Consider the following 52,406-nt stretch of genomic DNA (forward strand, 5'->3'; position numbering starts at 1 on the left):
AGGGACGAAAGTCGGGCTTAGTGATCCGGTGGTTCTGAGTGGAAGGGCCATCGCTCAACGGATAAAAGCTACCTCGGGGATAACAGGCTGATCTCCCCCAAGAGTCCACATCGACGGGGAGGTTTGGCACCTCGATGTCGGCTCGTCGCATCCTGGGGCTGAAGTAGGTCCCAAGGGTTGGGCTGTTCGCCCATTAAAGCGGCACGCGAGCTGGGTTCAGAACGTCGTGAGACAGTTCGGTCCCTATCCGTCGCGGGCGTAGGAAATTTGAGGGGAGCTGTCCTTAGTACGAGAGGACCGGGATGGACGAACCTCTGGTGCACCAGTTGTCATGCCAATGGCACAGCTGGGTAGCCAAGTTTGGACGGGATAAGCGCTGAAGGCATCTAAGCGCGAAGCCCACCCCAAGATGAGATTTCCCACGCGAAAGCGGTAAGACCCCTGGAAGACTACCAGGTAGATAGGCCAGAGGTGTAAGCGTCGTAAGGCGTTTAGCTGACTGGTACTAATAGGTCGAGGGCTTGATCTTATTGTGCAGTTTAATCCGGTGGTAATGGAGGTAGGGAAACACCCGTTCCCATTCCGAACACGAAGGTTAAGCCTACCTACGCCGATGGTACTAGGCTGGAGACGGCCTGGGAGAGTAGGTGACTGCCGGGTAAGTGCCAGGCACTTAAGTTTAAGATTTTGGCCCAGTAGCTCAGTTGGTTAGAGTGCCGGCCTGTCACGCCGGAGGTCGAGGGTTCGAGCCCCTTCTGGGTCGCCATATGCCGGCTTAGCTCAATCGGTAGAGCAACTGACTTGTAATCAGTAGGTTGTAGGTTCAAGTCCTATAGCCGGCTCCATAAAGGCAAGGAGAAATCCTTGCCTTTTTTTCATAGGGGTGATTTTATGCTTTATAGGGTAAAACAGTTTTTAAGGGCCATAACGGCAAAATTAACTGAAGATGATTACAGGTTTATTAATTTTTATTTAAATGAAAGGGAAAGGCAGCTTTTCTATAGCTTAAGTAAATCTGAGCAGTATCACAGCATTAATGTGGCACGATGTGTTTTAGAAACCTCCATAAAGGAAGGATGTTATGATATTATTCTTATTAAAGCAGCTCTACTGCATGACATAGGAAAGATAGATAGCGGCCTTAATCCAATAACGAAATCTATTATGGTTATTTTAGATAAGATATTTTCACAAAAGCTTAAAAAGCTAAAAAGGATTAAATTCATAAGGGCTTATTATGACCATCCTAAAATTGCCCTTGACTATCTTGGAAATAAGAAGAACTATCTTGCTTTTCTTATTGAAAATCATCATAATTATAATATAAATGATAGAAAACTTAAATTATTGCAGAGGGCTGACTGCAAAAATTAGAATATTTTTAATTTGACAAAAAAATGTTATAATATATTGAAAGAGAATAGGGGGGATTTGATTGAACTATAGAATTTTACTAATCGATGATGAAGAAAATATCGTAAAGGGTATAAAATATAATCTTGAGAACGAGGGATATAGCGTTGATGTTGCCTTCGATGGAGAAGCTGCCCTTAGGATGATATCAGAAAATATATATAATTTAGTAATTCTCGATATAATGCTTCCTCATTTTGATGGGCTTCATGTGTTAAAGCGTATAAGGGATAGATCTACAGCAATTCCAATATTAATGCTCACGGCAAAGGGATATGATGAGGATAAGGTGAAGGCCTTTGAACTTGGAGCTGACGATTATTTAACAAAGCCCTTTAGCATTACTGAACTTAAGGCAAGGGTAAAGGCCCTTTTAAGACGAGCCTATGAAACGTCAAATACAAAGATAGATATTATAAAAAGTGGAGATATAATGATAGATGTCGCTTCAAGAAAGGTTAGCATAGCTGGAAAATTAGTTGACCTCACTGCAAAGGAATATGATATATTATTTTTGCTTGTTACAAATCCTAAGAAGATCTATAGCAGAGACACCCTTCTTGAAATAATATGGGGATATGATTATATTGGTGATTCTAGAACTGTCGATGTCCATGTAAGAAGATTAAGGGAAAAAATAGAAAAGGATCCTGCTAATCCTCAGTATATTTTGACAAAATGGGGAGTTGGTTATTATTATAGTGGAGAATAATCTACGATATAGGCTTATTTTGTCCTATTTTTCAATTATATTTTTACTTGTTCTGCTTATAAATGTATCTATATATTATATCCTTCAGAAGTTTTACATCGATTCTAAGAAAAATGACGTTTTATTTGCTGCAAAAACAAGCCTCGATTATATCGATGTTTATAACAATAAAGTAGATTTAGAAAAACTAAAGGAAATACAAAGGGATGTATATTCAAAGATAGTAATTGTCTTAAATGGTAAGGTTGTTTATGATGATTTTAACAAGATATTGCCGTTAAGTGATCTGTTCAAAAAAGAAATAGTTACCAAACAGTTAAATATTTATGGGGAAAAATACTATATTCTTTCATATCCTATAATGCTTTATAATAATCATATTGGGAATATAGTATTTATAAATTCCATGAAATGGGCGTTGCAAAGAATTAAATATATAGAAAGCCAAATAATTGTAATTTCAACTATTGTTTTAGTTTTAGCATTTTTATATAGTCTATATATATCAAAAAGCATAACAAGGCCATTAGATAAATTTGTATTTGAAATTGAAAAATCAAAGGACAATTTGGTTTTAGACGAGATAAATATAGATGGCTATAAAGAGATTAAAAGATTATGTGAAGCCTTTAATAACATGAATAAAAGAATTATAGAATTAGACAAAAAAAGAAGACAATTTGTAGCAGATGCCTCCCATGAATTAAAATCTCCCCTTGCAGGGATAAAGGTTTTAGTAGAATCACTGCAACAGGGGGCGATGGAGGATAAAAATATACGAGATGAATTTTTAAACAGTATTAATAATGAAATAGATAGACTATCGAACCTTGTTAATGGACTTTTAGAACTTGCACAAATTGAAAATTCTGATGAACTTAGGATGAGTAGCCTAGATATAAAGGAACTTATAAAGGATGTTGTAAAGAGCCTAAATCCAATCGCAAAAAATAAAAATATAACTATAAATGTAGAGGGCGAAGGCATAATAACCTATGTAAATAGGGATAATATGTTTAGGGCAATTTACAATATAATCGAAAATGCTATAAAGTATTCCTTTGAAGATTCTAAAATCGATATTTTAATTGAAAAGGATGAACAAATAAAAATAACTATAAAAGATTATGGGATGGGAATACCTGAGTGTGATCTTCCATATATATTTGACAGATTTTACAGAGTCGACAAAACAAGGGCGAGAAAAACAGGTGGAGCAGGCCTTGGGCTTTCTATTGCAAAGCATATCATAAAACTTCATAAGGGGGACATAGAAGTTAAAAGCAAAGTGGGGGAAGGAACTGCTTTTATAATTAAACTGCCTATTTAATGGAGGGACTAAGATGAAAAGGATACTTGCCACTTTGCTTTGTTTTTTATTACTTTTAGGATGTAAAAAACAGGAGGTAAAGGTAGAAGATATCTCGATAGAACAAAAAAAGCAGATGGTAAACATTATTTTATTCTTTTCAGATCAGCAGGGGAAATATTTAGTTCCTGAGGAGAAGAAGGTTGCCTTTGATACTTCCCTTGAAAGAACCATTTTAAAGGAGCTTATTAAAGGCTCTAACAAAGGATACAAAAACACCATTCCTAAAGGGACAAAGATAATATCGTTAACAAAGAAGGATGATACCCTTATTGTCAATTTATCTAAAGAATTTATTAAAAATCATCCAGGCGGGGCGGATAACGAAAGAATGACGGTTTTTTCCATAGTAAATTCATTAACAGAAATACCTGGGATTAGAAAGGTTAAAATAGAAGTCGAAGGAAAAACATATAATACATTGAAGGGAAATATCGCTATAAATGCTCCGTTAGCTAGAAATCGTAATCTTTTTAACAGGGACAAAAAGAGCCCACCTAATGAAATATTAAAAAGACAGATGACTTTAGAAAAACAAGGAAGATGGCTTGATGCTTATCTTTTAATGTCGGACGATGAGAATAATACCTATAGAAAATATTATGATGATTATGTAAAGGAAATGGAGGAGACAAAATCCTTAGGCTTTTTACAGGTGGATTTTGTTGTAGGAGGATATACTCTAGATCCTTCAAAGAAAAAGGCGAGGGTTAAGGTTAATTTCTATGAGATAGATACATCAGGCAAAAAAGTATTAGGAAAGGATTTATTCTTTACATGCGTTAATATTGACGGTGCATGGATGGTAGATTGGTTAACTGCTCAATAGGAGGGATCAAATGAAGGGGGATGAAAGAAAGCTTGAGATTTTGAACCTTTTAAAGGAATCTAAAAATCCAATCAAGGGGGCTTATCTTGCTGAAAGGTTTGGCGTTACAAGGCAAGTTATAGTTCAGGATATTGCCCTTTTAAAAGCCCAAGGCCACAACATAGTATCAACGCCCCAAGGATACATATTCTTAGGAGGAAATGAAAGCTATTCAAGGGTAATCGCCGTAAAGCATGAACCTAAGGATATAGAGGAGGAACTAAAGACCATAATTAAGCTTGGTGGTAAAGTCATAGACGTTACTATAGAACACAAGGTTTATGGTGAAATCACAGGAAAATTAATGCTAAAATCCCTTTACGATGTTGAAAAGTTTATTGAAAGGCTAAGGGAAAGTTCTGACATGCCCCTTTCTAATCTGACAGGAGGGGTACATCTTCACACCATCGAAGCGGACTCTGAAGAAACCCTTGAGAGGATAGTAAAGGAATTAGATAAAAAGGGATTTTTAATCGATTAGGGGGTATTATATGAAAGGTTTTATTGGAAAGCTTCTAATAATCATTGTTATTTTGTTAATTTTAATTTCATCCATCTCTGGCTTTTTAGTGGACATCCAGTGGTTTAAGGAGGTTGGATACTTAAACGTATTTTTTACATCCTTTAAGGCAAAGCTTTTAATATTTATTCCTTCCTTTTTTGTTTTTCTTATTGCAATATATTTCTATGCAAAATTTCTTGCTAAAAACTACCTAGAAATAGGCGGAATGGTTTACGATAAAGGAGAAATAAGGAAAAGAAATAAAATTATATTCTACATCTCTTTAGCTATAACGCTTATAATTTCATTTATATTTACCTCGGCCTTTTGGTATAGGATTTTGGAATATGTAAACGGAGAAAATTTCAATATTAATGACCCTATTTTCAATAAGGACATAGGATTTTTTGTATTTAGGCTTCCGTTAATTCAAGCTATATTAAGCTTTTTGATTACTGTTGTATTGGTTCTTGCGATTATTTCCTTTATATTTTACGCCTTTGAAAGGGCAAAGGATGGATTAAGCCTTATTGGGTTTAACTTTAGGCAAAATCCAAAATCCAGATTCTTTGGAAGACAGCTTGCTTATTTTGCAGCTTTGTTCCTAATCCTTTTATCCGGCGTATTTTATATTAGGGCATTAAATTTAGTTTATTCCCCAAGGGGAGTTGCCTTTGGAGCAAGCTATACAGATGTTCATGTAACATTACCTTTACTAAAAGTTTTAATCATATTATGCATCATTTCATCGTTTATTATATTTTTCTCCATACTAAGGGGAAGGATTAAACCTATTATCTATACCGCAGCCTTTATAGTTTTATTTATAGCCTTTGAAGGGATAGCTTCCTTTGTAGTAGAAAAAATAATAGTAGCGCCTAACGCAAGGGAAAAGGAAATGTCCTATTTAGAGCACAACATCCAATATACAAGAAAGGCCTTTGGACTTGAAAATATAAAGGAAATAGATTTTGATGTAAAAAACGATTTAACTTCAAAGGATATTCAGGAAAACAAAAATACAATAGACAATATAAGGGTTACGGAATTTTCCCAATCTTTAGAGGTGTTTAACCAAATTCAATCCATTAGAAACTATTATAGGTTTAACGATGTGGATATAGATAGATACACGATAGATGGAAGGTTAAGACAAGTGTTTATATCTGCAAGGGAACTTGATAATTCCCTCAGGGATCCTAAGTTCCAGACATGGCAGAATAAAAGATTATTCTACACCCACGGCTATGGAGCAGTTATGTCCTACACTAATGCTGTAACTCAAACCGGCCTTCCCCAGTTTATAGTAAAGGATATACCAATGTCTGGCAGATTCAATGTTGCAAAACCTCAGATTTACTTTGGGGAGATAAACAACGATTATATAATAATAAATGCTAAAAATAACGAGATAGATTACCCTTATGGAAGCGGAGAAAAGGAAACAAGGTATGATGGAAAGGCTGGAATTAAGCTTAATCCTTTAAATAGACTTTTATTTGCTTTAGCATATGGGGACTTTAACCTAATACTTTCCAACAATATAACTTCTGATTCAAGGATAATCCTGCATAGGGATATTGTAAAAAGGGTAAGAAAGATTGCACCATTTTTAAACTATGATGAGGACCCATACCTTGTAATGGCAGGGGACAGGTTCTATTGGATTATAGATGCCTATACAGTTACAAACAGATTCCCCTATTCCGAACCCTATTACGGAATAAACTACATCAGAAACTCAGTAAAGGTTGTTGTTGATGCTTATGATGGAAGGGTTGACTTTTATCTTACAGATAAAAACGATCCTATAGCTTTAACGATAGGGAATATATATAAGGGTATCTTTAAAGATATAAAGGATATGCCTGAGGATCTTAAAAAGCATTTAAGATACTCAGAAGATGTATTTTTAATTCAATCAACAGTTTATGAAAAATATCACATGAAAAACCCAATATCTTTTTACAACAGCGAGGATCTATGGTCTATTGCAAGGTATAAAAATCCAGACGGAAGCGAAAGACAGGTTGAGGCGGTTTATCAGGTTATGAAAATATTTGACGATGAGGAGTTTTTACTTACGATTCCATATACCGTTGCTAAAAAGGAAAACATGGTTTCATGGCTTGCAGCAAGGATGGATAAAAATTTAGGGGAAATGGTTCTTATTAGATTCCCGAAGGAAAAGGCAATATTAGGGCCTCAACAGTTTAATTCAAGGATAAATACCGATATACAAATATCAAGCCTTATAACCCTTTTAAACCAGCAGGGCTCCAGCGTAATATTAGGTGAAACTAATATAATACCTATTAAAAATTCCCTCCTCTATGTAAGGCCGCTATATCTTAAGGCACAGGGTGGAAAGAGTTTGCCTGAACTTAAAAAGGTTATTGTAAACTATGGAGATTCTATAGTTATGGAGGACAACATAGGTCTTGCCATCCAAAAACTATTTGCAGCACAAGTTCCAACAACACCTGTAGAGGAGGAAGAAGATATTAAGACCCTCATTTTAAGGGCAGATGATACCTACAAGAAGGCAATAGAAGCCCAAAGGCAGGGGGACTGGGCTGGATATGGAAGGTATATAAAGGAATTAGAAAACATCCTAACTAAACTCAAGGAAAAATCAAAGTGATGTTGTAAATTTATGGTTCTATGGTATAATTTCCATAGAACCATTTTTTTGATTGGGGGTTTAAAGATGGATCCAAGACTTTTAAAGCTTTCTGATGTTTTATTAACCTATTCGTTAAAGATTAAAAAGGGAGATAAGCTTTTAATTTCAGGAGGGGAATCCACATTACCTTTAATTAAGGCAGTATATAAAAGGGCAATAGAGCTAGGCGCTTATCCTCAGGTTGACATAGGTGTTGAAGACTTAACTGAAATACTTTTAAAATATGGTTCGGAGGATCAAATTACATATACACCCGAATCTCTAAAAAGAGCCTTTGAAACGGTAGATGCTGTTTTAACTATTTGGGGAGATAAAAATACAAGATTTTTAACTAATGTAGATGCTTCAAAGATGAAGTTAAGATCAAGGGGAAGAAGAGAGCTTATGGAAATATTCCATGAAAGGATGGCAAAGGGAGAATTAAGATGGTGTGGAACTCAGTTCCCAACCCATGCAAATGCGCAGGAAGCCTCCATGTCCCTTTCAGAATATGAGGATTTTGTATATGGTGCAGGATTTATAGACGAAGATGATCCCGTTGCAAAATGGATGAATATAAGGGATGAGCAGCAGAAAATATGCGACTTTTTAAATACAAAAGAAACCTTAAGAATTGTTTCTAAGGATACCGACATTACAATGAGCATAAAGGGCAGAAAATGGATAAATTGCTGTGGTGAGGAGAACTTCCCAGATGGGGAAGTATTTACAAGCCCTATAGAGGATAGCGTGAATGGACATATAAGGTTTAGTTTCCCTGGAATATATGCAGGAAGAGAAATCGAGGATATATATCTTGAATTTAAGGATGGAAAGGTTGTAAATGCAAAGGCAGCAAAGGGAGAGGATCTTCTTTTAGAGCTTCTTGAAACCGATGAGGGTGCAAAATTCCTTGGTGAGGTTGCGGTAGGAACAAACTACGGAATTCAAAAATTTACAAAAAATATGCTATTTGATGAAAAGATAGGCGGAACAGTTCACCTTGCCATTGGAAGGGGCTTCCCGGAAGCCGGCGGACAAAATGTATCTTCAATCCACTGGGATATGCTCTGTGATATGAAGGAAGAAGGCAAAATCTTTGCAGATGGAGAGCTTATATACGAAAAAGGTCAATTTTTAATAAAATAATTTAGTTGCATTTTTTGAAAATATTGATATAATATATTAAAACCGGTGATGGAGAATAGTAGATAAGGTTTAAACTCAAGAGAGCCGGTGGTTGGTGTGAACCGGTGTTTGGCCTTATTGAATCCACTCCAGAGGGTTTGCGATGAGCAAAACGGATGTGGCCGTTATACCACAAAGAGAGGACCTTATGGTCAATTAGGGTGGCACCGCGAAAGTATAGCCTTTCGTCCCTTTGGGGATGGAAGGCTTTTTATTATATAAAAAACAAGGAGGGAAGAAAATGTTAGATATTAAAAGAATAAGAACAAACCCAGAGGAAGTTAAGGAAGCACTAAAGATTAGGGGAGAGGCCTTCACCCTTGATATGATAGACAAAGTTGTGGAGCTTGATGAAAGAAGAAGAGAGATTCTTGTCGAGGTGGAGGCATTAAAAAACAAAAAGAATACAGATTCGCAGGAGATTGCAAAATTAAAAAGAGAGGGCAAAAACGCAGATCACCTTGTTGCTGAAATGAAGGAGCTTTCTGATAAGATTAAGGAGCTGGATGATGAACTTGCAAAGGTTGAGGAGGAGATTGAATATCTTCTTCTTAGAATTCCAAATATCCCAAATAAAGATGTTCCAAAGGGAGATACTGACGAGGATAATGTTGAGGTTAGAAGATGGGGTGAACCAAGAAAGTTTGAATTTGAACCAAAGGCCCACTGGGATATCGGAGTGAACCTTGGAATACTTGATTTTGAGACGGCATCAAAGGTTACAGGAGCAAGATTTACATTCTATAAAGGGCTTGGTGCAAGGCTTGAAAGAGCTTTAATTAACTTTTTTCTCGATCTTCATACAGAAAAACACGGATATACAGAGGTTTTCCCACCATTTATGGTGAATAGAAAGAGCATGACAGGAACAGGACAGCTTCCAAAGTTTGAAGAGGATGCCTTTAAGGTTTCTGATTTTGACTACTTCTTAATTCCAACTGCAGAAGTTCCTGTTACAAATATGCACATGAATGAAGTATTAGACGGTTCAAAACTTCCTTTAAAATATGCTGCATATTCTGCATGTTTTAGATCAGAGGCAGGTTCAGCAGGAAGGGATACAAGGGGACTTATAAGACAGCATCAATTTAACAAGGTGGAGCTTGTTAAATTTGCTGATCCAGAAAAGAGCTATGAAGAGCTTGAAAGTCTAACAAGGGATGCAGAGGAAGTTCTGCAGCTTCTTGGACTTCCGTATAGAGTTGTATTAATCTGTTCGGGTGACTTAGGATTTACAGCAGCTAAAAAGTATGATATAGAGGTTTGGATGCCAAGCTACGGAAGATATGTAGAAATTTCAAGCTGCTCAAACTTTGAAGACTTCCAAGCAAGAAGAGCTAACATAAGATTTAAGAGGGATCCAAAATCAAAACCAGAATACGTTCATACATTAAACGGTTCTGGAGTTGCAGTAGGCAGAACAGTTGCAGCAATACTTGAAAACTATCAACAAGAGGATGGTTCAGTTATCGTTCCAGAAATATTAAGACCATACATGGGTGGAATAGATATAATAAAGTAGGCTCAATAGCCTACTTTATTATTAAGTGCCAGGCACTTGACATTTTGACTTTTTGACATTTCCATATACTTACAAAATATATTTACATTTTTACAAATAATTACTTCTTGAAAAATGCCTATTTAGACTGTATACTATCTATTGTGACTTGAGGTGTGGCACATTAAAAATAATTTAATAAAGATATAAAAAATATGTTGACATAAGTGAATGTAGCTGCTATAATAATTAATGTCCGACACGGAGAGGTGGTCGAGCTGGTTTAAGGCACCGGTCTTGAAAACCGGCGTGGGGGTAACTCCACCGTGGGTTCGAATCCCACCCTCTCCGCCATATTTTATATATCGTGGAGAAGTACTCAAGCTGGCCGAAGAGGCGCCCCTGCTAAGGGCGTAGGTCGGGAAACCGACGCGCGGGTTCAAATCCCGCCTTCTCCGCCAAAGCCGCACAGAGTGCGGCTTTTTGATTAATATGCGCCCGTAGCTCAGCTGGATAGAGTAGCTGACTACGAATCAGTTGGTCGGGGGTTCGAGTCCCTCCGGGCGCACCAAAAACCCTGTAAGTTCAAGGCTTACAGGGTTTGTTATTTCCCAACATTTTTATTTTTCCCACACTTTTCCCACACTAGAAAAATAAAAAAATAAAAGCTAAGAAAATAATTTGTTAAGTTTCTCAGCTGCTGTTGTTTTTTCCTTTGGCATAACGTGAGTATAAATATTTGCCGTTATAGCTATATTACTATGCCCTAATAATTCTGAAACTGTTTTTAATGGAACTCCAGCTTCAAATAGTTTTGTTGCATACGTATGACGTAAATTATGAAACTTACGATAAGGTATATTTGCTTTTTTTAGTACTCTTTTATATGCTCTTATCAAATTTCTCACATCTATGTTATTACCAAGTTCAGTTGTAAAAACAAAATCATTATCGTTGTAAGATGGGCCAGCTTTAATTTTTTCTAAGGCTTGTTTTTGTTTATGTTCTTTTAATACTGGTATTAAACTTGAAGGAATTGGAACTGTTCTTAAAGATCCTTTTGTTTTCGGAACTTGAATTATAGTTTTTATTTCTCTTGAAGCATCGTTATTTATTAAACTTACTTTTTTTATGCTTCTTTGAACTTTGAGCTCCTTTTTATCAAAATCGATGTCACTCCATTTTAGTGCTAGGAGTTCTCCTTGCCTTAAGCCAGTTCCTAAAGCTAATAGAAATAATGCTTTAAGCCTATTGTTTTCTAAAGCTTTTTTAAACCTGTCTATTTCCTCATTAGTAAATACATTGATCTCTTCTTCATTTTCAATTTCTATTTGATCATTTTTCGGAATTACTATTCCTTTGCCTGAACAAGGATTTTTTAATATATATCCCTCAGAAAGCGCATAGTTGAAAAACGCTTTTAAAAGTTTATTTAGGTTTTTAATGATACTACTTGATTTCCCAATGGTAAATAGTTCATTATAGTATCTTTGAATTTGTAAAGATTTTATATCACATAATCTTAAACCGTATAAAGGACTGTTTTTAATATAATTTCTGTATATACCTTCATACCTTTCAAAAGTAGAAGGTTTTGTTCTCATTTTAACAATTTCGAATAACCATAAGTGGAATAATTCACCTAATGAAGCATTTTTAAAATCTACATTTAATCCATTTCTAATTCCGTTCAAATACTCATCTCTTTTAGCCTCAGCTTCTTTCTTGCTTTTTCCGTAGAATTCTTTTCGAATAAGCTTCCCATTTGCGTCTCTACCTATTGTAGCCGTAACTCTATAATATTCATTTCCGTTTTTAGAATAATTAACTTTTACAGCCATAGTATTTCCCCCAACTTTATTTTATTATTTTTAATCTAAAGCTATTTATGGTTTTTAAAAAGAAAACCCACATAAAGTGAGTTTAAAATTCATAAACAAGTATTAAATTATGATTTCATAATCTTCGGGAAGGCTCATATTGTCACTAAAAATCATAATTTCGTATCCAGTATATTTTTTACCGGCGGTATAGTTAAGAGCGTAAGTAATTTGATGAAATTGCCTATACATATTTTGTATTTTAGGTTCATAATCATAAGTGACAATCCAGTAATGATTTTTTATTTGCGATATACGGTGACTTAATTCTAAATGATCATCATGAGTAAAATAATTCACATATAATTGTGATCCTTTATTATAATAGGGAGGATCAAAAAATATAAAACTTTGTTTATCTATTGATGGTATTACATAGTCAATAAATTCTATTACATCCATGTTATGAAGTTCTATAGAATTTTTAAAAGAAGCTATAAGTTTAATTCTTTTTATTAATTCGTCTTTATTAAATCTGCAATCTATTTTATAAATGCCTTCTTGATTATATCCACCAATTACACCAGCTTTTATTATACCTGAACGATTTGTTCTATTAAGAAAAAATGTAGAAAATCCTAATTTTAATAATGATTCAGATTCTTTATTATTTTGTATATCTTTTTGAATGAACCACTGCTCTAAATTTACAGGAGTGTTTTTTATCATTGAACATAATTCATCAGTATGGTTTAAAACAGAATACCAAAAAGCATAAATCGACTTATCTAAATCATTAATATATATTTTTGACACATGCTTATTAATTAATAAATATAATGCTACTCCTGCACCACCGGCAAACGGTTCAATGTAATATGAATTATTTAAGTTATTTTCATATATTAACTTTTGAATGTATTTCGATAATTTTGCTTTTCCACCAGGGTATCTCAAAGGAGAAAAATTGGTTATACGAGCCATTTAACCACCCCATCTTGCATATTAATTTAATATAGTATTATTAGTTTACTATATCTTATAAATTTTGGCCATATAATTTTATTTATTAAGAATAATACAGATAAAACCTTTTAATCCTGCAGCTGCAATTTTATCTAGAATATCTGCATTTGCCTTAACAAGATGGGGGTTATGAATTACCATGTCTAAATAGTCTTTTGTTCCAGGATTTTCGGCAAATGAAGTAAAAGTCCTTTCAAAGTTTTTATCATTATTAAATATATTACTTTTATTATTTATAAAATATTTAATTATTTTTTCTAGTGCTGGTGTTTTACCATTGCTACCTTTAAGTAAATTTTGATATAATGCTTTTTTCTTTAAATAATATATCATTGATTGTTCAAGTAATCCTCTCATTAGTATTGTAGCTGATATAGGAAACTTCTTATAATAGTTGTTTTTTGAAATTGATACAATTTCTTCTGCAATTGATATAAGTCCTGAATTTTCAGGGTTATTTGGATCAAGATCATTCCACGTCAAATCTTCAAAAAAAACAGATGGTTTTGGTCTATCATCTTTTGATAAATTGTTATTTTTTACCTGAAGACTTGTTTTATTGTCATCTGCTTTTTGAATATTAGTTTGCGTGTGTGTATTTTGTATGTCGATTTTCTTTTCAACAATTATTTTTGTATTCGCACCCATATCTGAGATTCTTGAATTTACATTTAATGTTTGAACATGGCTTGACGTAGAATCATTATTAACTTCAGAAGTTATATTGCTTTGATTTTCTTTACTAACTTTGTCATAGTAGCTGTTTATAAAATTAATGAACCCAGGAACATCATCAATTGTTTTTCTAGTATTGAATGATTCATCAATAAAAGCGGCTTTAGCAATTAAATGGATAGCTTCATCAAATATGTCTTTTGGCAGTTCGGATATGGGTTCAAATAAATTATCATAAGAGAGTTTTAATATTTCTCTCGTCTTCTTTTGTATTATTTTACTCGTTGTTCCAAAAACCCTTAAAAATGGGTGTGGTTTTATCTTTTGAATGTTTAAATATTTGTCTTTTTCTTCTTCAGTCCAATTAGGAAGTGCAAATGCATAATTTAAAAGTTTATTTTCAATGATGCCCTTTTTTACTTTTGTTTCTGATATACCAGTAATTTCTGAAATTTCTTTTACAGATTTTCCATTATCAAACAAATTTACGAAGAACTTCTGCTTTGATAGAGTAGACCATTTTTTTATTCCATCGATATGTTTTGCTGCAAGTGCACTTTGTGCAGATTCTCTAGTGTCGGCTATGTCAACTTCGATTTTTTCAATGTTGGATAAAGTAGTAGGATTAGCAAATGGGATTTTATTTTCATATTTTTTAGGTATTAAAGCTCTATTAAGAAGAAGCTTGCATGCACAAGCTCTACGATTACCTTCAAGGACAATGTAAATATCGTTTTCTTTGACTACAATTAGTCTTTCGCCCAACATCAATCCGCCATTTTCATTTATAGATTTTGCAAGTTCATGAACTTCTTCAAATTCTAGTAGATATTCAATTATATGTTCTTGTGTTGCATTTGGTGGCACTATAAAACGAGGATTTTTATAATCAAGCATTAAATCTAATGGTGAAATAGTCATAGTTTTATATGGCATACTCATATCCCCCTTCTTAAAACATTTCCAATATTGCCAATGGATCAAAGCAAATCACGTAGTTGTCAATAGCATAGTATGTTCCGTATTTTTCTTTGTAATATTTTAAAGCCTCTTCTAAGAAATCCTCTGTAACATTTAAAAATTCAGCTAGTTCATATCTGTTTCTAACACCACTTTTATAAGCTCTTATTAAAGAAGTAATACCAACTAATTTTTTATAAGCCCAATTACGGGCTATTTTTTCTTGTTTAATGTTATTGATATTTGATTGTTCTAATATGTTACCTGAGGATGTGTGATGGTGTCCCATTTCCTCAGCTAATACACATGTTTTTTCAGCGTCTGTTTTAAGTTTTTTACTTATTGCAATAGTATTGTTGCAGTATAATCCTTTAATGTTCCCCTTAAATTTCATTTCAATAACATTAATATTGTCTTTAGCAGCTTCATCCAAAAGTTTCTCGAAAGTCATCTTCCCACCCCAAAAGTAAAATAATTACTTTTTCTTCTTAGATAATATGAATCTAATAAAATTCTCAATATCTTCTATATCTTCATCCGTGAAATCTTCTCCTTCAAAGTGTGCAGCTATAGTTTCTATTTTATTTTCCTTAATAGTTTTGTTTAACTTTTCTATAGATTTTTCTTCGGTTGGAATATCTTCATTATCAAAGAATTCATTTACCGATACTCCGAGAGCATCGGCTATTTTAGCCAATGTTTCTGCTGTAGGATTTTTTCTTTTACCAGTTAAAATATCACTTACTGTAGATTGAGGTATGTTTGCTTTTTTACATAGTTTATAGGCAGACCATCCTTTTTCACTAAGCAATTTTATAATTTTTTCTTTATTGAACATACTTCATTCCTCCATAATATTTCGGTATATCTATGTATTTATATTAAAAGAAATATTACGGTAAGTCAAGATATTTGAAGAAATAAAGAGGAAATAAAAGCTATTTACTAACAATAGTTCTATATTGCGTAGTATTACGGTTGAAAAATACTACGGATTAAAGATATAATTAAACTACGGAAAACAGATATAATAAATCATGCTTAAGTAGGAGGTGAGAAAATGACAGTTGGAGATAACATTAGAAGAATTGCGCAAGAAAAAAACATTTCATTTTACAGGATTTGCAAAGATAGTAAGGTCTCTAATTCTTACATGAGCGACCTAGTTAACAATAAAAGAAAAAATCCATCAATTGATATATTAAAGAGAATTTCCAATGTCTTAGGAGTTTCAATTGATGAATTAATTAAAAACTAAGGAAGGTGAATATATGGGAGAACTAGAGATAAAGCAATTTGACTATAACCAACTTGACACATCAACAGCAGAGTTCCTAAAGCAAAAAGAAAGGAATATGCGAGAGATAGTCGGTAATGCCTATACGCAATTGGGGAAGGAGCTTAAAGAGGCACAAGAAAGGTTAGCAGGGAAAAATCAATATGATGGAGTTTTTGAAAAGTGGTATATGGCATTAGGTTTTAAGAAGGATACAGTTTATAGATTAATTCAAAGATATGAATTGGTCCTCGCAAATTGCGAAAACCAAAAATTGATAGAAGAATTACCAGTCAGCCTAACCTATGAAATAGCAAAACCATCAGCAGATGAAGAACTAAAACAAAAGGTTCTTGCTGGAGAAATAAAGACACTAAAGGAATACAAAGAACTTCTAAAAGCAAAGCAAGAAGCAGAAAGAAAGGCAGAAATAGAGGAAGAAAAGGCAAGGGAACTACAAAGACAAAAGGAGCTATTAGAAAGGCAATATGAACAAGCCAGACGATATGCTCAAGAAGTTGAAGAAAAATATAAAGAAAAGATGTTTGAGAAACCAAGAGAAATAGTAAGGGAAGTAATAAAAGAAGTTCCTAAAGAAGTTGTAAAGGAAGTTGTAAAGGAAGTTATACCAGAAGATTATGAGGCACTAAAGAAGAAAGTTGAAGAACTTGAGAGAGTAAGTAAGAAATATAAAGAACTTGCAGAAGAAAAGGCAGATGTAAAACTTGAGGCACTTAATAGATTTAGATTTAAAAATGCAATAAGAGAAATGATAAGAGTTTTAAATAAGAGCATTACAGAAGCAACAATTTACTTAAATGAAACTGATGAGGAAGAAATGCAAGCAGAAGGAGAAAAGGCAATAAATGAATTACAGAAGGCAATTGAAACAATTGAAAGTTGGATGAACAAAAGAGAGGAAGGGGGATATATATATGCAGATTACTCAATTCAATCCTAAAGAAATAGCATTAAAAAAGGCACAAGAAGAATATCTTAGGAAGATGAACATAGCAGCAGAATTGCTAATTACAAGAGAACTAAGCATTTATTACAGCGACATAATGCAAGAAGTTGATAAAGATACTCAAGCAAGTTGCAGGTCAATCTTATCGTGGCTAAATGATTATAGTAGCTCAAGGGATGGGAAAAAAATTTATAGGGCAGGGATTATAAGTTTGTATAAAGAAACTCACAAAGACCATTTCATAAATGGGGTATGGCAAGCTTATAATCTCCCAGAACTAATTGATTTTACTATAAAAAAGCTAACTGACAAGAATTTTGTAGGGAGCAAAAGCAAAGCTGCTTTATTCAAGACCTCATTTTTAGATGAAACATGGTTCAGACAAGCAGTGTCAGTTATAGGATTAAAAATGTTAGAAGATAACGAAAACCTTAACGGTTTAACAAGTAATACAGCAAAGGAGTTGATATTCATAAGAAAAGTTATAAAGATGTCTTATGAAAAAACAGGACAAATAATAGGCAGGTCAACAAAAAACCATAATGCAGAATATATGAGAGAAGAATTAAAAGAAATAACAACACAAACATATAAATTTGTGCAACAACATTTAAAAAATTTCATATTAGCTAACACAGAAGAAATAGCACTATTAAAAGAGTTTGAAGGTGAATATTTTAAGGCATTAAAAGATACAAGAATGATTTTGTTAAGTGCTTAAAGGAGAGTGGTTACAAATGGCCAGAAATCAAGCGAAAAAGTTATTTTGGAGTATCGCCCATGCAATAGAGCAATGCAATGATACTCAAATTAAGAATGCAAATGGAGAGATAGAAGGATTGGGAATAGCAATGTCTGAAGATTGTTTTGTGATTTATGAACCAGAGAACGCAACAATAAAGATATGCAATAAAGACTTTGAGACAATAAGCTTTATCACAGAAGAAATCCTGCCTGTAATAGACGAGTTGATAGAGGTGATAGAGATTTGAAAATAAAAAATTAATTAAGTTAAAACACAAAGGGGGTGAGAGGGATGGGAAATAGAATGTTTTCAATCGTTTTGCAAAGTAACAATGAAAAGCTCAATAAGGCATATCAAGATTATCTTGATGCAAAACAAAAATTGGAAGAGTGTCTTTACGAAGAAGGAATTGTCGTTGTGGCTAAAAAAGAAGAGACCGCCAGCAGTAACTGACGGTAGCAAAAATCATTCTGACAAAAATTCTATGATAGCATTTTTGAAATTTGTAAGTGTATTTACAGTAGCATTTTTTAGTCTGTCAAGATTCTGTTTATCAATTGGGGCATTGATTGAAGCATCTGACGACAAATTAGCCTTTCTTAGGCTGTCAATTATGGACGTTAGTTTAGAATCTAAATCATGAATATCTTTCAATTTAATCACCTCCCTTCCGACTAAATTTTACCACTCACGGGAGAGAGGGACAAGCAAAGGGGGTGAGGTAGATGGAATTGCTGATACATAAAGTTAAAGAGATAAAGGAAATATCAGATATTACTGAGGTTAATACACTTATAGAAAAAGATTGGATACTACTTAAGATAGTACCCAATAAGCTAAAAACAATATATGTTTTAGGCAGAATTGAAATTTAAAAAGAAATTTCTTCATCGTTTGATTCATTAGTAAATTTTGTCGATTGTTCTATGAAGTAGTCATTGATTCCAGCATACATTGTTAACCTTGATAATTCTTCAGAAAAATCAACATCTGATGTTGCCCCAACAACATAGTGCATAGTTAAATCATCTTTAGCGATTTCTGGGTCATAACTAGACGTATACGTTTTTATAAGAACCCAACCTTTCTGAAGATATCTATTTACAGTATTAGTGTGTGTTAAATCAAGTATAAATTTAATGTTATCTAAATCCATAGACGCACCTCCCTTCTGTAAAAATTTTACCACTCATGGAAGGGATGGACAAGGGAGGAGGTGAAACAGTGAAAAGTGCATGGTTAGTAATATTCAAAGATGGACATAAAGCCATTTTCACGGAAGAAGCATATGAGAAGTTTGTAAAAAACGCTAATAGAAAAGAAATAGAGGGAATGGAGCATTGGTTTGATATGAATAAGTGCATAGAAAAAAATTCTAATATAGAAGTATTGATACATGTAAATCAAGGAGGTGAAAAAATGGAAAAAGAGAGCCAAATTTTAGAGAAAAAAATTGAAAATGTTATTTTTTCTTACATCGATTACGTTCATGATTCTCTAAGCAAGGCTAAAAAAGGAGAACAAATTGATGAAGCAGCAATATATTGTTTAGGTGATGCAATAAGAGTTTTACATCATGCTAAGAAAATTTTAGAAAAAAAAGAGGGATTAGAAAAGAAAGCGGCTGAACTTGAAGGGCAAGTTCAAGCACAGCCAATTGCTATTACGGTAAATCTTGCAAACATAGATGATTTAGAAAAATTAATCACTGAAATTAAAGACAAACTTAGTCTACTTGAAAATTTTAATATTAAAGTTTCAATTGTGTGATAAATTTATTTTCCAAACTTTTTAAAAGCATTTTCTAAATCTTTTAGTGATTTATCAACAGACTTAATAGATTTATCAAAACTGCTATCTTTTTTAAGGTTTATTAAAGTTGAACATTTAGGACATTTTATAGTTTTTCCAACATCTTTCAAAGTAAAAGTTAATTTTCGATTGCAATTAGGACAGTCAATATCAAGCTTTGAATCACCAAATAAAGAATTAAAATCAAAATCTGACATATAATCTCACCTCCTTCCTGTAGGTAAATTTCTACAAGAAGGAGGAAAATCCTTCAAAAATTTTTCGACAGGCGAGGTGAATTCAATGAATAAGAATATAGAGCTAAAAAAAGTTATTGTAGAAGCTATTGAAGAAGCATTAACAAAGGCAGTAGGGGAAAGAACCAAAGCTACTTTAACAATAGAAGAATGTGCAAAGTATAGCGGTATTGGAAGAGATAAACTCAGGGAACTAGCCCATGCGGCATGTAATAATAAGTCAGATTTTCCATGCTTTAAGGTAGGGAATAAAGTCATTATTAATAAAAATTTATTTGATATGTGGCTTGAAAAAATTACTCAAGAAAAAAGGGTTTTATGATTCAAGAGATATAAGTGCAAGGAGGTGCAAGTTTGAAACACTTAAGAAGATTGACAAGAGAACAGAAGGTGTTTTTGTCAAGGCAAGGTCTAAAACCAAAGGAATATAAGTTAGAGCGTAAGGACGCTGATAGCTACACATTTTATACATGCCAACAGGCAAATTAATAACAATGAGGAGGTAAAGAAAAATGAATAAAAGAATTGAAGCTGGAAACAACATCACTATAGGAGCTGCACTTTATCTTTATGAGAATGGATTTGCAACTGTGGTAACTGACGGGAAATATATTGAAGTGGTTATAGAGAATCTGAAGGCAGATGCAACAGCAACACAAAAAAGATAAAAGAGAGGTGAGTTGGACAAGCTTATAGTAGCATTTTACAAGGGAAGAAGGTGAAAATATGGATGCCCAAACATTAGCGGTTTTGTCTAGCAAGGTTTCAAGAGCTAATTACATACAAAACAGATTAAAGGTCTTAATTAACTTTAAGCGAAATTTAGAAAATGCTCAAAATGCATCCCTTTTAATTAAACTAATTCCAGGAGGTGGAACATGTTTAGATTTGCACACAATGTCTGATAGTTCACAGGTGTTTAGAGATTACAAAGAATTTTTGCTTAAGGGTATTGATAATGAAATAAGCAAACTTGAGAATGAGTTTAAAGAGCTTTAAGGAGAAGTTAAACAATGGCCAAAGATAAAAATAAATGTCCTTATTGTGGGAACAGACTTGTTGAAGTAAAAAAAGGGCTCTGGGTATGCTGTGCATGCCAGAGAGAAATAAAAAAATAAGCCAAAAGGCTTAAGCAAAATATTTTACGCTTAATTCGATTATACACTAACAAATAAAAAAATCAATGCTGGCATGTTTGTGGCACCATCTTTCATACATAAAAAATGGCGGCAGGCTGGCTTTGTTTAGGAAGAGAGTAATGAAAGACAAAATTATAAAAACTTTAAAGACAGTTTTTTAAAAGGAAGGTAGCAGCTTAGATGGAACATGGGCGGATTTGAACCTCCTGAAAACAGAATTTATATATATGACGCAATTCATATATGCCATGCGATTATAGCTCTTCATACTGCAGACATGGAAGTTGCTTATTTAATGGATAAAAAGGAGGAAGATTAATGGATGCAAAGGTGCTTGTAAAAACAGACAATTTATCCCGAGAAGAATGGCTTGAATGGAGAAAAAAGGGGATAAGTGGAAGTGATGCAGCTGCTATTCTTGGACTTAATCCATATGTAAGTGCATTCCAGGTATACATGGATAAGTTAGGACTGCTTGATGAAAAGGAAGATAACGAGGCAATGAGACAAGGAAGAGATTTAGAGGCTTATGTTGCATCAAGATTTATGGAAGAGACTGGCCTTAAGGTAAGAAAGGTTAATAGCATATTACAGCATCCTAAATATAACTGGATGATAGGAAATATAGATAGATGGATAGTAGGAAAAAATGCAGGCCTTGAATGTAAAACGACATCAGTTCTTAATAAACATAAGTTTAGTCAAGGAGAATTCCCAGCTAATTATTATGTCCAGTGTATGCACTATATGGCCATAACTGGTGCAAATGAGTGGTATCTTGCAGTATTGGTCCTCAATAAAGGGTTTCATGTTTTTAACATAAAAAGGGACGAGGATGAAATAAATGCACTTATTGAAGCGGAGAAAAACTTTTGGGAGAACAATGTCTTAAAGCAAATACCACCTGCTCCAGATGGAAGCAGCTCAGCAAGTGAATTAATAAGCAATCTTTATCCAAGTGCAAAATCTGGTGAGAAAACAGCTCTCTTTGGCCATGAAGACAAACTTCAAAAAATTATAGACCTTAAAGCTAAGGTTAAAGAAATTGAAACAGAAATAGATATACTTCAACAAGAAATACAACTTGAAATGAAGGATGCAGAAATTGGAGTAGCGCATGGCTTTACAGTTACATGGAAAAATTGGACTACAAATAGGTTAGATGCAAATAGGCTCAAAAAGGAAAAGCCTGACATTTACGAATCTTACTTAAAAACATCATCTTATAGAAGGTTTGAAATTAAAAAGGAGGATGAATAAGATATGCCAACAAAAAGTAATGCAGGATTAATTCAAAAAGCAGCAAAGGCTCAAGGTGCGGTAGCGAACAGTAATAATCAACATTTAAAACCAATAGATCGACTTAAAAACATTCTTAATGCTGAGAGTGTTCAAGAGCAATTTAGAAATGCACTAAAAGAAAACAGCGGAGCTTTTATAGCAAGTTTAATTGACCTTTATAATAACGATAAAACATTACAAGCCTGTGATCCAAAAAATGTAGTTATGGAAGCATTAAAAGCTGCTTCATTGAAGCTTCCGATTAATAAACAGCTTGGCTTTTCGTATATCGTTCCATATAAAAATAAAGATGGATATATGCCAACATTTCAGATAGGTTACAAGGGATATATTCAGTTGGCCATGAGGACCGGAGCCTATAAGCATATAAATGCTGATGTTGTATATGAAGGAGAACTAGTAAGTATTGATAAACTTACTGGTGAGATTGTATTGGATCCTTCAAAGAAGATTTCAGATAAGAAGATAGGATATTTCGCATATATTGAGACCATCAATGGATTTAAAAAGACATTATATAAAACAGTCGATGAGATTATAGCTCACGCAAAGAAATATAGTAAGTCATATGGAAATCAATATAGCGCATGGGCAACTGACTTCGATGCAATGGCCATGAAAACATGTATGAGGCTTTTAATAAGTAAGTATGGAATAATGTCAATTGAATTAATGCAAGCTTTATCAACTGATGAGCCAGAAATAAATCCTCAGGAAAATAGAGTTTTTGCAGACGATTCAGTAATTGAAGCTGATTATAGTATTGGAGATGCAAAAGAAGAACAAATTGGTGATGTATTAGAACAATCAGGAACACTTTTAGACGAGGAGGCTGTTATCAGTGAAGAACAATAATATAGATTGTATTAAAGCACAGCTTGAACTCTTAAAACAAGAAAGAGAGATAGCACAAAACCATTTTGACAATGCAATAACTGATGAAGAAAAGACTGCTGCAATATTGGAACTTAAAGCAGCTGAGTTAAAATTGAGTGCGTTTTTTATTAAGCAAAAAAGTTATTATTCTGCATAGGACTATGGGCGGAAGATTCCGCCCACCCATCCTCTTTAAAAGGTAGGTGAAATAAAAATGGCAAGACCTAAAAAACAAACTATCGAATATTTCCCTCATTTTGTTAATCATCATAAAACTATGTTTATTTTAGAGAGTAAATATGGAAATGATGGATATGCTTTTTGGTTTAAATTATTAGAGATATTAGGAAGTACAAATGGTATGTATTATGACTGCAAAAACATCGCTAATTGGGAGTTTCTTCTTGCAAAAACTCATTTAGACGAGGAAACTGCAAACAATATCCTCAATACATTAGCTGATTTAAACGCAATAGATAGTGAATTATGGGGAAAAGCAAGAATTATATGGTCACAAAACTTAGTTGATAATGTTAAAGATGCATTTAAAAAAAGAGTGTCAGAAATGCCTAAAAAACCAACTATTGACGACAAAAACTCTAATTATGAGGAGTTTCCGGAATATAATTCAGAGTTTCCGGAACGAAAACCCTCTTTAAATGATGTTTCTGGTGACGGAAACGGGGAAAGAAAAGAAAAAGAAAGAAAAGAAAAAGAAAGTAAAAGAGAGAATAATAATTTCCGCAACGAAAACTCACATTTAAATAACGAAAATGAAAATAAAAATTTAAATAACTCTCTCTCTCTTGATAAAAATACAATTGAATTATGCAAATACTATGAGCAACTTAGGCCAGGAGAAAGTATATCAGCACATTTTTCAAAATTACAAATACTTATTCAAGAATATGGGATGGAATGGGTGAAGGAAGCATTAGAAAGAACCATTAAAAACAAAAATAAATTCATTCTCAGCTATATGGAAGCAATTTTAAAGAACTGGCAGTCTGAGGGTAAGGAGGATACATATGCACCAAATAAACGAAAGAATAAATCAAATAATCCAGAAGACGAAGTCATATACGACTTTTCAAAATACGGGGGATAGATATAAATGCAGCAAATGCAAAGATACAGGATGGATTTTAGAAGATAAAACTAATACATGGGTAAAGTGCTCCTGCTATGAAAAAGAACTTGCAGAGAGACGATGGAGAGCTTTCGGAGTAAATCCTAAAGACGTAAAAAGCATTAACGAGTATATACCTTATGATGAGACAACAAGAAAGGCAAAAATGAAAGCAGAGAGCTACTTAAAAAACTTCGATAAGATTTGCTCAGACAGAGAAAACTCTTTTGGATTGTTTGGACAACCAGGAGCAGGGAAAACACATTTGATTGTCGCAATTGGTGCTGCGCTTTTAAATAGAGAACCTAATCCAGTGACTGTTGTTTATATGCCATATCTTGAAGCAATAAAAGAATTAAAAGCGAATGCATTAGACCATGAGTATTATATTCGCATTGTATCTAAGTATCAAGAAGCTAAACTACTCATTATAGATGATTTATTTAAGGACAAGATAAAGAAAGGTGAGGTAGTTGGAGAGCTTACTGAAACAGATATAAAGCACATTTATCCCATTATAAATTACAGGTATATAAATAAATTACCAACCTTGATTAGCACAGAATGCACCCCAGATATGCTTTTAGAATTAGATGAAGCATTAGCAGGAAGAATACTTGAAACTTGTGGAGACAATATGGTTATATTTTCAGGTCCTAAATATAACTTTAGGATGAGGAAGTTTAAAAAATAGTGAGAATTTTACATTAAGGTGATAAAGATGGATAAACAAAAAGTCTTGACTAAAGATGAATTTGTAAGAAGGTTAATGTCTGATATGGCTAAGAAGCGGAGAGAAAGAATAAGGCAGGCAAAAGAAAAAGAATCGGATATATACGGAGTGATAATGGACAATCATTACAGAATTGAAAGATACTTAAAACATTCAAGAGTTCATAGAAAATAAAATTGTCGAAAAAACGAAATGCCTTTATTTTCGATTTATAGCCTTATAGAGCGATTTGGATATTCAAGTAATGGTTTAATACTATAAATAGCAAAAGACGATTTAGAGGGGCGATTTTTTTGAAAACTGACACATGTTTTTATATAGGGACAAGTTATAACAAAAAGATTAACGGAGGATGTAAAAAATGAATCATGTTGTTTTAATCGGAAGACTGACTTCGGATCCTAAATTGGCTTATATGCCTAATAGTGGTATAGCGGTTACAAGATTTAACCTTGCAGTAGAAAGAAATTTCAAGAATGAAAAGGGCAAGAAGGATGTAGATTTTATCCCAATCATATGTTTTAGAAAGCTTGCGGAAATAGTAGCAAACAACCTTACAAAAGGGCGATTGATTTCAATACATGGCTCAATACTGACAAGAAAATACCAAGCTCAAGATGGAACCAATAGATTCGTCACTGAAGTTTTAGTCAATGAAGTAAAATTTCTTGATAAGCCTAAGAACAAGAATAGTGACTTAATGCCAACTGATGAATCAATATCTGCTGATTGGGGCAATGAAGATGATATCCCATTTTAAGGAGGGTTTTTATGCGTGGAGGAATAAGAATTGGGAAAAGAATTAAAGAGGATTTAATTTATATCAGGAAAACTTTAGATTTTACAGAAGATATGATAAATGATAACAAGACAAAATCGAGAATCAAGACATCAAAGAAAATTCTTGATAAATATTTAAATCCGGAGGTTTATTATGCAGAAAGAATTAAAAATAAAAATTGAAAATTTAGCAATGGAGATAACTCTGAGAGAAACTGCTGAAACTGGAGAGGATTATGTGAAAGCTATACCAAGAGCATTGGACAAAGCTTGCAAAATATTAAAAGTTGATGATAAAGAGTTTATAAAAATGTTCACAACTTGATTTTAAAAAGCTATAAGATACATGAAACACTTGAATTTTGTGAGGAGGAATTTAGAATGAAGATTTCAGAGCTATGTAAAGAAGCACATACAAATGCATCTGACAAGGGTTTTTGGGAGGATATATTTGATATTAAGTTCCTAAGGCTTGATGAAATGCATTGGAATAATGCAATAGCTGCTAGACTTGCTTTAATACATACAGAAGTTTCAGAAGCAACTGAAGCTTTAAGGAAGGATGATTTTGAAAATTTTAAAGAAGAACTAGCTGATATAGTAATAAGAGTTGCAGACCTTGCAGGTGGATTAAATATAGACTTAGAGCATGAAATAGAGAAAAAAGTAAAGAAAAATAAATTAAGGGAATATAAACATGGTAAACAGTTTTAAGAGGTAAGAGGTGAGTTGTGTGATGATTATAAAGTTTGTTGTACCAGGAGAACCGAGAGCTAAGGCAAGACCCAGAATATCAACTAAAACAGGTATTGCATATACACCAAAGGGAACTATACAGTATGAAAATTGGGTTAAGACTTGTTTTATGGAGCAAGATGGGAAAAAAATAGATGGCCAAATAAGTGCAAAAATAACTGCTTATTACAGTATTCCTAAAAGCACATCTAAAAAGAAAAGAGAGGAAATGTTACAAGGTAAAATAAGACCTGTTAAAAAGCCAGATGTAGATAATATTGTTAAGTCAATTTTAGACAGCTTAAACAAAATAGCTTATGATGATGATAGTCAGGTTGTTAAATGTGATGTTGAAAAATTTTATGATGACAATCCAAGAGTAGAAGTTGAACTTAAGAATGATTAGAAGTATTGTTATGGCAAGACCGCTGCCATGAAAGAAACTATAAAGGAGGTAAAGAAATGCACAATAAAGAAGTAATAAAATATGCTGCATGTGCGATAATAGACCTCCTGGCAAATGACAAAAGAAGATTTAAAAAGAATTCAGAAAAGATGGCAATACTAAGCAATTATAAAACATGTAGTTGCGGTGGAATTTTAATCGGATGCAAATATAAGCAACAGAAAGCAGAAATTTGTTTTGAATGCGGACAAGTTTTTATAGGTGGAATTATGGTAAGGCGATGCAATGTAAGGAGGGTAAGCAAATGCTAAATTTTGTATTAGGGATGTTATTAGGAGCAATTTTGGGGCTGTTCATGTTTGCGATATTTTCGGTTTCATCAGATAGCGATAAAAAGGCAGAAAAGATGATAAATGATTGGGTAGAATACAAATGCAAGAACAATGTTCATAAATGTGGGGATTTGTGCTGTTGGATGTGTATCGCAGCACATAATTGCCCAGATGTTTGCAAAAATACCCCACAAAAATGTAATAGATCGGTGATTCTCAAATAAGGTGGTGACGGAATGATAAAAGACGAAATCTTTAGAAAGACAGAAGGAATGTTGTATAGATATTATGAAAAGCTAAAATTAAAAGATAAGCTAAATTATAGAATTGAAGTTCTACAAAATAAGATACATAGATTAGAGCAGGATATAAAAAATTGTAATATTGTTTTAGATGGAGAAATTAAAGCGATAGATTACAGCAAAGATAAGATACAATCTGGAGCTGTGAATTCGAATATAGAATGCGAGCTTGAAAAAGCAATAGATAAGCTTGAAAGAGAATTAAAACAAACAAAAATAAAACTTATTAAGACAAAGATACGATTAAGTCAAATAGAAGATGAAATATCAAGTATTGAATTTGCTATAACTCAACTTTCAGAAGAGGCTAAGAAACTTATAGAGCTTAAATATGGGACATGGCCTAAGCTTAGCAATATTGAAATAGGATTAAGAATGAATATAGCAGAGGCAACAGTAAGAAGAAAAAGAAAGGAAGTTGTTGAAGCAATAGCAAAGTGGATGAATATTTCATGACGAGTTTTTGACGAGAAATTGACGTTCACTAAGAAAAATATATGATATTATGAGTATAATGATAAGTTTGAAAGCGTTTTAAAATTGATGTAGCACCTATCATAAAGCAGCCTTAATTCCCCCCGAAGCTGCTTTTTTATAACGAGGCTCTATGAGTTAGCGGGTCCTTCTGGAAAAATGAAAAGGTGCGGTGCTGCGGCGACTGCAGCCTTTTTTTAGGTATAAAAATTTTTTTAACAACTTCCTTCCAAAAGGTGATGTTATGGAGAAATATGTTACAGCAAAAAAATTAGCTCAAATACTTGGAATAACTGAGCGCAGAATTAACCAACTTGTTAACGAAGAAAAGGTCTTACAAAGGGATGCAAATGGGAAGTTTGAGTTGCAAAAAAGTGTTCATGATTACTATAAATATAAGTTTTGTAAAGATGAAGAACTTGATTTAACAATCGAAAAGGCAAAACATGAAAGAGCTAAAAGAGAAATTGCCGAGATAGAACTTGCTAAATTAAAAAACAAAATGCACGATGCAGAAGACATAGAAAGAGTTTTAACTGGTATGCTAATAAATTTCAGAAATAGAATTCTTGCTATTCCTTCAAAAGTAGCACCAAAAATAATAGGACAAAAAAGTATTGCAGTAATAAATGAAATATTGCAGCAAGAATTATATGATGCTTTAAATGAGCTTTCTGAATATGATCCAGAAATATTTCTAGAGGAGGGGGAGAAAATTGAAGAGGAAGACGTTGAACTTGTTCAAGAAAATATTGAAAGCAGTAGCTCCTCCACCGAGATTAAAGATAAGTGAATGGGCTGATAAAAATAGAAGATTATCATCAGAAACATCAGCAGAACCAGGGCCATGGAGAACAGATAGAGCACCTTATCAACGAGAAATTATGGATTCATTGAATGACTCTAAAATTGAAAAAGTTGTTGTAATGAGTAGTAGTCAGGTAGGAAAAAGTGAAATGATAAATAATATTATAGGCTACTACATTGATATAGATCCAGGGCCAATGCTTTTAATACAACCAACTTTGGAAATGGCTCAAGATTATTCTAAAAGAAGAATATCGACAATGATAAGAGATACAGAGTGTTTAAGAAATAAAGTTTCAGATTCAAAATCAAGAGATTTAAATAATACAATTCTAATGAAAGTATTCCCTGGTGGATTTTTAGCGATAGGGGGTGCAAATAGTCCTGCGGGATTAGCAAGTAGACCAGTTAGAATATTACTTGCTGATGAGGTTGATAGATATCCAATTAGTGCAGGAACTGAAGGCGATCCATTAATGCTTGCTGAGAAAAGAACAATAACATTTTGGAACAGAAAAAAAGTATTTGTGTCAACACCTACAATAAAGGGTGCTTCAAGAATTGAAATGGAATATGAACAAGGAACACAAGAAAAATGGTGTTTAAAATGTCCAAACTGCGGAGAATATCAGTTTATAAATCTATATGGAATAAAGTTTAATTATGATAAAGATGATAAAGGCAACTACAAAGTTTGGGATGTTAAGTTTCAATGTCCTAATTGCTTAGAAAGTTTTGATGAATTTACATGGAAAAATCAACATGGGAAGTGGATAGCTTCAAACCCTGAAGCACAAGGGGTTAGGAGCTTTTTTTTAAATGCTTTTGTGTCTCCATGGTATTCTTGGGAGAATATAATTTTAGAATGGTTAAGAGTTAAGAATGATCCAGAACAATATAAAGTATTTAAAAATACAATACTTGGTGAAAGCTGGGAAGAAAAAGGAAATGTAGAAGATGAAGAAATGTTACTAAAACGTTGTGAAGAATATGAAGCAGAGCTGCCAGAAGGAGTTCTAATATTAACGGCCGGAGTCGACGTTCAAGACGATAGACTTGAATATGAAATAGTGGGATGGGGAAAAGGATATGAAAGTTGGGGAATAGAATATGGAAAAATTATGGGAAGCCCAGAAATGCCTTCAACATGGCAAATGCTTTTAGATAAACTAACCAAAAGTTATAGCTTTAAAGATGGCACAAGTTTGACAGTTGCATGCACATGTATTGACTCTGGAGGACATTTTACAAGTGAAGTTTATAAGTTCTGTAAAGAAAATGAATATAGAAGGATATTTGCAATAAAAGGTAAAGGTGGTCCAGGAATTAATTATATTTTTAAAGTAAGCAGAACAAGAAAAGAAAATGCAGCTTTGTTTACTATTGGTGTAGATAATGGTAAAGCTAAAATAATGTCAAGATTAAAAATAAAGGAACCTGGTCCAGGATATTGTCATTTCCCGAATGGAAGAGGGTATGATAGAACATATTTTAGAGGTTTGACATCAGAAAGAATAGTAAGAAAAAAAATAAATGGGCAAATAAAACTTGTTTGGGAAAAAATTAATGATACAAGAAATGAGCCTTTAGACGTGAGGAATTATGCAACTGCGGCAATTGAAATCTTAAATCCTACATTTGAGGAGATAGAAAAGAGATTAAAAGCCCTAAAAGAGGGAATTGAATATACAGAACAAAGACCAAAAAGAAAATATGGAGTAATTAAAAAGGGAATCGAGGTGTGAGATATGCAAAACGAAAGATTACAAAAACTAAAAGAAAGATTAAATATGTATTATGAAGCTGAAACAGCCGTATTAAGTGGACAAGAATATAGTATGGGTCCATATACATTAAAAAGAGCAGATTTAGGGCAAATTAGAAAAGCGATAAATGAATTAGAAAAAACAATAGCAGAGATAGAAAGTGGAGGGAAAAGAAAAACGTTTAGAATAATTCCAAGGGACTTGTGAAGGAGTGAGCTGAATGAACATTGTAGATAAAATTATTGAATATATAAGTCCTCAAACAGCATTAAAAAGAGAAAGAGCCAGAGCAGCCACACATATGATAAGAAATTTTATTAATTCAGGATATTCTGAAAGTGGAGCAAGTAGAAGAAAAAAATCATTAGCTGGCTGGAATGCAGTAAGTAAAAGTCCGTATGAGGATATAGATTTAAACTTAGATTTGTTAAGACAAAGATCAAGAGATCTTTATATGAGTGCCCCATTAGCAGTATCGGCATTAAAAACTAATAGAACTAATATAATTGGAGCAGGGTTAAAGCTTAAATCGAGGATTGATTTTGAATATTTAGGGTTAACTAAAGAAGAAGCAGACGAATGGGAAAGGAATGCAGAAAGAGAATTTGAAATATGGGCAAACTCAGTATTTTGTGATTCAACAAGATTAAATAATTTTTATGAACTCCAACAACTTGCACTATTGAGCTGGCTAATGAATGGGGATGCTTTTGCCCTGATTAAATATGATAAACCAACAAGTTATATGCCATACGGATTAAGGATACATCTGATTGAAGCGGATAGAGTTTCAACACCAGATAATGTTATAGTTAACCAAGGCATAGTTAAAGCTGCAAATGGAAATAAAATATTGAATGGGATTGAAATAGATAATAATGGTTGTGTAGTTGCATATTATATTTGCAATCAATATCCCAACAGCACTTTATTAGAGTTTAAAAAGAAATGGACCAGAGTTGAAGCTTTTGGAGAAAGAACAGGAAATCCTAATATTCTTCATATAATGGAGTCAGAAAGATGTGAGCAATATAGAGGAGTTCCATATTTAGCACCTGTAATTGAAAGTTTAAAACAAATAACAAGATATGCAGAAGCTGAATTAACAGCAGCAGTAATTACAGGCTTTTTTACTGTATTTATAAAAACAGATAACAATACATCCGAAATTCCAATTACTTCGCCTATACCAGATGAAGAACAATTAGAATTAGATGAATCATCATACGAATTAGGAGCAGGAACAGTTAATGTTTTAAGACCTGGAGAAGATGTGGTGATTGCAGATCCAAAACGACCTTCCAGCAACTTTGATTCATTTGTAAATGCACTCGCAAAATATATTGGTGCTGCTCTTGAAATTCCTTACGAACTATTAACAAAGTCGTTTACAGCAAGTTATTCTGCATCGAGGGCAGCATTGCTTGAAGCATGGAAGGCGTTTAAGATGCGTAGAACATGGTTTGCAAATGATTTTTGCCAACCAATATATGAAATATGGCTTGCTGAGGCAGTAGCCAGGGGCAGAATATCTGCACCTGGATTTTTTAATGACATAGCAATAAGAAAAGCATGGTGTGGAGCTGAATGGACAGGTCCATCTCCTGGACAAATAGACCCAGTTAAAGAAGTAGAAGCAGCAATCAAGAGAATAGAACAAGGACTTTCAACAAGAGAAAAAGAAACAACAGAGCTAACTGGCGGTGATTGGGACAAAAATATTATTCAAATTCAACGTGAGAATGAATTACTTAAAAGGGCAATGAAAGGAGATGAAAAAAGTGAATAAGTTTTGGCAATTTAAAAATACATCGGAAGATACAGCTGAGTTAATTCTGTATGGCCCCATAGCAGATTCAACATGGTGGGGAGATGAAGTAACTCCCAAGAATTTTGCTGAGGATTTAAAAAACTTAGGAGATATAAAAAACCTTGTAATAAGGATTAATTCAGTGGGTGGAGATGTGTTTGCTGCAAATGCTATTTATACCCTACTAAAAGACCATAAAGCTAATAAAACGGTAAAAATTGATGGAATTGCAGCATCAGCAGCAACGATTATTGCTATGGCAGGAGATACTATAGAAATTCCTGCAAACGGTATGATGATGATTCATAATCCAATGGTAGTTTTATTAGGAGCTTACAATGCAGAAGAACTTAATAGAATGCAAGACACTTTAGATTCCATAAAGAAAACAATAATTGCTGCGTATAAGAATAAAACAGGTAAAAGCGAAGAGGAATTATCAAAACTTATGGATGAGGAAACATGGATGACTGGTGAAGAAGCAGTTAAGGAAGGTTTTGCTGATAAATTAATGTTTGAAAATGTAAATGCAGTGCTAAATGGCAATAAACTTTACATTAATAATATTGGCCATGATTTAACTGCATTTAGAAAAAAACCAAACTTTGTTCAACAGGCTCCAAAGCCTGATAACATAAATACTAATCAAAATCAAAAGGAGGATAAAGTAAAAATGGAAATTAAGACTGTAGCTGATCTTGAACAACATTTTAAAAACCTTGTTGAAGAGATAAGAAACAAGGCAAAAGAAGAAGAAAGAGAAAGGATTAAAGCAATTGATGAGATTGCTAAAAACATTGATCCTGAACTTGTTATGAAGGCAAAGTATGTTGAACCAATGAATGCAGAAAAGCTTGCTTTTGAAGCTATAAAAAATGATGCAGCAAAGGGTAGTAATTATTTAAATGACCTTGAAAAGGACATTAAAGATTCAAATGTTTTAGAGGTTGAAGCGAAAGTTGTAAAGGATAATTCACAGGATATTGTAAACAAAATTGTTGAAGGAGCAAATAAAAGGAGGGGTAAATAATGGCTGAAAATTTATATTCAAAAATAGGAGAGGTTAAACTAGACAATTTAATTGCAGACTCAATTGTTCCTGTGCTTGTAAAAGGTATAACTCTTGAAAAGGGACAAGGTGTACTAAAGAGAGGAACTGTTCTTGGAATAGTTACAGCGACTGGACTTGCAAAAGTAGTTGACAGTTCTAAAACAGATGGAACTGAAAATGCAGATTGCATATTGGCTGATGATGTGGATACAGGCGATGGTTCAGCTACAACAGATTTCCCAGCACAAGCTTATATATCAGGATGTTTTAACAGAAACGCTCTAATTTTTGGTGGAACAGATACAGTAGAAAAGCATGAAACACGTTTAAGAGAACTTGGAATATTCTTAAAAGATAACATAGCTTATTAATTAAGGAGGTTGGATGTATGGCAGCAATAATAAACTTATATGAAACAAGGACAATGATGCAGGCAATCGAAAAAATGATGCCTGTTAATACTTTTTTAAGGGACACGTTTTTCTCAGGTTATGAAACATTTATAACTGAAAACATTGATGTAGACTTTAAAAAAGGTAAAAGAAAAATGGCACCATTTGTGGCACCAAGAGTTGGTGGTGTAGTAATGGACAGACAAGGTTTTGAAACAAAAACAATAAAGGTGCCTAAAATTGCTCCAGAAAGATTATTAACAGTTGATGATACTTTAAAAAGAAGCATGGGAGAATCAATCTATAGTGCAAAAACGCCAGAGGAGAGAGCAGCTGAACTTTTAGGCAAAGATCTTGCTGAACTTGATGAATATATAACAAGAAGAGAAGAGTGGATGTGCAGAGAGCTTCTATTTGAAGGAAAAATTGTGATGAAATCATTAACTGATAGAGTTGGTAGCAATTATATAGAACAGGTTGTAGATTACAATTTTACAAATAAAGAAGTTCTTACAGCAGATGATAAATGGGATACAGACACAGCAGATATCTTAGGAGATTTAAGAAGATGGAGACTTTCTATAATTCAAAAAACAGGCAGAGCACCAGAGTTGTTAATTTTAGCTTCTGATGTTGTTGATATTTTTGTAAAGAATCCAGCTATACAGAAGATATTTAATACATTAAATTACAATTTTGGTATCATTGAACCTTCCATAAAATCACCAGCTGTAACTTTTGTAGGTAAACTACCTTCATTAGGGCTTGAAATATATAGCTATGATGAATGGTTTGTTGATGATGATGGAACTGAAAAACCAATGTTTAAAGAAAAACATATTATTATGGCACCAAGAAATATAGGAAAGAGATTATATGGTTCTATTACACAAATGGAAAATGGCAAATTTGTAACATACGAAGGAACAAGAGTTCCAAAGGTTTGGGCAGATGAGGAAAATGAAATACAAAAGATAAGAGTTGCATCAAGACCAATAATCGCTCCTGAAGATGTTGATAGTTGGTATGTAGCACAAGTTTATTAAAAGTAGGTGAGAAAATGGCGATTAAGGTTATTAAAGCAAATATTAGAGTAAAAGGAGTTAATTATAAACCAAATGATGTAATAGAGGCGGGCTTGCTATCAAAAGACGAGGAAGCCCGCCTTGTCTTTGAAGGATATGCTCAATATGTTGATGATATAGGCCAAAATAAAATAGAGAAAAAAGCAACTGTTTCAGTTCAAAGCAATAGTATAAATATAGATTTTAACCCAGACGAGGTTATTAAACCTAAAAAGGGGCGTAAATAATGATAAATTTCAAAGAAGATCTTAAGAAAGATTTAAATGTATTTTTTAACATAAAAGAGTTTGCACAAGAGCACGAAATTGATGGTAAAACAGTAATAATTGTTGTGAATGATGATGTTATAAAAGGTTTTAATACAACATCCCAATACAATGATTATACAGAAGGAGTTTTTTTAGCAAGTAAAACTATTTATGCTAAAAAAGAAGATTTTAATAAAAAGCCTATAAAAGGTCAAAGATTAAGGTTAGATAATAAATATTATTATGTTGAGCTTGTAAAAGAACTTGGAGAAATATACGAAATTACGTTGGTGGCGAATGAGTCATGATTCAAATATATAAAGAACAAAGAGAAAATATTGAAGCAAGGCTGTTAGGGATCAAGAATGGTTCAACAAGAGTAATAAAAAATGCTTTAAACAAGGCAGTAGAAATAGCAAGGGATGATATAGTAAAAAAGGTGCAAGAAACATATACAGTTAATCCCAAAAGTGCTATAACAAAGACAATTGAAATAAAAAAAGCAAACAATAAAGATTTAACTGCCAGCATAACATCAAGAGGAACTGCGGTTCCTCTTATAAAATTTAATGTAAGACCTTCAAAACCGCAGTATAAAGGGAAGAATCGTTCTATTTTATATGCTGAAGTAAAAAGAGGAGAAGGCGGGATAATAAAAAGAGCATTTGTTACAAGAGGAAGAAAAACAGGGAATTTAGGAGTTTTTGAAAGAGTTGAAACTTCAAGATATCCTATATACCAAAAGTATGGGCCTTCTATTCCAACAATGATTGGAGCAAGGAATATAAGATTACATGTTGAAACAAATGCAAGAAAAATATTAAATCAGTTTATTGAAGAAGAGATTGAAAAGTTAATAGAAGGTAAATTGAGTACTTACTAAAGGGTAGGTGCTTTTTTATATCTACTTTTAATATAAAAAGCGTAGGTGGTCTTATGGTTGCGATTGAGCTTCTTAACGAATTAAAGAAATTTATCGAGAATGTAGTAGAAGAATATGTGCTTGAAACAAATAATAGAGAAACAAAAAAAGAGCCACAAGTTGTTGTAGGTTATCTGCCAGCAAAGGGTGAAAGTGATATACCAGATTATCCTTATGTAATAATAAGGGCTATGAATGGAGTGGATAATCAAGAAAAGTCCGAGATAAAAATAAATTTAATAATTGGAACATATAGTGACGATCATGAAGGCTGGCAAGATACTTTGAACATTATCCAAAGAATAAGGCAAAGATTACTCGAACAAAGAACTTTAGCGAAGAAATTTAGATTAGAACTACCGCTTGAATGGGAGTTATTTGAAGAACAAGCTTTACCAGAATGGAACGGATTAATTAAAACTATATGGACGATTCCTCAACCACAAGAAATTATTGAAAAGGAGAGTGAATATTTTGGCAGGTAAGATTAAAACAAATGAAATTCAAACTGGCAAAAGTTCTGAAATAAAAGATAAAATAAGATATATTTATTGTGGACCAAACCTAACCAATAAAGGGCTTATTCAAAACACAATTTTTATAGGTTATCCAGAACATTTAAATGATCTTTTTGAAAAATGCCCATCAATAAAAGGTCTTATTGTGCCAGTTAATGAGTTATCTAAAGTGATGCAGAATATAAGTAAAACTGGAACATATGAAAATTTGATGTATAAAGAAGTTTTAAAATTTATCAGTGAGGTGAGATAATGTATAAACATGGTATTTATTTTAGTGAAATTCCTACTTCAATTGTTCCGCCAAGTAGGACAAGTGCTGGTCTTCCTGTCGTTGTAGGAACAGCACCAATTAACTTAGCAACAAATGGGTATAAGGTTAATGAACCAGTATTATGTTATACATATGATGAAGCGGTAGCAAATTTTGGTTTTGTGAAGGACTATGAAAACTATACGTTATGTGAATTTATAAGATCACATTTTACGCTATATTCAGTTGCACCAGTTGTTTTAATAAATGTTTTAGACCCATCAATACACAAGACAGACGTTACAAGCGAATCATTAAGTTTAATAGCAGATATCGGTCTTATAAATGCAACAGGAATTTTAAAAGAAACAGTTGTAGTTAAATCAGATGATGAAACAACAACATATCAAGAAGGAATAGATTATACACTCGCATTTAATGATGATGGTAAGCTTGTTTTAACAAGAAAAAAAGATGGAACAATACCTCAAGGCACAATTACATTAAAAGTATCATATACAAAATTAGACCCATCAAAAGTGACATCGAACGATATCATCGGTGGAATTGATATAACTACAGGAAAGGCAAAAGGTTTTGAATTAGTAAATCAGGTATTTCCTAAATTTGGCTTAGTTCCTGGTCTTTTATTAGCTCCATATTGGTCAACAAAACCAGAAGTTGCGGCTGTAATGGATGCAAAAGCTCAAAATATAAATGGACACTTTAAGGCATTAGCATTGGTTGATATACCAACAGATGTTGTAAAAAAATATAGTGATGTTCCAGCTTGGAAAAATTCTAATAATTATACAAGTAAATATCAAGTTTCGTGTTGGCCAATGATTAAATTAGGCGATGAAATATTCCACTTATCTACGCATATTGCAGGTGTTATATGTGGAACTGATGCAAATAACGAAGATATACCATATATGTCGCCATCAAACCACAATTTAAAAGCAAGTGCAGCTGTGTTAAAAGATGGAGAAGAGATATTCTTAGGTCCTGATCAGGCAGCTTATTTAAACGGCGAGGGCATAGTAACAGCTATAAATATTGCTGGTGGTTGGAAAGTATGGGGTAATAGAACTGGATGTTATCCAACTATAACTGATCCAAAAGATTCATTTATTCCAATAAGGAGAATGACGAATTGGATAGGAAATGTTTTAACACTAACATTCTGGCAAAAGATAGATTATCCAATAAACAGAAGATTGATAGAAACAATTGTGGATAGTGCAAATATTTGGTTTAATGGATTAGTTGCAAGACAATTTATATTAGGTGGCAAAGTGGTATTACTAAAAGAGGAAAATCCTGAAACAGACCTTATGGATGGAATAATTAAATTCCATGTATATTTTGCTTCACCGAGCCCTGCAAGAGAAATTGACTTTATTCTTGAATATGATGTTAAGTATCTCGAAAATTTATTTGCTTAAGGAGTGATATAAATGAATCAAGTTCCTGAGAAATTGATAAATTTTAGAGTTTATGAAGATGGAACAGATCTTGTAGGAACAGCTGATATAGAGCTTCCTGAATTAGAATATATGACTGATAAAATAAAAGGGGCAGGAATTGCTGGAGAAGTTGATAGTCCTGTATTGGGACATTTTGGGAGCATGACAGTAAAAATAAATTGGAGAACATTATCAAAACCACTTATAACATTAGCAACTCCTAAAGCTCATAATCTTGATTTTAGGGGCGCAATTCAAATATATGATGCAGGAGCTGGACAATACAAAGTAACACCAGTTAAAGTTACTGCAAAATGCACTCCTAAAAAAACAGCATTAGGCAAATTTGACGTAGGTTCATCTACAGACTCATCGAGTGAACTTGAAGCTTTATATTTAAAAGTTGATATAGATGGTAGGACAGTTGCAGAAATAGATAAACTAAACTATATATGCATTATAGATGGAGTCGATTATTTGAAAGATATAAGAACAGCACTCGGAATAGAATAAAAAATAAAAATGAGGTCAGGCTTTCTGACCTCATTCGCTTTTTTTAATAAAAAGAGTAACTATATTGTTGTAAATATGATATATAGCGCATATTACGAATGAAATAAAGAATACAGGGTAAAACAATTTTTCTGAAATTACATATGAAAAAATAGCAATTAAACCTGCTTGTAAAGCAGCAAAAATTAAGTAGAGCAAAACTTGAAAACCTAAGACAACAAAAACTATTGAATATTTGAAGAGTTTTATTAGCATAACCTCACCTCTAATAATATTGTATGATATTTTGAAAAATTTAACAATAAAGGAGATGGTTATAATGAAAAAAATATCATTATCAAAGCCTGTAAAATTAGGTGATATCGAAGTTAAGGAATTAGAGATTGATTTAAATTCTCTAACAGGTATGGATGTAATTGAAGCTGAAAATGAAATAAGAGCTATTGGGAAAGTGCCATTAGTTCATGAAATGGATAAAGCATATCTAGCAGCAATAGCTGCAAGAGCAATAAAGCCAAAACAAACGATTGACTTTTTATTAAAACTGCCTTTGAAGGATTTTACAGTTATTACAGCTCAGGTACAAGATTTTTTACTGGATATAGAAGTATAAAAGAATTTAAAAAAGATTTAATGAAAGTTACATTGATTTTTTCAATGAAGACGTCAACATCTTTAGAGTTTTGGTTATCTCGTCCTTTGTTAGAATTATTTGAATGGATGGATGAGTTCTCGAACTTGGATAAGGGATGATAAGTATGAAGATATTTGAAACGGTATATAAATTGTCAGGGAAAATAGATTCGACATTCCCTGCAATATTTGGGTCTGCTTCTAAAAACATTGAAAAACTAAATAAAAGAATAATCGAACTAAATAAGGTAAATAAAAATGCTGAAGGATATGTAAATTTAAAAAAGGAAATAAAAGAACTTGAAGACAGTTATAAATTAGCACAAAGCCAAGTTGATAAGTTTGCAGCAGAATTAAAAGAATCTGAAAATATAGTAAAGTCACTTAAAACACAATATGATTCAGCAACAAATAATTTAAAAAAGTTAGAAGAACAAATATCTAAAACAGAAAATCCCTCTAATGAACTTAAAGAGGAATTTAAACAAGCAAAAGAACAAGTTAAAACACTTGCAAAAGAGTTAAAACAAGCAGAACGACCTTTAAAGGAAATACAAAATAATTTTGAAAAAGCAAAAGATAAAGCTTCAAAATTAAAAGAGAAAATAGAACAAAAGAATACAAAACTTATTCAGCTAAGAGATTTATTAAAAAGTGCAGGTATATCAACGATAAATTTTGCAAATGATACAGCAAAATTAAATAAAGAATTGGATAGAGCGACTAAAACTCAAAAAAGGTTAATTGAATATCAAAAAAGAGCTGAAGAATTAAAAAGTAAAAGACAAAATGCACGTGCCGAGATGTTATCTGCAATAGAAACAGCTATGATATTGCAGCAACCAATAAGACAAGCAATAAAGTTTGAAAATGCAATGGCTGAAGTAAGAAAAGTTGTAGATTTTGATGCACCCGAGCAATTTAGACAGATGGGGAAAGACATAGTTGAATTATCAAAGAAAATTCCAATGACTGTAGAAGGACTCGCAGCAATCGTAGCAGCAGGAGGTCAAGCTGGAATCGCAAGAGATGAACTTGTAAAATATGCAGAAACTGCTGCAAAAATGGGAATCGCTTTCGATATATCAGCAGAAGAAGCAGGGGAAATGATGGCACAATGGCGCTCTGCATTTAAAATGAATCAAAGACAAGTAGAAGCATTAGCTGATCAGATTAATTATTTAGGCAATACAACAGCGGCATCAGCACCTAAAATTTCTGAGGTTGTAAAAAGAATAGGACCACTTGGTAGTGTAGGAGGTGCAGCAGCTGGTGAAATTGCAGCACTCGGTGCTACAATGGTTTCAACTGGTATTAGTGAAGAGATCGCTGCAACTGGAATAAAAAATCTAATTTTAAGTCTTACGGCTGGTGAAGCAGCAACAAAATCTCAACAAGCTGCATTTAAAGCTTTAGGACTTAATGCAGTAACAATGGCAAAACTGATGCAAAAAGATGCCCAAGGAGCTATTTTAACTGTTTTAAATGCAATGCAAAAACTTCCTAAACACAAACAAGCTGCTGTATTAACTGATTTGTTTGGAAAAGAAAGTGTAGGAGCTATAGCGCCATTGCTTACTAATCTTAATGCACTTAAAGATAACTTTAATAAAGTTGGAAACAGCGCTTTATATGCAGGAAGCATGCAAAGAGAATTTGAGACAAAATCAGATACAACAGAAAATAAATTAATTTTACTGAAAAATACATTAGACTCACTTTCGAATTCAATAGGATTAATACTTTTACCACAACTAAAAGCAATGGCTGATATTGCGACAAAAGGTGCAAACATAATTCAAAATTTAAGCGATAAATATCCTGGGCTAACAAGAGTAATAACTCTTGCCGGAGCTTCAGTTTTAGGTTTTGGAGTTGCTTGGAAAACACTTTCTTATGTAGGAACAATTGTTTCTGCACCTTTTATCCAGTTAAATGCCTTAATGCTTAAATATGGCTTAATATCCAAAGAAGTTACTTGGGCGACAAGAGCTCAAGCGGCTGCACAAAAGGTTTTAAATTTTGTAATGACTGCAAATCCAATATTGAAAGTGATAATGCTTTTAGCTGCGCTTGGAACAGCACTTATAGTGCTATACAAGAAAAATGAAAAGTTTAGAAACATGATAAATAGCATAGGAAATGCTTTTAAGACAGTAGCAGAAACAAGCATAAACTACTTTATTGATAAAATTAATCTTTTAATTGGACTACTCAACAAGGTTAAAGTTCCAAGCTGGGTTCCTCTTATAGGTGGAAAAGGGTTTAACATAAAACAAATATCGAAAGTTGAATTCGATGGGAAGAAAATAGGAGAAAATGCAACAGGAACAAGCAATTGGCACGGTGGCTGGACGCTAGTTGGAGAGAGAGGACCAGAATTGGTTAAGCTCCCTAAAGGCTCAGCGATATACAACTCAACTAAAACTCAAAAACTTTTACAATTAAGTCAGCAAAGAGAAATTGTTAATGGAGATTTTAGAACAATGAAAAGTTCTATAAGCAACATTACAAATTCAATTAGTAGGAATGAATCAGATAATATAGTTATAAATATCAAACAAGAATTTAACATAAACGGTAATAGCAGTATAGATACTAACACAATTAAAAATATTATACAGAAAGAGACAAAAGAGGTAATATCAAATTTGAATTTAAAGGACATGTTAAAAAGAATAAAAAATGATGAAAGGAGGCTTTCATTTGCAGACTAATGAATATGTTGATGTATATTTAACTGTTAGTGGGGATACATGGGATATTATTTCGTATAAAGTTTACGGCGATGAAAATTATGTAAAAGAATTAATGGAAGCTAATCCTTCATATATGTCTATTACTATTTTTCCATCAGGTATAGATATAATTATCCCAGATATTGAAATTAAAGATACATCTGCACAATTACCATGGAAGGAAGAATGACCATGAGTAGGCAAGCAAGATTATATATAGAATATGAGGGAGAGGATATATCAGCTGATATATCCTCTTCTATTTTAAGTTTTTCATATACAGATAATGCAAGCGGGAAAGCAGATGAGATTCAATTAAGATTAGAAGATGTAAAAGGACTATGGAAAGGTTTACTGTATCCGAAAAAAGGTTCAGCAATTAAGGCTTCAATAATAGCAGATAATTGGGATACAACTGGATATTCAGAATCATTACCATGTGGTTTGTTTGAAATCGATGAAATACAGCTTTCAGGTCCTCCAGACATAGTAGAGATAAAAGCGGTATCAATACCAATTTCATCTAATTTAAGAGGAGAGAAAAAAACAAGAGCTTGGGAAACAATTAGATTATCAAAAATTGCGAGTGAGATTGCTGCAAAATCAGGCCTTAAACTTATTTTTGACTGCGACGAAGATCCTATGTATGATCGAGTAGAACAAGTTAAACAAAATGATTTAGAATTGCTTTTTAAACTATGTACTGATGCAGGATTAGCGATTAAAGTTGCAAATAAAAAACTTATTATTTTTGATGAAGAAAAATATGAAGCAAAAAATGCAGTTAGAAAAATAATTAAAGGTGAAGCAGATTTATTAAGTTATAGCTTTTCAACAAGTAGTAGAGATGTTTATAAAAGTGCAGAAATAAATTATCACGACCCTGAAACAGGTGAAAAAATTAAAGCAAGTTTTACACCTAAAAATAGTCCTAAAGTAGGACAAACATTAAAAATAAATGAATCAAGCAATTTTGCAGAAATAAAAAAATCACCTAAAGGAGCTAAGGCAACGTTAGCTATAAAAAAGGCTAAAAAACGTTTAAGAGAAAAAAATAAAAACGAATTTAAAGTTAATTTGAGGTTAGTAGGAGATATAAAACTTTGTGCAGGTTCAGTTGTAGAAATAGAAGGTTTTGGGATATTTGATGGTAAATATTTTATTGAAACAGCTGTTCACAATCTTGATAGCAGCGGATACATAACAGAAATAGAGGTAAGGAAAACTCTGGAGGGATATTGATGATATTTAATGATGCAAATTTTGATTTTATTTTACAGAATTTAATTAGAGTTGGAATAGTATCTTCTATAAATGAAAAAGATGCAACAGCAAGAGTAATTTTTGAGGAAAACTCGATATCTTATGACCTTCCAATGTTACAGCATAATACTTTAAAAAATAAAGATTATATACTTCCTGATGTTGGAGAACAGGTTGTGTGCATATTCCTCCCTAACTCTTTACATCATGGTTTTATATTAGGATCAATATATTCCAGCAAAGATAAACCTGCAATCAAAAATAAAAACAAAAGAAACATAAAATTTAGCGATGGAACAGAGGTTGAATATGATAGGGAAAATCATATTTTAAAAATAGATTGCAAAGGCAAAGTTATAATACAAAGCGCAACTGAGGTAACAATAAATGGCAACTTAATAGTTAATGGCGATATTTTAGTTAGTGGCAATATACAAAATATTTAAGAGGATGTGTTAATATGATAGGTTTGTTAGGAACAGTTGTATTTGAAGTTTCTTCAGACTATGTAAAAACATTTGATGATTTTTCAAGAGAAACTCATGCAAGATATGCTAAACATGATGTTCTCGGAGTAAAACCAATTAAGCAGTTTTTAGGACCTGATCTTGATAAAATAAAGTTTAAAATAAAATTATCGGCCGCCTTCGGTGTAAATCCAGCACAAGAAATAAAAACTTTAAGAAGTTACATGACAAAAGGTGAGGCAGTAACTTTAGTTGTAGGTAATAAAAGTTTGGGTAAATACACAATAGAATCGATTAATGAAGCATGGACAGTAATTGATAATAAAGGAAACATAGTAACAGCAGAAATAGATATTGAATTAGAGGAATACATTACTACAATACCCAAAATCATTAGAAAAATTCAAAAGAAAAATACGAAAGTTAATATTACTAAAAAAGTTAATGCTACTAAAAAAGTAAAAAAGAAAAACGTAGTTAAAAAATCTAAAAAAGTTGTATCTAAACCTAAAGTAACTAGAATGGCAATTTTTACGCCTATTTAGGGGTGATTAGATGAACGAATATGAAATAATACCTCCTGTAAATGAAATTGATTTTGGTGCAACAGGCGTAGCAGAAATAATTCAAAATATAAAAACTCTCTTAACAACAATTAAAGGGACAGTTCCGTTTAATAGAGATATAGGAATAGAAGATTCTTTATTAGATAAAACTACTCCAGTTGCACAAACAAAATTAACTGCACAAATAATTAATATTATTGAAAATTATGAGCCAAGATGCGAAGTTGTATCTATAACTTTTGATAAGAATGAATCAGAAGGGATTTTAATTCCAAAAGTGAAGGTGAGAATAAATGATGATCATTTATGATTTACCTGAAATTGATTTTGTGGATAAAGATGTTGAAAATATACGAGAAAGTATCATAACAACTTACGAAGCTTTGGTTGGAAAAACTTTATATCCTGGTGATCCTGTAAGGATGTTTTTAGAAACAATTGCAAGTATTATAGTTCAACAAAGGATATTAATAGATATGGCAGCAAAACAAAATACTTTAAGATATGCTAAAGGTGAATTTCTTGATCATATCGGTGCATTATTAGGGGTGTTACGAAAACCAGCTACAAAAGCAACCACTATTTTAAGATTTACAATATCAGAACCAAGAGAAGAAGCGATACCAATTCCAATTGGGACAAGAGTTACTACCAATGATTATGATAGTAAAATATATTTTCAAACAACAGAATATAAAGAAATTAATCCAGGTGAATTGTATGTAGATGTAAATGCTGAATGCACAGTAGAAGGTGAAATAGGAAATGGATATATAATAGGTCAAATAAATCAAATTGTAGATCCATTCCCTTATTTTGAATCGGTAACAAATATTACAGAATCATCTGGTGGAGTAGACGAAGAAGATGATGAATCATTTAGACAAAGGATATATGAAGCTCCAGAATCATTTTCAACTGCAGGACCAGAAGGAGCATATATAAGTTTAGCAAAACAAGCATCGCCTTTAATTTGTGATGTGACAGTGAGGTCACCTTCGCCAGGAGTTGTAGAAATAACGCCTTTAACTTATTCTGGAGAAGTTACTCAAGAAATAATAGATTTAGTTAATGCAGTATGCAGTTCTAAAGATGCAAGACCTCTTACGGATAATGTAGTTGTAAGAGCTCCTGAGAAAATTTTTTATGATATAAATTTAACTTATTATATCTCGCAAGAAAATGAAACACTACAAAACAGCATAAATGATGCAGTTAACAAAGCTATAAATGAATATATGGACTGGCAAAAGAGTAAACTTGGAAGAAATATAAACCCTTCAGAGTTAATAAAAAGAGTAATGCAAGCAGGTGCAAGTAGAGTTGTGTTAAATGAACCAGTTTTTCAACAACTTGAATTGTATCAAGTTGCAGTAGCAAATTCGGTAAGCATCAGTTTTGGTGGTGTTGAAGATGAATGATATATACAACATTAGTATATTAGACATTTTACCATCAAATTTAAAAACTGATTCTAAAATTGTTGCAGCGGCAAAAGCAATAGATATAGAATTACAAAAAACATCAGATCAAATAAAAGAAGCAATTTTGCTGGCAAGAATTGATGAGTTGAGTGAAGAAAAACTCGACTTACTTGCTTGGCAATTTCATGTTGATTATTATGACAAACAATTAGACATTGAAAGAAAAAGAACAATGATAAAAAAATCAATAGAATGGCACATAAAAAAAGGAACTGTGAGTTCAATTGAAGAATTGATTGCAACGACATTTGGTAATAAAGCAGAAATAAGTGAATGGTTTCAATATAATGGTCAACCATATACTTTTAAGGTAACTATAACAAATTTAGTGGTATACGATAATTTAGTTCGAAAATTTTTAAAAGCATTGTATTCAATAAAAAATGTAAGAAGCCACTTAGAAGCATTAAACATAGAAATGGAGCTTAGTAAGCCAACTGATTTTATTCCTATTATTGAAGCTATAAATTTAGCTGAACAAAGTTATCCTGATATTGAATATAAAATAATTGGAGCTATTAATAATAAAGTTAATTTACAGTGTGAAAATAAAACATACAAATTTAGCTATTTGCTATGCAATATGCCATTATGCGGAACAAAACCAGACTTAGCTAAAATAGGGAGAACTATTCAGTCTATTTTACAGATGCCTACCACAGCAGCAAATTATTATTTTAATTATGAGTTATGCGGAACAAAATATGGAATTTCAACAATAGGACTAACACACATAGATAACTTAAAGTTTGACATGGATAGTAATGTTTATAGTTTCACTTATGAGCCATGTGGAACTAAATATTGCCAAGCATAAGGAGGTGACAATGTGCTTACATCAAATGCTTTGCAAAAGTTAAAAGATTTTATTAGAGATAATGTATCATATGGCAAATATAGAATTGGAACAACCTATTATCAAGTTCCGATTCATAATATTGAAATTGTTGATGACAAAGTAAATATTTACTTGCTACTCGACAATACAATTACAGGAACAGTAACAATTAATCAATTCCAGCTTTATGATAAAGATAATAATTTATTCGCAGAAAAAACAGAAAGTATAACTAAAAATGATACTCAAGGTATATTAGTTAAGTTTTCTATCACAGTTCAGGAGGTGTAATAAATGTCGATAACACCAGGTCAGTATGAAAAAATACAATGGTATGATCATGTAGTTGACCAAAATGGGAATGTAATTCAGCAAGGAACACCACTTAGTGCAACAAATTTAAACCGCATGGAAGAAGGAATAGATATTGGAGATAATGTTGTTGGATTATTAGTAGTAGAAGTATTAACAAAGCTAAATGCAGTAAATAAAGAACTTGAAAAATGGAGAAAGCAAAGATTACAGCAGGGAACAGTAACTATTTATAATAAATTTGTAATAAATGGTTGTGTTATATCCAAAATGCCTAACAGTAGATATATACAAATCACAAAAACAGGAACCTATACACAAGGAGAGGTCTCATTAATTTTTGCAGGAAAAGTTCATATGATACCTGATGAACAACAGGTGGCATTAATCCCAACCAATCCAACTGGATCAAGCATAACATATTATGCTTATTTACAATACGATAGTTCTGCAGGAAGGTATAAAGTATATGTAGGGCAAACAGTCCCAGCAGACGCATTAAAACTTTATAGAATTGTTGTTCCGGCGAATGATCAAGGCTCGGATTTAACTTTTGTAACTTTGTATGATGAAAGAAGGATAGAAACAGGATATCCTTTTTATTTTTCTTCGGATCCTTATTCAGTTGTTACATTAACAGGTTTTCCAATGCTTGATAGTCCAGATTATGACGTTCATCTTACAGTAGAATCGGCAAGTGACTTAGATAGGGTCGGAAGAGTTGAAGTTTATGATAAGACTGCAAATTCTTTTAAAATTAAATATTCAGGACTTGCTGATAATGTTACTATAAGATGGACAATAATTAATCCAGATATAGCGTGAGGTGATAATATGCAGATAGTTCATATGAATGATGGGCCTAAAATAGATTATCAGTTAGAAAACAATATTCTTAGAATTGCTGATATTGAAATCAACTTGCAAGAAAGACAAAGAGATACAGAAACTGTAATCAATATTTCCAAAAATGATGTAATACATGAGGGGATTGGATATTGGCTACTTGCAACAGTTGTTTTACCACCTAAAAAATATACAATAATCGAGGAAGAGGAAATTGATGGCGAAGAAATAAAAACAAGAATAGAAGCTTTACCTTTGGATACAGAGATGGTAAAGCTTTATTTATTTTCTATAGAATAAGGGAGGGACTTTTATGGCATTTACATTTTCAATTAAGGACACTTATAGAGCTGCAGTTGAGGCAGCAACAGGAGGGAAAAACACGGTTCTTTATGATGATAAAGGGAATCCATCCATAATGGTAGTTATACCAAAGTTTAAAATCAAAGATGTTATAGATGGCTATGCAGGAGATGAATATCACCCAGCGTTTATAAAAAATGGAGTTGTTAAAGATTATATTTTTATAAGCAAATATCAAAACATAGTATACGATGGCAGAGCATATAGCTTACCTATGCAAGACCCAAAGACATATATAACTTTTGATCAAGCATTGAGTTCTTGTTATGCCAAAGGTGATGGCTGGCACCTCATGACTAATGCTGAGTGGGCAGCAATTGCGCTTTGGTGTAAGAAAAATGGTTTTATGCCAAGGGGTAATAATAACTATGGCTCAGACATTTCAGCAGCTCATGAAAAAGGAAAAGAAACATATTTTGATAGTGGAGCAGGCAAAACAGGAAGAGTTGCAACTGGGAGCGGACCTGCAAGTTGGGCACACGATAATACAAATGAAGGCATCTTTGACCTTAACGGAAACGTATGGGAGTGGGTAGCAGGCTTAAGGCTAAAAAATGGCGAAATACAAATAATTAAAGACAATGATGCAGCTATACTGAATGCGGACCATACAGATACATCTGCATTGTGGAAAGCTATATTACAAGATGGTTCATTGGTTGCTCCGGGTACTGCTGACACATTAAAATTTGATAATACAACAGCAGGAAGTACAAATACTACACCTGCCGATATTGGTGGGGATCCGCAATTAAATAAAACTATAAACAATATAATGTATACTTCTGGTGGGCAAGTAGATTATGGATATTCTCAATGTAATTTTGAAAGTTTAACCGCAGCATCAGGGGTAACAGCTCCTACTTTATTAAAAGCATTAGGACTATTCCCAATTGACGCATCACACGGCGGAGATATATTCATTGTTCGTAACTATGGTGAAAGATTCCCTCTTCGTGGGGCCCACTGGCTCGACGGTGCAAGTGCTGGGGTGTTCGCTTTGGCCTTGAACCTCCCTCGTTCGCATGCCAGCGGCAACTTTGGTTTCCGCTCCGCTTATTGTTTATAATCTGGAATCTGAAATACTGTAATCTGAATTAGCCTGCGAAAGCAGGCTATAATTTTCAAAAAGGTGATTATATGCAACAAGATTTTAAGTTATTGCAGAAAACATACGACATGATACTTTACGGGAATATATGCCTGCAACAATTTCCTAAACATGAGAAACACGTTCTTGCAGCAGACATAAGAAAATCAATGTATAAATTGCTTGAATTAATAGTTAGAGCAAATAAAAAATACTACAAGAAGACAACATTAGAGGAAATTGATATAGAGATTGATGTTTTAAGAAATTTAATAAGACTATCAGCAGATTCGCAACTTAGATATTTGCCTATTAAAAAATATGAAAATTGGTCCAAGATGTTAAATGAAATCGGAAAAATGCTAGGCGGATGGATAAAGAGAACAAATAATTAATCAATTTATATTAAAAGGGAATGAGCCGTTATTCCCTCTTCGTGGGGCCAACTGGAACAACGGTGCAAGTGCTGGGGTGTTCGCTTTGAACTTGAACAACCCTCGTTCGAATGCCAACAGCAACATTGGTTTCCGCTCCGCTCTATATCATAGCCAGAAGGCGAACACCCCAAGGGGTGTCGTTCAGTGCATGATTTAAAGGGGCTCATTCCCTTGCCGAAAGGCAAAAAATTGAATTACTGCAAAGGCAGCTAGTAGCAATTGCGAAAGATGTCACGTGCAGCATATTATGACAACGAGGTGAGACATGAAAAGATATAATAATTTATATGAAAAAATTTATGATTTTGAAAACCTTTATGAAGCTTACAAAGAAGCAAGAAGGTGTAAAAGATATAGAGAAGAAGTATTGAAGTTTAGTTCAAATTTAGAAGAAAATTTAATTCAAATACAAAATGAGTTAATATGGAAAATGTATAAGGTAGGAAGATATAGAGAATTTTATGTTTATGAACCAAAGAAAAGGCTTATAATGGCCCTACCTTTTAAGGACAGAGTAGTTCAATGGGCGATATATAGGGTGTTAAACCCAATATATAATAAGACCTTTATTGAACACTCTTATGCTTGTAGAATTGGGAAAGGAACACACAAAGCAGCTCAAAAACTTCAATATTGGCTAAGAAAAGTTTCAAGAAAACCAGGAAAATGGTATTACTTAAAACTTGATATATCTAAATATTTTTACAGAATAGACCATGAGGTTTTAACAAAAATCCTCAGAAGAAAAATAAAGGATAAAAATCTGATTTGGTTGTTGGAACTCATAATTAAAAGTGAAGATACTAAGTTTGGTTTGCCTTTAAATGGTGAACCGGGCGAAAGCGAAAGAATTGGGGGAAAAGGAATACCAATAGGTAATCTGACAAGCCAACTATTTGCAAATATATACTTAAATGAACTAGACCAATTTGTAAAGCATGTTCTAAAAGTTAAGTATTATATGCGTTATATGGATGATGTTATAGTTTTAAGTAATAATAAAAAACATTTGCATTATTTAAAAGCAGAAATAGAAAATTATCTTAATAATGAATTAAAATTACATTTAAACAATAAAACTGCTATAAGGCCTATAACACTGGGAATAGAATTTGTTGGTTATAAATTATGGCCAACCCACGTTAAGCTTAAAAAGAAAACTTCACTTAAAATAAAACGAAGACTTAAATATTTGAAAAAAGCTTTTAAAAGAAAAGGAATAAGCTTTAGCATAATAAACTCAACTGTTCAGTCATACATGGGACTTTTGAAACATTGCAATAGTTATGGTTTGAGAAAGAAAATATTTGACGATTTTGTTTTGTAATCGGAGGTGCAATATGAATGACTGCAAGAATTGTGTATATATAGATACACTTTCAAAGAGAGTTGCTGAACTTGAAAAAGATGTAGAACGAGTAAAGCAAGATATAATTGAAATAAAAGAAATAAACGCAGAAAACAGAGCAAATTTCAAAAGAATATTTGATGAAATTGCACAAATAAGGAGAGCGGTAGAGAAAATAGCAGAAAAGATAGACGAGATAGAAAAAAGACCAGCAAAAAATTGGGATGTTATTGTAGCTGCATTACTTTCAAGTGCGGCTGCTTTCTTTTTATCTCAAATTCTAGAGATGAGCATAATTGATAAAAAATAAAATAATTAATGTCAAATAGTTCCAATTTTTAAGAATGGCAGCTTAAATACTTTAAATTAAAGTTAAATTAAGAACAAAAGAGCTCCAAAAAGGGTAGACTACCCCCTTGGTAAAATTTGCTGATTTAAAAATTAATTTAAAAGCTTGTTTAAGCCATTCTTCTAAATCCCGATAGAGATTTAAATTTATCAACACAGCCAGATTTTATGGCAGCAATTGCAACAGTTAAAAGACAAATATGTCCGATTGTATTTAGATTAGTAACAGAGTTAATATTTCTAACATAAGCTTGCTCAGTATTGAGATTTTTCCATCTAGAATTGTATCTTTCTGATTCAGTTCTTAGGCTATATAATTTTTTAAAAAATATAGAATCACGATTTATAGAGGACCTATAATCAGTCCCAATGGTTATGTATTTTACACAGCCTCTGTTTTTCTTACCATTAAAGTATTTATCATGCTTACAAGGACATAAAGAGTCATCCTTGGAAGTTCTAAAAGGACAGCAAAATTTTTGCTTAATATATGAATCAAAATATTGTTTACCATCTTTATGCATAGGTAAGCCGGCATCGCAAATGACATTACCTTTTGATGTTAAATTATGTTTCTTAGTGCCACGCTTATTTAAGGCAATGAAGGCATGACCTTTAAGGGTATAACGAATGAAATCATGATTTTGCTTTGAATCATAACCTTTATCAGCAATGATGTAACTGCCTTCAAGAGGAAACCATTCATTAGTAGAAGCAAGGATTTCAGTAAGATTAGAAACCTCATTAACATCAGCGGTGGTAGTAAACTCAGCAATAGGAAGACCAGAAATAGCATCGCAAATGACATGATTTTTGTAACCCCAATAGAACTCATAGTTTTTCTTAGAGTTTACGGTTTTATCTTCAGAAAGATGAAGATTCATGGAGTTATTAGC

74 protein-coding genes, 5 tRNA genes, 2 rRNA genes and 1 other annotated feature are annotated in these 52,406 nt (G+C 32.8%); of the genes, 72 read left to right on the forward strand and 9 right to left on the reverse strand.

What is annotated here, in order from left to right:
• The 15 genes from CAAU_RS03820 to CAAU_RS03890 all read left to right on the forward strand — a co-directional run.
• Positions 1-529 (forward strand): 23S ribosomal RNA (locus tag CAAU_RS03820); the annotation flags it as partial.
• A gap of 14 nt (positions 530-543) precedes the next feature.
• Positions 544-660: ribosomal RNA gene (gene rrf / locus CAAU_RS03825) — 5S ribosomal RNA — on the forward strand.
• Between the two features lie 29 nt (positions 661-689).
• Positions 690-766 (forward strand) — tRNA-Asp (locus tag CAAU_RS03830).
• Between the two features lie 3 nt (positions 767-769).
• A tRNA-Thr gene (locus CAAU_RS03835) sits at positions 770-845 on the forward strand.
• Positions 846-891: 46 nt separating this feature from the next.
• Positions 892-1,374 (forward strand): HD domain-containing protein, encoded by a 483-nt coding sequence (locus tag CAAU_RS03840; protein ID WP_008908112.1) that lies wholly within the window; start codon positions 892-894, stop codon positions 1,372-1,374.
• A gap of 61 nt (positions 1,375-1,435) precedes the next feature.
• A complete protein-coding gene (locus tag CAAU_RS03845) occupies positions 1,436-2,125 on the forward strand; it encodes a response regulator transcription factor (RefSeq protein ID WP_008908113.1) in 690 nt (229 codons plus the stop codon).
• Positions 2,100-3,455 (forward strand): sensor histidine kinase, encoded by a 1,356-nt coding sequence (locus tag CAAU_RS03850; RefSeq protein WP_040305869.1) that lies wholly within the window; start codon positions 2,100-2,102, stop codon positions 3,453-3,455. Before CAAU_RS03845 ends, CAAU_RS03850 begins: the two co-directional genes overlap by 26 nt.
• Before the next feature lie 13 nt (positions 3,456-3,468).
• Entirely contained in the window at positions 3,469-4,323 is an 855-nt protein-coding gene (locus CAAU_RS13830; protein ID WP_008908115.1) for a GerMN domain-containing protein, read from the forward strand.
• Between the two features lie 10 nt (positions 4,324-4,333).
• Positions 4,334-4,843: a transcription repressor NadR gene (locus CAAU_RS03860; RefSeq protein WP_008908116.1), complete on the forward strand. Its 510-nt coding sequence runs from the start codon at positions 4,334-4,336 to the stop codon at positions 4,841-4,843.
• A gap of 10 nt (positions 4,844-4,853) precedes the next feature.
• Positions 4,854-7,508 (forward strand): UPF0182 family membrane protein, encoded by a 2,655-nt coding sequence (locus CAAU_RS03865; protein WP_008908117.1) that lies wholly within the window; start codon positions 4,854-4,856, stop codon positions 7,506-7,508.
• A 66-nt stretch (positions 7,509-7,574) separates the two neighbouring features.
• Positions 7,575-8,678, forward strand: coding sequence for an aminopeptidase (locus tag CAAU_RS03870; protein ID WP_008908118.1), 1,104 nt, complete (start codon positions 7,575-7,577; stop codon positions 8,676-8,678).
• A 36-nt stretch (positions 8,679-8,714) separates the two neighbouring features.
• Positions 8,715-8,913 (forward strand) — a binding site (T-box leader).
• Between the two features lie 45 nt (positions 8,914-8,958).
• Entirely contained in the window at positions 8,959-10,239 is a 1,281-nt protein-coding gene (gene serS / locus CAAU_RS03875; protein WP_008908120.1) for a serine--tRNA ligase, read from the forward strand.
• A 242-nt stretch (positions 10,240-10,481) separates the two neighbouring features.
• Positions 10,482-10,572, forward strand: a tRNA-Ser gene (locus CAAU_RS03880).
• A gap of 15 nt (positions 10,573-10,587) precedes the next feature.
• Positions 10,588-10,679 (forward strand) — tRNA-Ser (locus CAAU_RS03885).
• Between the two features lie 33 nt (positions 10,680-10,712).
• A tRNA-Arg gene (locus CAAU_RS03890) sits at positions 10,713-10,789 on the forward strand.
• A gap of 97 nt (positions 10,790-10,886) precedes the next feature.
• Here CAAU_RS03890 and CAAU_RS03895 read toward each other — a convergent pair.
• The 5 genes from CAAU_RS03895 to CAAU_RS15165 form a co-directional block, all read right to left on the reverse strand.
• Positions 10,887-12,059, reverse strand: a complete 1,173-nt coding sequence (locus CAAU_RS03895) for a tyrosine-type recombinase/integrase (RefSeq protein ID WP_008908121.1) — start codon at positions 12,057-12,059, stop codon at positions 10,887-10,889.
• A 102-nt stretch (positions 12,060-12,161) separates the two neighbouring features.
• Positions 12,162-13,022, reverse strand: coding sequence for a DNA adenine methylase (locus CAAU_RS03900; protein WP_008908122.1), 861 nt, complete (start codon positions 13,020-13,022; stop codon positions 12,162-12,164).
• A 78-nt stretch (positions 13,023-13,100) separates the two neighbouring features.
• The gene (locus CAAU_RS03905) at positions 13,101-14,675 is read right to left on the reverse strand and encodes a ParB/Srx family N-terminal domain-containing protein (RefSeq protein WP_008908123.1); all 1,575 of its coding nucleotides are present in this window, start codon (positions 14,673-14,675) and stop codon (positions 13,101-13,103) included.
• 16 nt (positions 14,676-14,691) lie between these two features.
• Entirely contained in the window at positions 14,692-15,150 is a 459-nt protein-coding gene (locus CAAU_RS03910) for an ImmA/IrrE family metallo-endopeptidase (protein WP_008908124.1), read from the reverse strand.
• A gap of 24 nt (positions 15,151-15,174) precedes the next feature.
• Positions 15,175-15,537 carry a helix-turn-helix domain-containing protein gene (locus tag CAAU_RS15165; RefSeq protein ID WP_008908125.1) on the reverse strand — a complete coding sequence of 121 codons (363 nt, stop codon included), beginning with the start codon at positions 15,535-15,537 and terminating at the stop codon, positions 15,175-15,177.
• A 222-nt stretch (positions 15,538-15,759) separates the two neighbouring features.
• Between CAAU_RS15165 and CAAU_RS03920 the strand changes: the two genes are divergently transcribed.
• The 7 genes from CAAU_RS03920 (at position 15,760) to CAAU_RS14555 (ending at position 18,562) form a co-directional block, all read left to right on the forward strand.
• On the forward strand, positions 15,760-15,957 hold the full coding sequence (locus CAAU_RS03920; protein ID WP_008908126.1) for a helix-turn-helix domain-containing protein: 198 nt from the start codon (positions 15,760-15,762) through the stop codon (positions 15,955-15,957).
• A 13-nt stretch (positions 15,958-15,970) separates the two neighbouring features.
• Complete coding sequence (locus CAAU_RS13835) at positions 15,971-16,936, forward strand: hypothetical protein (RefSeq protein ID WP_008908127.1); 966 nt, start codon at positions 15,971-15,973, stop codon at positions 16,934-16,936.
• Positions 16,911-17,663: a hypothetical protein gene (locus CAAU_RS03930; protein WP_008908128.1), complete on the forward strand. Its 753-nt coding sequence runs from the start codon at positions 16,911-16,913 to the stop codon at positions 17,661-17,663. Before CAAU_RS13835 ends, CAAU_RS03930 begins: the two co-directional genes overlap by 26 nt.
• A gap of 16 nt (positions 17,664-17,679) precedes the next feature.
• A complete protein-coding gene (locus tag CAAU_RS03935; RefSeq protein ID WP_008908129.1) occupies positions 17,680-17,934 on the forward strand; it encodes a hypothetical protein in 255 nt (84 codons plus the stop codon).
• 44 nt (positions 17,935-17,978) lie between these two features.
• Positions 17,979-18,140: a hypothetical protein gene (locus CAAU_RS14545; RefSeq protein WP_008908130.1), complete on the forward strand. Its 162-nt coding sequence runs from the start codon at positions 17,979-17,981 to the stop codon at positions 18,138-18,140.
• The gene (locus CAAU_RS14550; RefSeq protein ID WP_156792032.1) at positions 18,103-18,330 is read left to right on the forward strand and encodes a hypothetical protein; all 228 of its coding nucleotides are present in this window, start codon (positions 18,103-18,105) and stop codon (positions 18,328-18,330) included. The genes CAAU_RS14545 and CAAU_RS14550 overlap by 38 nt, the downstream gene beginning before the upstream one ends.
• An 82-nt stretch (positions 18,331-18,412) precedes the next feature.
• Complete coding sequence (locus tag CAAU_RS14555) at positions 18,413-18,562, forward strand: hypothetical protein (RefSeq protein ID WP_008908131.1); 150 nt, start codon at positions 18,413-18,415, stop codon at positions 18,560-18,562.
• On the opposite strand, the gene CAAU_RS03945 is transcribed toward CAAU_RS14555, so the two are convergent.
• On the reverse strand, positions 18,559-18,843 hold the full coding sequence (locus tag CAAU_RS03945; protein WP_040305874.1) for a hypothetical protein: 285 nt from the start codon (positions 18,841-18,843) through the stop codon (positions 18,559-18,561). The two genes, CAAU_RS14555 and CAAU_RS03945, sit on opposite strands and share 4 nt — an antisense overlap.
• Before the next feature lie 44 nt (positions 18,844-18,887).
• Here CAAU_RS03945 and CAAU_RS03950 point away from each other — a divergent pair, with 44 nt between their 5' ends.
• The gene (locus CAAU_RS03950; protein WP_040305876.1) at positions 18,888-19,457 is read left to right on the forward strand and encodes a hypothetical protein; all 570 of its coding nucleotides are present in this window, start codon (positions 18,888-18,890) and stop codon (positions 19,455-19,457) included.
• A gap of 5 nt (positions 19,458-19,462) precedes the next feature.
• On the opposite strand, the gene CAAU_RS03955 is transcribed toward CAAU_RS03950, so the two are convergent.
• Positions 19,463-19,696 carry a hypothetical protein gene (locus CAAU_RS03955; protein WP_008908134.1) on the reverse strand — a complete coding sequence of 78 codons (234 nt, stop codon included), beginning with the start codon at positions 19,694-19,696 and terminating at the stop codon, positions 19,463-19,465.
• A gap of 85 nt (positions 19,697-19,781) precedes the next feature.
• On the opposite strand from CAAU_RS03955, the gene CAAU_RS03960 reads away from it, so the two are divergent.
• From CAAU_RS03960 to CAAU_RS04105, 33 genes are all read left to right on the forward strand, one after another.
• Positions 19,782-20,057 (forward strand): excisionase, encoded by a 276-nt coding sequence (locus tag CAAU_RS03960; RefSeq protein ID WP_008908135.1) that lies wholly within the window; start codon positions 19,782-19,784, stop codon positions 20,055-20,057.
• Positions 20,058-20,089: 32 nt separating this feature from the next.
• Positions 20,090-20,224, forward strand: coding sequence for a DUF6906 family protein (locus tag CAAU_RS15360; protein ID WP_008908136.1), 135 nt, complete (start codon positions 20,090-20,092; stop codon positions 20,222-20,224).
• Between the two features lie 23 nt (positions 20,225-20,247).
• A complete protein-coding gene (locus tag CAAU_RS14560) occupies positions 20,248-20,403 on the forward strand; it encodes a hypothetical protein (RefSeq protein WP_008908137.1) in 156 nt (51 codons plus the stop codon).
• A 58-nt stretch (positions 20,404-20,461) separates the two neighbouring features.
• On the forward strand, positions 20,462-20,734 hold the full coding sequence (locus CAAU_RS03965; RefSeq protein ID WP_008908138.1) for a hypothetical protein: 273 nt from the start codon (positions 20,462-20,464) through the stop codon (positions 20,732-20,734).
• A 327-nt stretch (positions 20,735-21,061) separates the two neighbouring features.
• Entirely contained in the window at positions 21,062-21,193 is a 132-nt protein-coding gene (locus tag CAAU_RS15365; RefSeq protein WP_008908139.1) for a hypothetical protein, read from the forward strand.
• A complete protein-coding gene (locus CAAU_RS03970; RefSeq protein ID WP_008908140.1) occupies positions 21,193-22,134 on the forward strand; it encodes a YqaJ viral recombinase family nuclease in 942 nt (313 codons plus the stop codon). The genes CAAU_RS15365 and CAAU_RS03970 overlap by 1 nt, the downstream gene beginning before the upstream one ends.
• Positions 22,135-22,137: 3 nt before the next feature.
• The gene (locus CAAU_RS03975) at positions 22,138-23,031 is read left to right on the forward strand and encodes a recombinase RecT (protein ID WP_008908141.1); all 894 of its coding nucleotides are present in this window, start codon (positions 22,138-22,140) and stop codon (positions 23,029-23,031) included.
• On the forward strand, positions 23,018-23,209 hold the full coding sequence (locus tag CAAU_RS03980; RefSeq protein ID WP_008908142.1) for a hypothetical protein: 192 nt from the start codon (positions 23,018-23,020) through the stop codon (positions 23,207-23,209). The genes CAAU_RS03975 and CAAU_RS03980 overlap by 14 nt, the downstream gene beginning before the upstream one ends.
• Before the next feature lie 57 nt (positions 23,210-23,266).
• Complete coding sequence (locus CAAU_RS13840; protein WP_008908143.1) at positions 23,267-24,160, forward strand: Lin1244/Lin1753 domain-containing protein; 894 nt, start codon at positions 23,267-23,269, stop codon at positions 24,158-24,160.
• Complete coding sequence (locus tag CAAU_RS03995; RefSeq protein WP_083852795.1) at positions 24,081-24,875, forward strand: DnaA ATPase domain-containing protein; 795 nt, start codon at positions 24,081-24,083, stop codon at positions 24,873-24,875. The genes CAAU_RS13840 and CAAU_RS03995 overlap by 80 nt, the downstream gene beginning before the upstream one ends.
• A gap of 27 nt (positions 24,876-24,902) precedes the next feature.
• Positions 24,903-25,088, forward strand: coding sequence for a hypothetical protein (locus tag CAAU_RS04000; RefSeq protein WP_008908145.1), 186 nt, complete (start codon positions 24,903-24,905; stop codon positions 25,086-25,088).
• Positions 25,089-25,275: 187 nt separating this feature from the next.
• The gene (locus CAAU_RS04005; RefSeq protein ID WP_008908146.1) at positions 25,276-25,674 is read left to right on the forward strand and encodes a single-stranded DNA-binding protein; all 399 of its coding nucleotides are present in this window, start codon (positions 25,276-25,278) and stop codon (positions 25,672-25,674) included.
• An 11-nt stretch (positions 25,675-25,685) separates the two neighbouring features.
• The gene (locus CAAU_RS04010; protein WP_008908147.1) at positions 25,686-25,877 is read left to right on the forward strand and encodes a hypothetical protein; all 192 of its coding nucleotides are present in this window, start codon (positions 25,686-25,688) and stop codon (positions 25,875-25,877) included.
• Positions 25,849-26,019: a hypothetical protein gene (locus CAAU_RS14565; protein ID WP_008908148.1), complete on the forward strand. Its 171-nt coding sequence runs from the start codon at positions 25,849-25,851 to the stop codon at positions 26,017-26,019. Before CAAU_RS04010 ends, CAAU_RS14565 begins: the two co-directional genes overlap by 29 nt.
• A gap of 56 nt (positions 26,020-26,075) precedes the next feature.
• Positions 26,076-26,408, forward strand: a complete 333-nt coding sequence (locus CAAU_RS04015; RefSeq protein WP_008908149.1) for a MazG-like family protein — start codon at positions 26,076-26,078, stop codon at positions 26,406-26,408.
• Positions 26,409-26,430: 22 nt separating this feature from the next.
• Entirely contained in the window at positions 26,431-26,835 is a 405-nt protein-coding gene (locus CAAU_RS04020; protein ID WP_008908150.1) for a RusA family crossover junction endodeoxyribonuclease, read from the forward strand.
• A 56-nt stretch (positions 26,836-26,891) separates the two neighbouring features.
• Positions 26,892-27,146 (forward strand): hypothetical protein, encoded by a 255-nt coding sequence (locus CAAU_RS04025; RefSeq protein ID WP_008908151.1) that lies wholly within the window; start codon positions 26,892-26,894, stop codon positions 27,144-27,146.
• Positions 27,140-27,391: a hypothetical protein gene (locus CAAU_RS04030; protein ID WP_008908152.1), complete on the forward strand. Its 252-nt coding sequence runs from the start codon at positions 27,140-27,142 to the stop codon at positions 27,389-27,391. Before CAAU_RS04025 ends, CAAU_RS04030 begins: the two co-directional genes overlap by 7 nt.
• 12 nt (positions 27,392-27,403) lie before the next feature.
• Complete coding sequence (locus CAAU_RS04035) at positions 27,404-27,925, forward strand: hypothetical protein (RefSeq protein ID WP_008908153.1); 522 nt, start codon at positions 27,404-27,406, stop codon at positions 27,923-27,925.
• A 262-nt stretch (positions 27,926-28,187) separates the two neighbouring features.
• The gene (locus tag CAAU_RS04040) at positions 28,188-28,736 is read left to right on the forward strand and encodes a hypothetical protein (RefSeq protein WP_008908154.1); all 549 of its coding nucleotides are present in this window, start codon (positions 28,188-28,190) and stop codon (positions 28,734-28,736) included.
• Positions 28,660-30,495, forward strand: a complete 1,836-nt coding sequence (locus tag CAAU_RS04045) for a phage terminase large subunit family protein (RefSeq protein WP_156792033.1) — start codon at positions 28,660-28,662, stop codon at positions 30,493-30,495. The genes CAAU_RS04040 and CAAU_RS04045 overlap by 77 nt, the downstream gene beginning before the upstream one ends.
• A 3-nt stretch (positions 30,496-30,498) precedes the next feature.
• Positions 30,499-30,723: a DUF6148 family protein gene (locus tag CAAU_RS04050; protein WP_008908156.1), complete on the forward strand. Its 225-nt coding sequence runs from the start codon at positions 30,499-30,501 to the stop codon at positions 30,721-30,723.
• 13 nt (positions 30,724-30,736) lie between these two features.
• Positions 30,737-32,305 carry a phage portal protein gene (locus tag CAAU_RS04055; RefSeq protein ID WP_008908157.1) on the forward strand — a complete coding sequence of 523 codons (1,569 nt, stop codon included), beginning with the start codon at positions 30,737-30,739 and terminating at the stop codon, positions 32,303-32,305.
• Positions 32,298-33,356 carry a head maturation protease, ClpP-related gene (locus CAAU_RS04060; RefSeq protein WP_008908158.1) on the forward strand — a complete coding sequence of 353 codons (1,059 nt, stop codon included), beginning with the start codon at positions 32,298-32,300 and terminating at the stop codon, positions 33,354-33,356. Before CAAU_RS04055 ends, CAAU_RS04060 begins: the two co-directional genes overlap by 8 nt.
• Positions 33,356-33,748 (forward strand): head decoration protein, encoded by a 393-nt coding sequence (locus CAAU_RS04065; protein WP_008908159.1) that lies wholly within the window; start codon positions 33,356-33,358, stop codon positions 33,746-33,748. The genes CAAU_RS04060 and CAAU_RS04065 overlap by 1 nt, the downstream gene beginning before the upstream one ends.
• A gap of 17 nt (positions 33,749-33,765) precedes the next feature.
• Positions 33,766-34,815, forward strand: coding sequence for a major capsid protein (locus CAAU_RS04070; protein WP_008908160.1), 1,050 nt, complete (start codon positions 33,766-33,768; stop codon positions 34,813-34,815).
• Between the two features lie 14 nt (positions 34,816-34,829).
• Positions 34,830-35,081 carry a hypothetical protein gene (locus CAAU_RS04075; RefSeq protein WP_008908161.1) on the forward strand — a complete coding sequence of 84 codons (252 nt, stop codon included), beginning with the start codon at positions 34,830-34,832 and terminating at the stop codon, positions 35,079-35,081.
• Entirely contained in the window at positions 35,081-35,410 is a 330-nt protein-coding gene (locus CAAU_RS04080) for a hypothetical protein (RefSeq protein WP_008908162.1), read from the forward strand. The genes CAAU_RS04075 and CAAU_RS04080 overlap by 1 nt, the downstream gene beginning before the upstream one ends.
• Entirely contained in the window at positions 35,407-35,985 is a 579-nt protein-coding gene (locus tag CAAU_RS04085; RefSeq protein ID WP_008908163.1) for a phage tail protein, read from the forward strand. Before CAAU_RS04080 ends, CAAU_RS04085 begins: the two co-directional genes overlap by 4 nt.
• A gap of 53 nt (positions 35,986-36,038) precedes the next feature.
• Positions 36,039-36,509: a hypothetical protein gene (locus CAAU_RS04090; protein WP_008908164.1), complete on the forward strand. Its 471-nt coding sequence runs from the start codon at positions 36,039-36,041 to the stop codon at positions 36,507-36,509.
• Positions 36,499-36,795, forward strand: coding sequence for a hypothetical protein (locus tag CAAU_RS04095; protein ID WP_008908165.1), 297 nt, complete (start codon positions 36,499-36,501; stop codon positions 36,793-36,795). Before CAAU_RS04090 ends, CAAU_RS04095 begins: the two co-directional genes overlap by 11 nt.
• The gene (locus tag CAAU_RS04100; RefSeq protein ID WP_008908166.1) at positions 36,795-38,243 is read left to right on the forward strand and encodes a phage tail sheath family protein; all 1,449 of its coding nucleotides are present in this window, start codon (positions 36,795-36,797) and stop codon (positions 38,241-38,243) included. Before CAAU_RS04095 ends, CAAU_RS04100 begins: the two co-directional genes overlap by 1 nt.
• Positions 38,244-38,255: 12 nt before the next feature.
• Entirely contained in the window at positions 38,256-38,777 is a 522-nt protein-coding gene (locus CAAU_RS04105) for a phage major tail tube protein (protein ID WP_008908167.1), read from the forward strand.
• A gap of 30 nt (positions 38,778-38,807) precedes the next feature.
• On the opposite strand, the gene CAAU_RS04110 is transcribed toward CAAU_RS04105, so the two are convergent.
• The gene (locus tag CAAU_RS04110) at positions 38,808-39,032 is read right to left on the reverse strand and encodes a hypothetical protein (protein WP_040305885.1); all 225 of its coding nucleotides are present in this window, start codon (positions 39,030-39,032) and stop codon (positions 38,808-38,810) included.
• A 64-nt stretch (positions 39,033-39,096) separates the two neighbouring features.
• Between CAAU_RS04110 and CAAU_RS04115 the strand changes: the two genes are divergently transcribed.
• The 16 genes from CAAU_RS04115 (at position 39,097) to CAAU_RS04190 (ending at position 51,472) form a co-directional block, all read left to right on the forward strand.
• Positions 39,097-39,390 (forward strand): hypothetical protein, encoded by a 294-nt coding sequence (locus CAAU_RS04115; RefSeq protein ID WP_008908168.1) that lies wholly within the window; start codon positions 39,097-39,099, stop codon positions 39,388-39,390.
• Positions 39,391-39,535: 145 nt separating this feature from the next.
• Complete coding sequence (locus tag CAAU_RS13845) at positions 39,536-42,127, forward strand: phage tail tape measure protein (RefSeq protein WP_008908169.1); 2,592 nt, start codon at positions 39,536-39,538, stop codon at positions 42,125-42,127.
• Positions 42,117-42,338, forward strand: coding sequence for a tail protein X (locus CAAU_RS04125; RefSeq protein WP_008908170.1), 222 nt, complete (start codon positions 42,117-42,119; stop codon positions 42,336-42,338). The genes CAAU_RS13845 and CAAU_RS04125 overlap by 11 nt, the downstream gene beginning before the upstream one ends.
• Before the next feature lie 2 nt (positions 42,339-42,340).
• Positions 42,341-43,390, forward strand: coding sequence for a phage late control D family protein (locus CAAU_RS04130; RefSeq protein WP_008908171.1), 1,050 nt, complete (start codon positions 42,341-42,343; stop codon positions 43,388-43,390).
• On the forward strand, positions 43,390-43,857 hold the full coding sequence (locus tag CAAU_RS04135) for a phage baseplate assembly protein V (protein WP_008908172.1): 468 nt from the start codon (positions 43,390-43,392) through the stop codon (positions 43,855-43,857). The genes CAAU_RS04130 and CAAU_RS04135 overlap by 1 nt, the downstream gene beginning before the upstream one ends.
• 14 nt (positions 43,858-43,871) lie before the next feature.
• Entirely contained in the window at positions 43,872-44,423 is a 552-nt protein-coding gene (locus tag CAAU_RS04140; protein ID WP_008908173.1) for a phage tail protein, read from the forward strand.
• Between the two features lie 10 nt (positions 44,424-44,433).
• A complete protein-coding gene (locus tag CAAU_RS04145) occupies positions 44,434-44,754 on the forward strand; it encodes a GPW/gp25 family protein (RefSeq protein WP_008908174.1) in 321 nt (106 codons plus the stop codon).
• Positions 44,738-45,865: a baseplate assembly protein gene (locus tag CAAU_RS04150; RefSeq protein WP_051004378.1), complete on the forward strand. Its 1,128-nt coding sequence runs from the start codon at positions 44,738-44,740 to the stop codon at positions 45,863-45,865. Before CAAU_RS04145 ends, CAAU_RS04150 begins: the two co-directional genes overlap by 17 nt.
• On the forward strand, positions 45,858-46,745 hold the full coding sequence (locus CAAU_RS13850) for a phage tail protein I (protein ID WP_008908176.1): 888 nt from the start codon (positions 45,858-45,860) through the stop codon (positions 46,743-46,745). Before CAAU_RS04150 ends, CAAU_RS13850 begins: the two co-directional genes overlap by 8 nt.
• Before the next feature lie 12 nt (positions 46,746-46,757).
• A complete protein-coding gene (locus CAAU_RS04160) occupies positions 46,758-47,057 on the forward strand; it encodes a hypothetical protein (protein WP_008908177.1) in 300 nt (99 codons plus the stop codon).
• A 3-nt stretch (positions 47,058-47,060) separates the two neighbouring features.
• Entirely contained in the window at positions 47,061-47,903 is an 843-nt protein-coding gene (locus tag CAAU_RS04165; RefSeq protein WP_008908178.1) for a hypothetical protein, read from the forward strand.
• A gap of 9 nt (positions 47,904-47,912) precedes the next feature.
• Positions 47,913-48,224: a hypothetical protein gene (locus CAAU_RS04170; RefSeq protein ID WP_008908179.1), complete on the forward strand. Its 312-nt coding sequence runs from the start codon at positions 47,913-47,915 to the stop codon at positions 48,222-48,224.
• A 13-nt stretch (positions 48,225-48,237) separates the two neighbouring features.
• Positions 48,238-49,356 (forward strand): SUMF1/EgtB/PvdO family nonheme iron enzyme, encoded by a 1,119-nt coding sequence (locus tag CAAU_RS04175; protein WP_008908180.1) that lies wholly within the window; start codon positions 48,238-48,240, stop codon positions 49,354-49,356.
• Positions 49,357-49,427: 71 nt separating this feature from the next.
• The gene (avd, locus tag CAAU_RS04180; protein WP_008908181.1) at positions 49,428-49,772 is read left to right on the forward strand and encodes a diversity-generating retroelement protein Avd; all 345 of its coding nucleotides are present in this window, start codon (positions 49,428-49,430) and stop codon (positions 49,770-49,772) included.
• A gap of 307 nt (positions 49,773-50,079) precedes the next feature.
• Positions 50,080-51,141, forward strand: coding sequence for a reverse transcriptase/maturase family protein (locus tag CAAU_RS04185; RefSeq protein WP_008908182.1), 1,062 nt, complete (start codon positions 50,080-50,082; stop codon positions 51,139-51,141).
• A 13-nt stretch (positions 51,142-51,154) separates the two neighbouring features.
• Complete coding sequence (locus tag CAAU_RS04190; protein WP_008908183.1) at positions 51,155-51,472, forward strand: hypothetical protein; 318 nt, start codon at positions 51,155-51,157, stop codon at positions 51,470-51,472.
• Positions 51,473-51,620: 148 nt separating this feature from the next.
• Here the strand turns inward: CAAU_RS04190 and CAAU_RS04195 are convergent.
• A partial coding sequence (locus tag CAAU_RS04195; RefSeq protein WP_040305921.1) for a transposase occupies positions 51,621-52,406 on the reverse strand: 786 nt, incomplete at its 5' end.

This window comes from Caloramator australicus RC3 (genome assembly GCF_000297115.1).
In the GTDB taxonomy this organism is placed as follows: Bacteria; Bacillota; Clostridia; order Clostridiales; family Caloramatoraceae; genus Caloramator; species Caloramator australicus.

What these genes read in the sequence shown, in the direction of transcription:
- CAAU_RS03955 (WP_008908134.1), bottom strand. Translation starts at nt 19,696, where the DNA reads ATGTCAGATTTTGATTTTAATTCTTTATTTGGTGATTCAAAGCTTGAT.
- CAAU_RS03905 (WP_008908123.1), bottom strand. Translation starts at nt 14,675, where the DNA reads ATGCCATATAAAACTATGACTATTTCACCATTAGATTTAATGCTTGAT.
- CAAU_RS13835 (WP_008908127.1), top strand. Translation starts at nt 15,971, where the DNA reads ATGGGAGAACTAGAGATAAAGCAATTTGACTATAACCAACTTGACACA.
- CAAU_RS04010 (WP_008908147.1), top strand. Translation starts at nt 25,686, where the DNA reads ATGCGTGGAGGAATAAGAATTGGGAAAAGAATTAAAGAGGATTTAATT.
- CAAU_RS03840 (WP_008908112.1), top strand. Translation starts at nt 892, where the DNA reads ATGCTTTATAGGGTAAAACAGTTTTTAAGGGCCATAACGGCAAAATTA.
- CAAU_RS13850 (WP_008908176.1), top strand. Translation starts at nt 45,858, where the DNA reads ATGAATGATATATACAACATTAGTATATTAGACATTTTACCATCAAAT.
- CAAU_RS14565 (WP_008908148.1), top strand. Translation starts at nt 25,849, where the DNA reads ATGCAGAAAGAATTAAAAATAAAAATTGAAAATTTAGCAATGGAGATA.
- CAAU_RS04100 (WP_008908166.1), top strand. Translation starts at nt 36,795, where the DNA reads ATGTATAAACATGGTATTTATTTTAGTGAAATTCCTACTTCAATTGTT.
- CAAU_RS13830 (WP_008908115.1), top strand. Translation starts at nt 3,469, where the DNA reads ATGAAAAGGATACTTGCCACTTTGCTTTGTTTTTTATTACTTTTAGGA.
- CAAU_RS03975 (WP_008908141.1), top strand. Translation starts at nt 22,138, where the DNA reads ATGCCAACAAAAAGTAATGCAGGATTAATTCAAAAAGCAGCAAAGGCT.
- CAAU_RS04145 (WP_008908174.1), top strand. Translation starts at nt 44,434, where the DNA reads ATGAACGAATATGAAATAATACCTCCTGTAAATGAAATTGATTTTGGT.
- CAAU_RS14560 (WP_008908137.1), top strand. Translation starts at nt 20,248, where the DNA reads ATGAATAAAAGAATTGAAGCTGGAAACAACATCACTATAGGAGCTGCA.
- CAAU_RS04115 (WP_008908168.1), top strand. Translation starts at nt 39,097, where the DNA reads ATGAAAAAAATATCATTATCAAAGCCTGTAAAATTAGGTGATATCGAA.
- CAAU_RS04135 (WP_008908172.1), top strand. Translation starts at nt 43,390, where the DNA reads ATGATATTTAATGATGCAAATTTTGATTTTATTTTACAGAATTTAATT.
- CAAU_RS04005 (WP_008908146.1), top strand. Translation starts at nt 25,276, where the DNA reads ATGAATCATGTTGTTTTAATCGGAAGACTGACTTCGGATCCTAAATTG.
- CAAU_RS04075 (WP_008908161.1), top strand. Translation starts at nt 34,830, where the DNA reads ATGGCGATTAAGGTTATTAAAGCAAATATTAGAGTAAAAGGAGTTAAT.
- CAAU_RS04105 (WP_008908167.1), top strand. Translation starts at nt 38,256, where the DNA reads ATGAATCAAGTTCCTGAGAAATTGATAAATTTTAGAGTTTATGAAGAT.
- CAAU_RS14545 (WP_008908130.1), top strand. Translation starts at nt 17,979, where the DNA reads ATGGGAAATAGAATGTTTTCAATCGTTTTGCAAAGTAACAATGAAAAG.
- CAAU_RS03920 (WP_008908126.1), top strand. Translation starts at nt 15,760, where the DNA reads ATGACAGTTGGAGATAACATTAGAAGAATTGCGCAAGAAAAAAACATT.
- CAAU_RS04050 (WP_008908156.1), top strand. Translation starts at nt 30,499, where the DNA reads ATGCAAAACGAAAGATTACAAAAACTAAAAGAAAGATTAAATATGTAT.
- CAAU_RS04065 (WP_008908159.1), top strand. Translation starts at nt 33,356, where the DNA reads ATGGCTGAAAATTTATATTCAAAAATAGGAGAGGTTAAACTAGACAAT.
- CAAU_RS04150 (WP_051004378.1), top strand. Translation starts at nt 44,738, where the DNA reads ATGATGATCATTTATGATTTACCTGAAATTGATTTTGTGGATAAAGAT.
- CAAU_RS04110 (WP_040305885.1), bottom strand. Translation starts at nt 39,032, where the DNA reads ATGCTAATAAAACTCTTCAAATATTCAATAGTTTTTGTTGTCTTAGGT.
- serS (WP_008908120.1), top strand. Translation starts at nt 8,959, where the DNA reads ATGTTAGATATTAAAAGAATAAGAACAAACCCAGAGGAAGTTAAGGAA.
- CAAU_RS04000 (WP_008908145.1), top strand. Translation starts at nt 24,903, where the DNA reads ATGGATAAACAAAAAGTCTTGACTAAAGATGAATTTGTAAGAAGGTTA.
- CAAU_RS03950 (WP_040305876.1), top strand. Translation starts at nt 18,888, where the DNA reads ATGGACAAGGGAGGAGGTGAAACAGTGAAAAGTGCATGGTTAGTAATA.
- CAAU_RS04030 (WP_008908152.1), top strand. Translation starts at nt 27,140, where the DNA reads ATGCTAAATTTTGTATTAGGGATGTTATTAGGAGCAATTTTGGGGCTG.
- CAAU_RS03945 (WP_040305874.1), bottom strand. Translation starts at nt 18,843, where the DNA reads ATGGATTTAGATAACATTAAATTTATACTTGATTTAACACACACTAAT.
- CAAU_RS03865 (WP_008908117.1), top strand. Translation starts at nt 4,854, where the DNA reads ATGAAAGGTTTTATTGGAAAGCTTCTAATAATCATTGTTATTTTGTTA.
- CAAU_RS03935 (WP_008908129.1), top strand. Translation starts at nt 17,680, where the DNA reads ATGGCCAGAAATCAAGCGAAAAAGTTATTTTGGAGTATCGCCCATGCA.
- CAAU_RS03900 (WP_008908122.1), bottom strand. Translation starts at nt 13,022, where the DNA reads ATGGCTCGTATAACCAATTTTTCTCCTTTGAGATACCCTGGTGGAAAA.
- CAAU_RS03930 (WP_008908128.1), top strand. Translation starts at nt 16,911, where the DNA reads ATGCAGATTACTCAATTCAATCCTAAAGAAATAGCATTAAAAAAGGCA.
- CAAU_RS04130 (WP_008908171.1), top strand. Translation starts at nt 42,341, where the DNA reads ATGAGTAGGCAAGCAAGATTATATATAGAATATGAGGGAGAGGATATA.
- CAAU_RS14555 (WP_008908131.1), top strand. Translation starts at nt 18,413, where the DNA reads ATGGAATTGCTGATACATAAAGTTAAAGAGATAAAGGAAATATCAGAT.
- CAAU_RS04025 (WP_008908151.1), top strand. Translation starts at nt 26,892, where the DNA reads ATGCACAATAAAGAAGTAATAAAATATGCTGCATGTGCGATAATAGAC.
- avd (WP_008908181.1), top strand. Translation starts at nt 49,428, where the DNA reads ATGCAACAAGATTTTAAGTTATTGCAGAAAACATACGACATGATACTT.
- CAAU_RS03870 (WP_008908118.1), top strand. Translation starts at nt 7,575, where the DNA reads ATGGATCCAAGACTTTTAAAGCTTTCTGATGTTTTATTAACCTATTCG.
- CAAU_RS03965 (WP_008908138.1), top strand. Translation starts at nt 20,462, where the DNA reads ATGGATGCCCAAACATTAGCGGTTTTGTCTAGCAAGGTTTCAAGAGCT.
- CAAU_RS04140 (WP_008908173.1), top strand. Translation starts at nt 43,872, where the DNA reads ATGATAGGTTTGTTAGGAACAGTTGTATTTGAAGTTTCTTCAGACTAT.
- CAAU_RS04055 (WP_008908157.1), top strand. Translation starts at nt 30,737, where the DNA reads ATGAACATTGTAGATAAAATTATTGAATATATAAGTCCTCAAACAGCA.
- CAAU_RS04080 (WP_008908162.1), top strand. Translation starts at nt 35,081, where the DNA reads ATGATAAATTTCAAAGAAGATCTTAAGAAAGATTTAAATGTATTTTTT.
- CAAU_RS03910 (WP_008908124.1), bottom strand. Translation starts at nt 15,150, where the DNA reads ATGACTTTCGAGAAACTTTTGGATGAAGCTGCTAAAGACAATATTAAT.
- CAAU_RS04175 (WP_008908180.1), top strand. Translation starts at nt 48,238, where the DNA reads ATGGCATTTACATTTTCAATTAAGGACACTTATAGAGCTGCAGTTGAG.
- CAAU_RS04170 (WP_008908179.1), top strand. Translation starts at nt 47,913, where the DNA reads ATGCAGATAGTTCATATGAATGATGGGCCTAAAATAGATTATCAGTTA.
- CAAU_RS03995 (WP_083852795.1), top strand. Translation starts at nt 24,081, where the DNA reads ATGCACCAAATAAACGAAAGAATAAATCAAATAATCCAGAAGACGAAG.
- CAAU_RS04040 (WP_008908154.1), top strand. Translation starts at nt 28,188, where the DNA reads ATGGAGAAATATGTTACAGCAAAAAAATTAGCTCAAATACTTGGAATA.
- CAAU_RS04015 (WP_008908149.1), top strand. Translation starts at nt 26,076, where the DNA reads ATGAAGATTTCAGAGCTATGTAAAGAAGCACATACAAATGCATCTGAC.
- CAAU_RS03970 (WP_008908140.1), top strand. Translation starts at nt 21,193, where the DNA reads ATGGATGCAAAGGTGCTTGTAAAAACAGACAATTTATCCCGAGAAGAA.
- CAAU_RS04070 (WP_008908160.1), top strand. Translation starts at nt 33,766, where the DNA reads ATGGCAGCAATAATAAACTTATATGAAACAAGGACAATGATGCAGGCA.
- CAAU_RS13845 (WP_008908169.1), top strand. Translation starts at nt 39,536, where the DNA reads ATGAAGATATTTGAAACGGTATATAAATTGTCAGGGAAAATAGATTCG.
- CAAU_RS04165 (WP_008908178.1), top strand. Translation starts at nt 47,061, where the DNA reads ATGTCGATAACACCAGGTCAGTATGAAAAAATACAATGGTATGATCAT.
- CAAU_RS03895 (WP_008908121.1), bottom strand. Translation starts at nt 12,059, where the DNA reads ATGGCTGTAAAAGTTAATTATTCTAAAAACGGAAATGAATATTATAGA.
- CAAU_RS04020 (WP_008908150.1), top strand. Translation starts at nt 26,431, where the DNA reads ATGATTATAAAGTTTGTTGTACCAGGAGAACCGAGAGCTAAGGCAAGA.
- CAAU_RS15365 (WP_008908139.1), top strand. Translation starts at nt 21,062, where the DNA reads ATGGGCGGATTTGAACCTCCTGAAAACAGAATTTATATATATGACGCA.
- CAAU_RS04085 (WP_008908163.1), top strand. Translation starts at nt 35,407, where the DNA reads ATGATTCAAATATATAAAGAACAAAGAGAAAATATTGAAGCAAGGCTG.
- CAAU_RS04035 (WP_008908153.1), top strand. Translation starts at nt 27,404, where the DNA reads ATGATAAAAGACGAAATCTTTAGAAAGACAGAAGGAATGTTGTATAGA.
- CAAU_RS03860 (WP_008908116.1), top strand. Translation starts at nt 4,334, where the DNA reads ATGAAGGGGGATGAAAGAAAGCTTGAGATTTTGAACCTTTTAAAGGAA.
- CAAU_RS04090 (WP_008908164.1), top strand. Translation starts at nt 36,039, where the DNA reads ATGGTTGCGATTGAGCTTCTTAACGAATTAAAGAAATTTATCGAGAAT.
- CAAU_RS04190 (WP_008908183.1), top strand. Translation starts at nt 51,155, where the DNA reads ATGAATGACTGCAAGAATTGTGTATATATAGATACACTTTCAAAGAGA.
- CAAU_RS03960 (WP_008908135.1), top strand. Translation starts at nt 19,782, where the DNA reads ATGAATAAGAATATAGAGCTAAAAAAAGTTATTGTAGAAGCTATTGAA.
- CAAU_RS04185 (WP_008908182.1), top strand. Translation starts at nt 50,080, where the DNA reads ATGAAAAGATATAATAATTTATATGAAAAAATTTATGATTTTGAAAAC.
- CAAU_RS13840 (WP_008908143.1), top strand. Translation starts at nt 23,267, where the DNA reads ATGGCAAGACCTAAAAAACAAACTATCGAATATTTCCCTCATTTTGTT.
- CAAU_RS15165 (WP_008908125.1), bottom strand. Translation starts at nt 15,537, where the DNA reads ATGTTCAATAAAGAAAAAATTATAAAATTGCTTAGTGAAAAAGGATGG.